General features: G+C 71.2%; 51 protein-coding genes and 2 tRNA genes (1 of these 53 running past the window's edge). 17 read left to right on the top strand and 36 right to left on the bottom strand.

The window, feature by feature from the left end; all coding sequences use genetic code 11:
- Positions 1-321: 321 nt before the first annotated feature.
- Positions 322-546, top strand: a complete 225-nt coding sequence (locus tag O7617_RS18840; RefSeq protein ID WP_282257077.1) for a hypothetical protein — start codon at positions 322-324, stop codon at positions 544-546.
- Between the two features lie 5 nt (positions 547-551).
- Here the strand turns inward: O7617_RS18840 and O7617_RS18835 are convergent, their stop codons facing one another.
- The gene (locus tag O7617_RS18835; RefSeq protein WP_282257076.1) at positions 552-1,349 is read right to left on the bottom strand and encodes a carbon-nitrogen hydrolase family protein; all 798 of its coding nucleotides are present in this window, start codon (positions 1,347-1,349) and stop codon (positions 552-554) included.
- Positions 1,350-1,388: 39 nt separating this feature from the next.
- A complete protein-coding gene (locus O7617_RS18830) occupies positions 1,389-2,222 on the bottom strand; it encodes a DMT family transporter (RefSeq protein ID WP_282257075.1) in 834 nt (277 codons plus the stop codon).
- Positions 2,223-2,263: 41 nt separating this feature from the next.
- Between O7617_RS18830 and O7617_RS18825 the strand changes: the two genes are divergently transcribed.
- A complete protein-coding gene (locus tag O7617_RS18825) occupies positions 2,264-2,890 on the top strand; it encodes an XRE family transcriptional regulator (protein ID WP_282257074.1) in 627 nt (208 codons plus the stop codon).
- A 24-nt stretch (positions 2,891-2,914) separates the two neighbouring features.
- Here the strand turns inward: O7617_RS18825 and clpX are convergent, their stop codons facing one another.
- From clpX to O7617_RS18800, 5 genes are all read right to left on the bottom strand, one after another.
- Complete coding sequence (clpX, locus tag O7617_RS18820; protein ID WP_088988029.1) at positions 2,915-4,210, bottom strand: ATP-dependent Clp protease ATP-binding subunit ClpX; 1,296 nt, start codon at positions 4,208-4,210, stop codon at positions 2,915-2,917.
- A 210-nt stretch (positions 4,211-4,420) separates the two neighbouring features.
- Complete coding sequence (locus O7617_RS18815) at positions 4,421-5,083, bottom strand: ATP-dependent Clp protease proteolytic subunit (protein ID WP_088988028.1); 663 nt, start codon at positions 5,081-5,083, stop codon at positions 4,421-4,423.
- 10 nt (positions 5,084-5,093) lie between these two features.
- Positions 5,094-5,735 carry an ATP-dependent Clp protease proteolytic subunit gene (locus O7617_RS18810; RefSeq protein ID WP_088988027.1) on the bottom strand — a complete coding sequence of 214 codons (642 nt, stop codon included), beginning with the start codon at positions 5,733-5,735 and terminating at the stop codon, positions 5,094-5,096.
- Between the two features lie 194 nt (positions 5,736-5,929).
- Positions 5,930-7,276, bottom strand: coding sequence for a trigger factor (tig, locus tag O7617_RS18805; protein ID WP_282257073.1), 1,347 nt, complete (start codon positions 7,274-7,276; stop codon positions 5,930-5,932).
- 138 nt (positions 7,277-7,414) lie between these two features.
- Positions 7,415-7,488: transfer RNA gene (locus tag O7617_RS18800), tRNA-Pro, on the bottom strand.
- 339 nt (positions 7,489-7,827) lie between these two features.
- Here O7617_RS18800 and O7617_RS18795 point away from each other — a divergent pair.
- Positions 7,828-7,901: transfer RNA gene (locus O7617_RS18795), tRNA-Gly, on the top strand.
- A 299-nt stretch (positions 7,902-8,200) separates the two neighbouring features.
- Here O7617_RS18795 and O7617_RS18790 read toward each other — a convergent pair.
- The 3 genes from O7617_RS18790 to O7617_RS18780 form a co-directional block, all read right to left on the bottom strand.
- Entirely contained in the window at positions 8,201-8,746 is a 546-nt protein-coding gene (locus O7617_RS18790; RefSeq protein ID WP_282257072.1) for an alpha/beta hydrolase, read from the bottom strand.
- Between the two features lie 208 nt (positions 8,747-8,954).
- Positions 8,955-9,800 carry a hypothetical protein gene (locus O7617_RS18785; RefSeq protein ID WP_282257071.1) on the bottom strand — a complete coding sequence of 282 codons (846 nt, stop codon included), beginning with the start codon at positions 9,798-9,800 and terminating at the stop codon, positions 8,955-8,957.
- A complete protein-coding gene (locus tag O7617_RS18780; RefSeq protein ID WP_282257070.1) occupies positions 9,797-10,306 on the bottom strand; it encodes a SigE family RNA polymerase sigma factor in 510 nt (169 codons plus the stop codon). Before O7617_RS18780 ends, O7617_RS18785 begins: the two co-directional genes overlap by 4 nt.
- Before the next feature lie 186 nt (positions 10,307-10,492).
- Between O7617_RS18780 and O7617_RS18775 the strand changes: the two genes are divergently transcribed.
- Positions 10,493-12,628: a M14 family zinc carboxypeptidase gene (locus O7617_RS18775; RefSeq protein ID WP_282257069.1), complete on the top strand. Its 2,136-nt coding sequence runs from the start codon at positions 10,493-10,495 to the stop codon at positions 12,626-12,628.
- A gap of 156 nt (positions 12,629-12,784) precedes the next feature.
- Here O7617_RS18775 and O7617_RS18770 read toward each other — a convergent pair whose 3' ends face one another.
- Positions 12,785-13,330, bottom strand: coding sequence for a hypothetical protein (locus O7617_RS18770; RefSeq protein ID WP_282257068.1), 546 nt, complete (start codon positions 13,328-13,330; stop codon positions 12,785-12,787).
- 140 nt (positions 13,331-13,470) lie between these two features.
- On the opposite strand from O7617_RS18770, the gene O7617_RS18765 reads away from it, so the two are divergent.
- Positions 13,471-13,815 carry a hypothetical protein gene (locus O7617_RS18765; protein ID WP_282257067.1) on the top strand — a complete coding sequence of 115 codons (345 nt, stop codon included), beginning with the start codon at positions 13,471-13,473 and terminating at the stop codon, positions 13,813-13,815.
- Between the two features lie 9 nt (positions 13,816-13,824).
- On the opposite strand, the gene O7617_RS18760 is transcribed toward O7617_RS18765, so the two are convergent.
- The 4 genes from O7617_RS18760 to O7617_RS18745 form a co-directional block, all read right to left on the bottom strand.
- Positions 13,825-14,292, bottom strand: a complete 468-nt coding sequence (locus O7617_RS18760; protein WP_282257066.1) for a ribose-5-phosphate isomerase — start codon at positions 14,290-14,292, stop codon at positions 13,825-13,827.
- Between the two features lie 88 nt (positions 14,293-14,380).
- Positions 14,381-15,580, bottom strand: a complete 1,200-nt coding sequence (locus tag O7617_RS18755) for a DUF1015 family protein (RefSeq protein ID WP_282257065.1) — start codon at positions 15,578-15,580, stop codon at positions 14,381-14,383.
- 87 nt (positions 15,581-15,667) lie between these two features.
- Complete coding sequence (locus tag O7617_RS18750) at positions 15,668-16,192, bottom strand: hypothetical protein (protein ID WP_282257064.1); 525 nt, start codon at positions 16,190-16,192, stop codon at positions 15,668-15,670.
- A 171-nt stretch (positions 16,193-16,363) separates the two neighbouring features.
- The gene (locus tag O7617_RS18745; RefSeq protein ID WP_282257063.1) at positions 16,364-16,990 is read right to left on the bottom strand and encodes a disulfide bond formation protein DsbA; all 627 of its coding nucleotides are present in this window, start codon (positions 16,988-16,990) and stop codon (positions 16,364-16,366) included.
- Positions 16,991-17,208: 218 nt separating this feature from the next.
- Between O7617_RS18745 and pepN the strand changes: the two genes are divergently transcribed.
- Together pepN and O7617_RS18735 are read left to right on the top strand one after the other, a co-directional pair.
- The gene (gene pepN / locus O7617_RS18740; RefSeq protein WP_282264791.1) at positions 17,209-19,758 is read left to right on the top strand and encodes an aminopeptidase N; all 2,550 of its coding nucleotides are present in this window, start codon (positions 17,209-17,211) and stop codon (positions 19,756-19,758) included.
- Between the two features lie 85 nt (positions 19,759-19,843).
- Positions 19,844-20,407, top strand: a complete 564-nt coding sequence (locus O7617_RS18735; RefSeq protein WP_282257062.1) for a Uma2 family endonuclease — start codon at positions 19,844-19,846, stop codon at positions 20,405-20,407.
- 55 nt (positions 20,408-20,462) lie between these two features.
- Here the strand turns inward: O7617_RS18735 and O7617_RS18730 are convergent, their stop codons facing one another.
- The 16 genes from O7617_RS18730 to O7617_RS18655 all read right to left on the bottom strand — a co-directional run bounded on the left by O7617_RS18730 (position 20,463) and on the right by O7617_RS18655 (position 34,012).
- On the bottom strand, positions 20,463-20,870 hold the full coding sequence (locus O7617_RS18730) for a DUF5130 family protein (RefSeq protein WP_088988018.1): 408 nt from the start codon (positions 20,868-20,870) through the stop codon (positions 20,463-20,465).
- Complete coding sequence (locus O7617_RS18725) at positions 20,857-21,153, bottom strand: hypothetical protein (protein ID WP_282264790.1); 297 nt, start codon at positions 21,151-21,153, stop codon at positions 20,857-20,859. The genes O7617_RS18730 and O7617_RS18725 overlap by 14 nt, the downstream gene beginning before the upstream one ends.
- Before the next feature lie 75 nt (positions 21,154-21,228).
- On the bottom strand, positions 21,229-22,692 hold the full coding sequence (locus tag O7617_RS18720; RefSeq protein WP_282257061.1) for an amidase: 1,464 nt from the start codon (positions 22,690-22,692) through the stop codon (positions 21,229-21,231).
- 55 nt (positions 22,693-22,747) lie between these two features.
- Entirely contained in the window at positions 22,748-23,176 is a 429-nt protein-coding gene (locus O7617_RS18715; protein ID WP_282257060.1) for a PIN domain-containing protein, read from the bottom strand.
- Positions 23,173-23,391, bottom strand: a complete 219-nt coding sequence (locus tag O7617_RS18710; RefSeq protein ID WP_282257059.1) for a type II toxin-antitoxin system VapB family antitoxin — start codon at positions 23,389-23,391, stop codon at positions 23,173-23,175. Before O7617_RS18710 ends, O7617_RS18715 begins: the two co-directional genes overlap by 4 nt.
- A 29-nt stretch (positions 23,392-23,420) precedes the next feature.
- The gene (locus O7617_RS18705) at positions 23,421-24,431 is read right to left on the bottom strand and encodes an amidohydrolase family protein (RefSeq protein WP_282257058.1); all 1,011 of its coding nucleotides are present in this window, start codon (positions 24,429-24,431) and stop codon (positions 23,421-23,423) included.
- The gene (locus O7617_RS18700) at positions 24,431-24,955 is read right to left on the bottom strand and encodes a 3-hydroxyanthranilate 3,4-dioxygenase (protein ID WP_282257057.1); all 525 of its coding nucleotides are present in this window, start codon (positions 24,953-24,955) and stop codon (positions 24,431-24,433) included. Before O7617_RS18700 ends, O7617_RS18705 begins: the two co-directional genes overlap by 1 nt.
- Positions 24,952-25,374: a RidA family protein gene (locus O7617_RS18695; RefSeq protein WP_282257056.1), complete on the bottom strand. Its 423-nt coding sequence runs from the start codon at positions 25,372-25,374 to the stop codon at positions 24,952-24,954. The genes O7617_RS18700 and O7617_RS18695 overlap by 4 nt, the downstream gene beginning before the upstream one ends.
- The gene (locus O7617_RS18690; protein ID WP_282257055.1) at positions 25,371-26,144 is read right to left on the bottom strand and encodes a fumarylacetoacetate hydrolase family protein; all 774 of its coding nucleotides are present in this window, start codon (positions 26,142-26,144) and stop codon (positions 25,371-25,373) included. Before O7617_RS18690 ends, O7617_RS18695 begins: the two co-directional genes overlap by 4 nt.
- Positions 26,141-27,238, bottom strand: coding sequence for a 4-hydroxy-2-oxovalerate aldolase (gene dmpG / locus O7617_RS18685; RefSeq protein WP_282257054.1), 1,098 nt, complete (start codon positions 27,236-27,238; stop codon positions 26,141-26,143). The genes O7617_RS18690 and dmpG overlap by 4 nt, the downstream gene beginning before the upstream one ends.
- Positions 27,235-28,167 (bottom strand): acetaldehyde dehydrogenase (acetylating), encoded by a 933-nt coding sequence (locus tag O7617_RS18680; protein WP_282257053.1) that lies wholly within the window; start codon positions 28,165-28,167, stop codon positions 27,235-27,237. Before O7617_RS18680 ends, dmpG begins: the two co-directional genes overlap by 4 nt.
- Positions 28,164-28,961 carry a fumarylacetoacetate hydrolase family protein gene (locus tag O7617_RS18675; protein ID WP_282257052.1) on the bottom strand — a complete coding sequence of 266 codons (798 nt, stop codon included), beginning with the start codon at positions 28,959-28,961 and terminating at the stop codon, positions 28,164-28,166. Before O7617_RS18675 ends, O7617_RS18680 begins: the two co-directional genes overlap by 4 nt.
- 14 nt (positions 28,962-28,975) lie before the next feature.
- Complete coding sequence (locus O7617_RS18670) at positions 28,976-30,484, bottom strand: 2-hydroxymuconic semialdehyde dehydrogenase (RefSeq protein WP_282257051.1); 1,509 nt, start codon at positions 30,482-30,484, stop codon at positions 28,976-28,978.
- Positions 30,481-31,818 (bottom strand): NAD(P)/FAD-dependent oxidoreductase, encoded by a 1,338-nt coding sequence (locus tag O7617_RS18665; RefSeq protein WP_282257050.1) that lies wholly within the window; start codon positions 31,816-31,818, stop codon positions 30,481-30,483. Before O7617_RS18665 ends, O7617_RS18670 begins: the two co-directional genes overlap by 4 nt.
- A complete protein-coding gene (kynU, locus tag O7617_RS18660; RefSeq protein WP_282257049.1) occupies positions 31,815-33,095 on the bottom strand; it encodes a kynureninase in 1,281 nt (426 codons plus the stop codon). The genes O7617_RS18665 and kynU overlap by 4 nt, the downstream gene beginning before the upstream one ends.
- A gap of 14 nt (positions 33,096-33,109) precedes the next feature.
- Positions 33,110-34,012, bottom strand: coding sequence for a tryptophan 2,3-dioxygenase family protein (locus O7617_RS18655; protein ID WP_282264789.1), 903 nt, complete (start codon positions 34,010-34,012; stop codon positions 33,110-33,112).
- A 148-nt stretch (positions 34,013-34,160) separates the two neighbouring features.
- On the opposite strand from O7617_RS18655, the gene O7617_RS18650 reads away from it, so the two are divergent.
- The 4 genes from O7617_RS18650 (at position 34,161) to O7617_RS18635 (ending at position 36,932) form a co-directional block, all read left to right on the top strand.
- Positions 34,161-34,625 carry an Lrp/AsnC family transcriptional regulator gene (locus O7617_RS18650; RefSeq protein WP_282257048.1) on the top strand — a complete coding sequence of 155 codons (465 nt, stop codon included), beginning with the start codon at positions 34,161-34,163 and terminating at the stop codon, positions 34,623-34,625.
- Positions 34,626-34,735: 110 nt separating this feature from the next.
- A complete protein-coding gene (locus tag O7617_RS18645; protein ID WP_282257047.1) occupies positions 34,736-35,260 on the top strand; it encodes a hypothetical protein in 525 nt (174 codons plus the stop codon).
- 75 nt (positions 35,261-35,335) lie between these two features.
- Entirely contained in the window at positions 35,336-36,115 is a 780-nt protein-coding gene (locus O7617_RS18640; RefSeq protein ID WP_282264788.1) for a class F sortase, read from the top strand.
- A 40-nt stretch (positions 36,116-36,155) separates the two neighbouring features.
- Positions 36,156-36,932 (top strand): DUF6194 family protein, encoded by a 777-nt coding sequence (locus O7617_RS18635; RefSeq protein WP_348774140.1) that lies wholly within the window; start codon positions 36,156-36,158, stop codon positions 36,930-36,932.
- A 39-nt stretch (positions 36,933-36,971) separates the two neighbouring features.
- On the opposite strand, the gene O7617_RS18630 is transcribed toward O7617_RS18635, so the two are convergent.
- Positions 36,972-37,508 (bottom strand): HNH endonuclease, encoded by a 537-nt coding sequence (locus tag O7617_RS18630; protein WP_282257045.1) that lies wholly within the window; start codon positions 37,506-37,508, stop codon positions 36,972-36,974.
- Between the two features lie 323 nt (positions 37,509-37,831).
- Here O7617_RS18630 and O7617_RS18625 point away from each other — a divergent pair, with 323 nt between their 5' ends.
- The 3 genes from O7617_RS18625 to O7617_RS18615 all read left to right on the top strand — a co-directional run bounded on the left by O7617_RS18625 (position 37,832) and on the right by O7617_RS18615 (position 41,009).
- The gene (locus tag O7617_RS18625; protein WP_282264787.1) at positions 37,832-38,842 is read left to right on the top strand and encodes a mechanosensitive ion channel family protein; all 1,011 of its coding nucleotides are present in this window, start codon (positions 37,832-37,834) and stop codon (positions 38,840-38,842) included.
- Between the two features lie 233 nt (positions 38,843-39,075).
- On the top strand, positions 39,076-40,455 hold the full coding sequence (locus O7617_RS18620) for an MFS transporter (RefSeq protein WP_282257044.1): 1,380 nt from the start codon (positions 39,076-39,078) through the stop codon (positions 40,453-40,455).
- 125 nt (positions 40,456-40,580) lie between these two features.
- Entirely contained in the window at positions 40,581-41,009 is a 429-nt protein-coding gene (locus tag O7617_RS18615; RefSeq protein WP_282257043.1) for a globin, read from the top strand.
- A gap of 22 nt (positions 41,010-41,031) precedes the next feature.
- On the opposite strand, the gene O7617_RS18610 is transcribed toward O7617_RS18615, so the two are convergent.
- The 4 genes from O7617_RS18610 to ettA all read right to left on the bottom strand — a co-directional run bounded on the left by O7617_RS18610 (position 41,032) and on the right by ettA (position 44,587).
- Positions 41,032-41,616 (bottom strand): YbjN domain-containing protein, encoded by a 585-nt coding sequence (locus O7617_RS18610; protein ID WP_282257042.1) that lies wholly within the window; start codon positions 41,614-41,616, stop codon positions 41,032-41,034.
- Between the two features lie 131 nt (positions 41,617-41,747).
- Positions 41,748-42,455 (bottom strand): hypothetical protein, encoded by a 708-nt coding sequence (locus tag O7617_RS18605; RefSeq protein ID WP_282257041.1) that lies wholly within the window; start codon positions 42,453-42,455, stop codon positions 41,748-41,750.
- Positions 42,452-42,898 (bottom strand): thioesterase family protein, encoded by a 447-nt coding sequence (locus O7617_RS18600; RefSeq protein WP_282257040.1) that lies wholly within the window; start codon positions 42,896-42,898, stop codon positions 42,452-42,454. The genes O7617_RS18605 and O7617_RS18600 overlap by 4 nt, the downstream gene beginning before the upstream one ends.
- Before the next feature lie 12 nt (positions 42,899-42,910).
- Entirely contained in the window at positions 42,911-44,587 is a 1,677-nt protein-coding gene (ettA, locus tag O7617_RS18595; protein WP_282257039.1) for an energy-dependent translational throttle protein EttA, read from the bottom strand.
- Between the two features lie 212 nt (positions 44,588-44,799).
- On the opposite strand from ettA, the gene O7617_RS18590 reads away from it, so the two are divergent.
- From O7617_RS18590 to O7617_RS18580, 3 genes are all read left to right on the top strand, one after another.
- Complete coding sequence (locus O7617_RS18590) at positions 44,800-45,105, top strand: hypothetical protein (RefSeq protein ID WP_282257038.1); 306 nt, start codon at positions 44,800-44,802, stop codon at positions 45,103-45,105.
- Positions 45,102-45,494, top strand: coding sequence for a hypothetical protein (locus tag O7617_RS18585; protein ID WP_282257037.1), 393 nt, complete (start codon positions 45,102-45,104; stop codon positions 45,492-45,494). Before O7617_RS18590 ends, O7617_RS18585 begins: the two co-directional genes overlap by 4 nt.
- A 143-nt stretch (positions 45,495-45,637) precedes the next feature.
- On the top strand, positions 45,638-46,125 hold the beginning of the coding sequence (locus O7617_RS18580; protein WP_278141292.1) for a trehalose-6-phosphate synthase. Its footprint extends 913 nt past the window's final position; the window shows 488 of its 1,401 coding nt (coding positions 1-488); it begins with the start codon at positions 45,638-45,640; its stop codon lies beyond the right edge, outside the window.

Here is a 46,125-nt window from a genome sequence, read left to right as displayed (position 1 = left end):
CTGCCGCCGGTACGGCCCGGAGCGGCACCCGATGACGGTCGGCACGGCCCGGAAACCGCAGGCAATGACAGCTTCCATGGCCCGGAAACCGGCAAGCGACGGCCACCCGCACAGCCGGGAACCGCCGGTAACGACCGCCCACACGGCCCCCGAGCCAGCACCCGACGACCGTCGGCCCGCCCGAGAACCCCCACGTAACAACCGCCGCACGGCCCGGCAATCCGGCCCGCGGTGGCTGTCGGCCGGACGCGGCGTCCGACCAGGCGACAGTCCCGGCGCAGCCCGGGACGCGGGCTGCCTCGACGTGCCAGAGTGTCAGGCATGGATGAGTCCGGGATCGAGGGCAGGGTGTTCGCCGAGGAGGCGCTACTCGGCCTCCTCCTGCCGTTCTGGCAGGTGGTGATCGGCGCGGTCGTGCTTGTCGTCCTGGTGCTCTCGGTGGGGCGTCTCGCCCGACGGGGCAGGTCCCGGATGACCACCGCGCTGCTGGTCACCGCCGCGGCCATCGCCGGGTTCGCGGTGATCGGTGTCCTGTTGGAGGGGTGAGGGCTCTACAGCCGGCGGTTGGCCAGGCTGGGCAGCTCGGCCCGGATCGCGGCGAGGCGATCGAGGTCCAGGTCGACGACCGACACACCTGGGCCGTCCGGCAACTGGGTGAGGACGGTCCCCCACGGGTCGACCACCATGCTGCGTCCGAAGCAGGTACGACCTGGCTCGTGGTCGCCGGTCTGGCCCGCCGCCGCGACGAAGCACTGGTTCTCGATGGCCCGGGCCCGCAGCAGGACCTCCCAGTGGTCCCGCCCGGTGTGCATCATGAATGCCGCCGGCACCACCAGCAGGTGCGCTCCCCCGTCGGTGGCGAGCAACCGGTACAGCTCCGGGAAGCGCAGGTCGTAGCAGATCGACAGACCGACGCGCAGGCCCTCGACGTCCACCACGACGGTTTGGACCCCGGGCGCGACCGTCGCGGACTCCAGATAGGAGACCCGACCGGGGATCTCGACGTCGTACAGATGGATCTTTCGGTAGCTCGCGGCGAGGCTGCCGCTGCGGTCGAAGACCAGCGACGTGTTCCAGGTGTGCTCCGGGTCCGGCCCGGCCTCGTGGAACGAGCCGGCCACCACCCAGATCCCGAGCCTCCGGGCGATCCCGGCGAAGAAGCTGCCGACCTCACCGTCCACCGGCTCCGGCTCGGGCAGCCCGGCGGCCGGACCGAGGTAGTCGACGTACTCCGGTAGGACGGCCAGGTCCGCGCCACCCGCCGCCGCGCGTTCCAGCAGGACCTCGGCGGCGGCCAGGTTGGCCTTGCGGTCGTCCCGGGCGTTCAGCTGGCAGACGGCGACACGCATGAGCACAGGGTACGGCCGGAGGAGCCGGCGTGGACAGCGTCAGATGCTGGCCAACACCAGAGCCCCGGCGGCGAACCCGAGCCCGGCGACCTGGATCGGGCGCAGCCGTTCCCGGTCGACGCCCAACGCCAGCAGCACGGTGCTGGCCGGATAGAGCGCCGTGATCGCCGCGATGATGCTCAGGTGACCACGGGCGGCGGCGGCCAGGAAGAGCCCGTTGGCGGCGCTGTCGAGGAGACCGGCGACAGCCGCCCAGCCCAGCACCCGCCGTCCGAGTCGCAACCGCACGCCGGTGCCGGCGGCCAGTGCGAGGCCGACCGCGATCGAGCTGACCCGCACCGCCGCCACCGGCCACATCCCGGCGCTCTGGTCGGCCTGGCCGAGGAGGGTGAAGAAGACACCGAAGAGCGCTCCGGCGGCGAGAGCCAGCCCGACGAGCCGGGCCGGGACGCCCCGTCGTTCGCCGCCCTCCCCCAGGCTGACCAGTGCGATCGCGAGCACCGCGAGACCGGCGCCGGTGAGTGCCAGGGCACCTGGGAAGGACGCGGTGAACAGGCCGGCGATGATCGGCACCACTGCGGCGGTGATCGCGGTGACGGGTGCCACGACGGCCATCATCCCGCCGGCGAGGGCCCGGTAGAGCAGCATGACCCCGCCGGCGCCCGCCACCCCGGCGAGCAGACCCCAGCAGATGTCCGCGACGGTCGGGGCGCCCGGCACCGCCAGCACCAGGACGACGAGCAGCGGGACGCTGAGGAGTTGGGAGACGACGGTCACGGCGATCGGGTCGGCGCGACGGGACGCCTTTCCGCCGGAGAAGTCGGCGATGCCGAAGGCGACGGCGGACACGGTTGCCAGGACAATGGGGAGCATGCCCCTGTCGTATCACAATAGTGACCGTGAAGGATAGTTTAATGACCGAAGCCGGATCGGATCGGGTGAGCGCGGTGACCGCCGCGGTGGCCCGGCAGGTACGCGACCTTCGGGCCGCCCGAGGGTGGTCCTTCGACGAGTTGGCCGGCCGGTCCGGGGTGAGCAAAGGGATGCTCGTGCAGATCGAGGGCGCGCGCACCAACCCGAGCGTCGGCACGCTCTGCCGGGTCGCCGACGCGTTCGGCGTCAACATCGCCCAGCTCCTGGAGCCGGCCGAGGTAGGGACCGTGAAAATCACCTCGGCGGCCCAGGCGCCGGTGCTCTGGCAGGGTGAGCACGGCGGCACGGCTCGCCTGCTGAGCGGCCTGGGCGAGCCAGACCTCGTCGAACTGTGGGACTGGCAGCTGGCACCGGACGAGGACCACCGCTCCGCCGACCACCCGCGCGGCACTCGGGAGGTGCTGCACGTCCTCACCGGCACCGTGGTCGTCCGGGTCGACGGGCAGGACCACCGTGTGCGGGCCGGCGAGACCATCGAGTTCCACGCCGACCGAGAACACGGCTACCGCAACGACACCGCCGAGCCGGCCCGGCTGATGATGGTGACAGTCACCCCGTCGGGCGAGTGGGACCGCCGAACGCGATCACGCCGGCCGCGTCAGGAGTGAGCGGCCGGCGTGCTGCGGGGAGGATCAGGCCGACTTCTCCTCGCGCTCGCGCCGGGCCCGCCGCCCGGTGAACTCGCGCGGCACGATCGTCGGGTTGACGTTCTCCAGGACGACCTCGCGGGTGATCAGCACCCGGGCGGCGTCGGGGTTGCTCGGCACCTCGTACATCGCGGAGAGCAGGACCTCCTCGATGATGGCCCGCAGACCACGGGCACCGGTGCCCCGCAGCATGGCCTGGTCGGCGATCGCCTCCAGCGCCGGCTCGTCGAACTCCAGCTCGACCCCGTCCAGCTCGAACAGGCGCTGATACTGCCGGACCAGCGCGTTGCGCGGCTCGGTGAGGATGCGCACCAGGGCACTGCGGTCCAGGCTGCGCACGTTGGTGATCACCGGCAGCCGGCCGACGAACTCCGGGATCAACCCGAACTTGAGCATGTCCTCCGGCATGACCTGACTGAAGATGTCATCGGTCGACCGCTCGGACACCGACCGGAGCCGGGCACCGAAGCCGGTGCCGCCCTGCCCGGTGCGGGACTCGATGATCTGATCCAGACCGGCGAACGCACCACCGCAGATGAACAGCACGTTGGTGGTGTCGATCTGGATGAACTCCTGGTGTGGGTGCTTGCGCCCACCCTGCGGCGGCACGTTCGCCACTGTGCCTTCGAGCATCTTGAGCAGCGCCTGCTGCACGCCCTCACCGGAGACGTCGCGCGTGATCGACGGGTTCTCCGACTTACGAGCGATCTTGTCGACCTCGTCGATGTAGATGATCCCGGTCTCGGCACGCTTGATGTCGTAGTCCGCGGCCTGGATCAGCTTGAGGAGGATGTTCTCCACATCCTCGCCGACGTAGCCCGCCTCGGTCAGCGCCGTGGCGTCGGCGATCGCGAACGGGACGTTCAGCATCCGGGCCAGGGTCTGCGCCAGGTGGGTCTTACCGCAGCCGGTCGGACCGAGCAGCAGGATGTTGGACTTGGCCAGCTCGACGGCATCACTGCCGGAGCCGGGCGCGTTGGCCGCCTCGGCCTGGATCCGCTTGTAGTGGTTGTAGACCGCCACCGCGAGGGCCTTCTTGGCCTGGTCCTGCCCCACGACGTAGTTGTCGAGGAACTGGCAGATCTCCATCGGCTTGGGAAGCTCTTCCCACTTCACCTCGCCGGACTCGGCCAGCTCCTCTTCGATGATCTCGTTGCAGAGATCGATGCACTCGTCGCAGATGTAGACCCCTGGGCCCGCGATGAGCTTCTTGACCTGCTTCTGCGACTTGCCGCAGAAGGAGCATTTCAGTAGGTCGCCGCCGTCACCGATCCGTGCCACCTACGTTCTCCCTGCACTCATCGGCCGGAGCCCCGGCCCTGACCTGCGGACGCTGCGCGCCGCCCGGCTAGTTCACCCCGCCGGGCCGACCGGCGAAGCGGTACGGACCCGACGTTACCCGCTGGCGGGGCAATCTCCGACCCCCAAAACGGGTGTGTCAGAGGTCGGCCGGGAACTTCACGCCCCGGCCAACCTCTGACCCGGTACAGCTCAGCTGGCGGCCTGAGCGGCCAGCAAGCCCTTCTTGCGGCTGGTCAGGATCGTGTCGACCAGCCCGTACTCCTTGGACTCCTCGGCCGTCATGATCTTGTCACGGTCGATGTCCTTGCGAACCTGCTCGATCGGGCGGTTGCAGTGGCGGGACAGCATGTCCTCCAGCTGCGTCCGCATCCGCAGGATCTCCCGGGCCTGGATCTCGATGTCCGAGCCCTGCCCGTAGCCGCCCTCGGTGGCCGGCTGGTGGATGATGATCCGCGAGTTCGGAAGAGCCATCCGCTTACCCGGAGTGCCCGCCGAGAGCAGCACAGCCGCCGCACTGGCGGCCTGCCCGAGGCAGACCGTCTGGATGTCCGGACGGACGTACTGCATGGTGTCGTAGATCGCCGTCATCGCGGTGAACGAACCACCCGGCGAGTTGATGTACATGATGATGTCGCGGTCCGGGTCGGTGCCCTCGAGCGTCAGCAGCTGGGCCATCACGTCGTTGGCCGACGCGTCGTCCACCTGGACGCCGAGGAAGATGATCCGGTCCTCGAAGAGCTTGTTGTACGGGTTGGACTCCTTCACCCCGTACGACGTGCGCTCCACGAACGACGGCAACACGTAACGGTTGTGCACGGCCGCGAACTGGGGCGGCAGGCTCAGATCAGTCATCGTCAGCTCCTCAGCTCAGGGTCCCGGCGCCATCCGGAACCTGAGCGGCCCCGATGATCACCTTGTCGATGAAGCCGTAGTCCATGGCCTCCTGGGCGGTGAACCAACGGTCCCGGTCCGAGTCCGCCTCGATCTGCGACTGGTCTTGGCCGGTGTGGTGCGCGACCCGCTCCTGGAACATCCGCTTCGTGTAGAGCATCTGCTCCGCCTGGATGGCGATGTCGGACGCCGTGCCGCCCAGGCCGCCGGACGGCTGGTGCATCATGATCCGGGCGTGCGGCAGGGCGTAACGCTTGCCCTTGGTGCCCGCGCAGAGCAGCAGCTGGCCCATCGAGGCCGCCATGCCCATCGCCACGGTCGACACGTCGTTGTCGATGAACTGCATGGTGTCGTAGATCGCCATGCCGGAGTAGACCGAGCCACCCGGCGAGTTGATCCACAGGTTGATGTCGCGGTCCGGGTCCTCCGCGGCGAGCAGCAGCAGCTGCGCGCAGATGCGGTTGGCGACCTGGTCGGTCACCTCACTGCCCAGGAAGATGATGCGTTCCTTGAGCAACCGGTTGTAGACCGAGTCGTCGAGGTTGCCAATGGAGTCGCCACCGCGCGCGTCAATCGCCCGGAGCGACTTCTTGGGGATGTGCATGTCGGTCATGGCAGCCCTTCGCTCTCCGTACCGTCTTTCCCGACACTAACCGGTGTGCGGGGCGGCAGAGTCCCGGTCGGGGCACTGTTCGCTCTCAGCGCAGCTGTGTCGGGCACACCCGCGGCGCGGGCTCCCGGCGTACCCGGGGAAAGGATTCGGCCGCCGTCCACCGCACAGCGGCGGACGGCGGCCGCACCCGACGATCAGTGCTGGTGGTTGTGCTCGGCCTCGTTGGCGGCGCGCAGCGCGTCAAGGGTGATGCCATTGCCGGCCGAGTCCTTGATCGTGATCCGCTCCATGACGGCCGCGAGCGCCTTGCCCCGCCGCACGTCCCCGAAGACGGCCGCAGCCGCGCCGGAGCGCACCAGCTGGTCGTAGTACTGCTGCGGGGCCATCCCGGCGCGCTGCGCCCGGTGCACGATCTCGTGACCGAACTCGTCGTCGGAGACCTGCACGTCCTCGGCGTCGGCCAGCGTGTCCAGCAGGAGCTGGACCTTGACGCCCTCGGTCGCCGCCTCGGTCAGCTCGGCGTCGATCTGCTCCTCGGTCTTGTCCTCGGCGGCGAGGTACTCCTCCATGGAGGCGCCGATCCGCTCCAGCTGGTCGACCATCGCCTGCTTGCGGCTCTCGACCTCCTCGCGGACGACACCCTCCGGGGCCGGGATCTCGGCGGCCTCGACCAGCTGCGCCAGGGCCTTGTCCCGAGCGGCGTAGATCTGCTCGACCTGCTTGCCCTGGGTGACCCGCGAACGCAGGTCGCCGCGCAGCTCCTCGATCGTGTCGAACTCGCTCGCCATCTGCGCGAACTCGTCGTTCAGCTCGGGCAGCTCCTTCTCCTTGACCGTGCGCACGGTCACCGCCACCTCGGCGTCGCGACCGGCGAAGTCGCCGCCGACCAGCTGGGTGGTGAAGGTGGTGTCGTCGCCGGCGGCGAGACCGACGACGGCCTCGTCGAGGCCCGGCAGGAGCTGCTTGCTGCCCACCTCGTGGGAGATGTTGCTGGCCTGGCCGCCCGGCACGTCCTCGCCGTCGACGGTGGCGTTGAGGTCGATCTGGACGAAGTCACCCTCGGCGGCGGCCCGCTCCACGGTCTTGAGGGTCGCGAAACGCTCCCGCAGGTTCTTCACCTGCTCGTCGATCTCGCTCTCGTCGATCTGCAGCTCGTCCACGACCACCTCGATGGTGGAGGCGTCCGGGATGGTGATCTCCGGGCGGACGTCGACCTCGGCGGTGAAGTTCAGCGAGTCACCGTCGTTGAACTCGGTGATCTCGACCTCGGGGCGCCCCAGCGTCTTCAGGTCGTGCTCGCGCACCGCGGCGAGGATGTTCTCCGGGATGGCCTCCTGGACCGCCTCGTTGAGGACGGTGCCCCGGCCGACCCGCTGGTCGATCACGGCGGTCGGCACCTTGCCCCGGCGGAAGCCCGGAACCTGGACCTGCGAACCGATCTCCCGGTACGCCTTCTTGAGGCTCGGCTCGAGCTCGACGAACGGCACCTCGATGGCGAGCCGCACGCGCGTCGGGCTCAGAGTCTCGACGGTGCTCTTCACAGGCGTACTCCTTGACGGATCTCAGTTGAGTCTGGGCGTGATTCAGCCCATCGAGTGTAGGCGAGCCGGCCGGACGCTCCGGCATCGCCCGGGGACCGCACTGGGCGGCACCCGGGTCGGCCCGGCCGCGGACGACAGTCGGGGTGGCGGGATTTGAACCCACGGCCCCTCGCTCCCAAAGCGAGTGCGCTACCAAGCTGCGCCACACCCCGTGGCGACGAGCAGTCTATGCCGTCGCCACGCCCCAGGCGGTGCCGGGGCATCCGCCACCCGGACAAGTCCCCCGAAAGTCATCGTTAACCCCAACTCCCGGCGGCCGGACCGCCGAGCTGGCGGGCTGGCGGGCCGGCGGGCCGCCATGATCGACGCAACGTCGGCGAGGTGGCGGTGTCCACCGGCCGGGAAGCCGCCACATCGCCGAGCCTGCGTTGATCTTCAGAGCGTGCCGCGCGGCGACGCGGCGACGCGACGCCGCCAGGCGGTGGCGCGGCTGCACGCCGGGCACAAGCATTGGGTACGCTGTCGACGCACCCCGCTCAGGTGAGGTGCACGCGGGCGTAGCTCAATGGTAGAGCTTCAGTCTTCCAAACTGACTACGCGGGTTCGATTCCCGTCGCCCGCTCCACACACGAAGGCCCAGGTCAGAGGCTCCATCGCTCGGTCCGGGCCGGTCGGCCGCTCCCCTAGCCGGCGATGCTGGCAACTGTCGACTCGGCGGCGTCCGTCCGGTTACGTCTCCGCAGCCGAATGATCAACACAGTCAGCACAGTCGCGAGCGACAGCGGCCACAGCAGTGGCGCGAGCGTAGCCCCCGTGGTCCGCGAACGGGTGCCCGTCAACGGGAACGAAGAAGGCCCAGGTACACCGCATGATCGCGGCACCTCGGCCGCGGCGCCACTCCGTCTCCGATCGGGCGCGCCCGTGTCAACGCGCCCGGTCGGGCCAGTCGACGGCGTCGAGGAACTCCTCCACGGCGACCACGACGCGGCCGAGCACCGCGATCGACTCGGTGAGCGGACCAGGTACGTACATGCCGTGGTCCGCGCCTTCCACCTCCAGCACATGGGGTGAGAGGCGTCGGGCGATGTCACCGTCCCAGAACGTGTCGGCGGTGCCGCCCACGAGGAGGATCGGCGCGGTTGCGCGGTCCAGAGCAGCAACCACCCACGGCATCGTCAGTAAGGGCGTGAGCCACACGGCGGGGAGGGATCTCTCGGCGGCGATCACTGCCGCGTTCGTGCCGAGCGACTTGCCGATCAACAGTGGGCGACCGCCGACGGTGTCGACAAGGGGAGCGATCTCGCCGCTGACCCAGCTCTGGATCCCCGGCTGATCGAACTCTGGAAACTCCTGCGACCACGAGTGCCGGTGCACGGTTGCGCCCCGCTGCTCCGCCACATCGCCGGCGTACATCAGCAGGGGCGCGCCCGGGCCGAACTTACCGCCGGGAATCACGACAGCGTCAGCCATGCGGACGAGGGTACTGGCGAAGCCCGACGCAGCACCCGGGGAAAGACAGGGCTCGTCGCCGATCCGTCGCAGTGGTGTTCCAGCCGCGATCGGCGCTGGTGTTCAGGGGTGACCGGTGCGGCGCGATCCTGACCGCCCCGAGCCAGGGCCCAGTGCACCGTGGGGTCGCGGCACCTGGGCCCACCCCGGGGGCGGCCGGGTCACCGTGTCACTTCAGGTGGAACCGTTCGTCGATCGCGAGGGCCGCCAGTTGCGGCACGGAGAACGGCAGCGTCGTCAGCTCCGGCCGAAGATCGTCGAGCTTCTTGCCCTGCGCCACGTACACCACCACGCCATCGGGGTGCCGGTACGCCGACCACTGGTCCAGCCGGTCGTCCCTGCCGGGTCGAACCACCACGCCGACCTGCGCCGCTCCCACGTTCTCGACCTGACATTCGCCCTCCATCCCCCAGAACGTCTGGGCCAGGGCACACGGTTCGGTGGGCAGTTCGCGGGCGCCCGCCTCGTGCACCTCGACGATGACGCGCCCGGTGCCCTCGCCCTGCGCCACGGCGACGGAGGTCGAGTAACTCCACTTGTCGGCTCCGTCCACTGTGGCCTCGAACTGCGCCTGGTGGGTCCGCAGGGTCATCTGGCCGTCCGGCGGGTTCGGCGGGTCGTCCGGCGCGGTGTAGCCGGTGGGCACGATCGCGACGACATTTTGGAGCAGTTTGGCCCCCTGGTCGTACCTGGTGCCGGCCCGCGCTGTCCGGTCCTCCTGCGGGCGACCGTCGGGCCCGGTCGGCCACGGCTTCGCGGTGTCGCCCGACGCATCCGGCGCGACCGGCGGACCGTGACCCGCGGGTTGGTAGACACGACCGTCCGGAGTGGCGACGGCCGCGAAGCCCGTGACCGCCAACACGACGGCCGCAGTCCCGACCGAGGCCCACAGCGCGCGGTGGCGCAGGTACGCCCGCCGGGCCACCCCGAGTGTGGCCGCCGCGCTCGATGGTGGTGGCGGGGTGAGGCGCGCCATCTCGCCGCGCAACCCCGCGCGCAACTCGTCTTCGTTCATCGCTCCCCCATACCGATCTCGCTGTAGGTGGGTGCCAGGAGGCCACGCAACGTGTCGAGCCCGCGTGCCGCCTGGCTCTTCACCGTCCCTGGAGAGCACTCCAGCAGCGCCGCGACATCCTCGACCGACAGGTCCTCCCAGTAGCGGAGGACCAGCACGGCGCGTTGGCGCGGTGCCACCCGCGCCAACGCCTGGAGCAGCAGCAACCGGCTCTCCGGTGAGTCCGGCGGGGCCACCTGCTCGGCGTCCTCGCCTCCCACCCGTTCGCGTCGCCACCAGCCACGCCGTCGCTCGTCCAGGAATGTGCGGATCAGGATCTGGCGTACGTAGCTGTCGAGCACCTCGTGCCGGGAGACCCGGTTCCAGACCCGGTAAAGCTTGACGAACGCGGTCTGGACCAGGTCTTCGGCACGGTGCCAGTCGCCGCACAGCAGGTACGCCGTGCCGCGCATGGCACCGGACCGTGCCGCGAAGTACTCGGAGAACGCCGTGTCGCGATCGCTCATTCAGGCCTCCGATCCCCGATTCGAGGTAGTCACGCGGGGTCGGGGGCAGGGGGTTGCTCCGGAACTCGCGCGGATCTCACCGGGATCAACGCGGAACCGGGGGAGCGCGCGACGGCACCTTGACATGTATCGATCTGTGCACTGGTGTAAGGACCAGAAAGACATCGACACCCGTCAGGAGGGCACATGATCGTCCGACGACGGTGGACAGCTGCCGCCACCACAGCGATCCTGTTCGGCGCAGTGCTGTCACACCCCGCGCCCGGAACCGCCGCACCAGCCGACCCCGCCCCGCAGATCACCCTGAACACCGCCGAAACCGCACTGGTCCGGGTGCGGCTACGCGATCAGGCGCAGCTCGACCGGCTGGTCGCCGCAGGCGCGGACCTGGCCAACCGACCCCGCACCCGGGACGGGCAGATCCTCGCCGATCTCGTGCTGACCGGCGCGCAGCTCGCCGAGCTGACCGCGCAGGGCGCCCGGGCGGTGCAGATCGTGCAGCGCGCCGAGGACGGCAGCCGGAACTACGCCGAGAGCGTCCGCGCGGCCCAGGCCCGCACCGCCGCCGGGCTACGCGCTCCGGCCGGCCAACGCACCGCCGCGAACACCGACACCCTCCAGGTCCAGCAGGCGTACTGGTGGACCACGACCGGCCAGACGTTCCTGCAGGCCCAGGTGGCCACCACCGCCACCGACGACCCGGATGTGGAGATCACCGTCAGCTGGCGTACGGCCGACGGCGCCACCGGGTCGTTCCCGCTGTACCGGTTCGAGGACTCCGGCGAGTACCAGTACCACTACAACCTCCCCCAGCCGGTGCCGAGCCGACCGGTCCAGTTGACCGCCACCTCCAGCCTCGGCGGGGTCAGCCGGGCGATCACGCCGACGCTCTGGCCCAACGCCGCCCCGCCACCGTTGCCGGCCGGCTACCAGAAGGACTTCATCGACGCGTACCTGACGCCGACCGACATCCAGGCCCGCATCAAGCGGCTGGCCCGCCAGTACCGGGACCTGGTCGACGTCATCGACCTGCCGAACAAGACGCAGGGATACCGGCGCACCGCCGTCGCGTACCTGGGTGACCCGGCGGTCGCGGCCGTGGTGGTCGAGTCGGTGCGCTTCGGCGATCAGGGGATGAACGGCGTGCAGGTGCGCACCGTCGACCCGGGTCGACCGAACCGGCCGCTGACCGTGGGCTACCGCGACCGCGTGCTGACCGTGTCACTGGCCACCGACGCCGGGGGCAAGACGGTGAGCACCACCGATGAGGTCGCCGCGGCGATCAACGCCCGTCAACCGGACCGGTTCCGGGCCACCGTCGAGGACGGCTCGGCCGGGCTGCCGATGCCCGTCGCCGGTCCGGTCCGACTCGACGACGGTCTGCAGGGCACCGAGGTGCCGGCCCGGCCGTGGACGGTGCAGGCGCTGCGCCTCGGCGTCCACCGGGACGGCTCCCGGGTCGGTGTGCTCGCGTACTCCCAGGAGCACGCCCGGGAGTGGGCCACGCCGTTGGTGACGCTGGAGTTCGCCGAGCGGATGCTGGCCAACGCCCGGACCGACGCGGCCACCCGGGAGCTGCTGGAGCAGGTCGACGTCTTCGTCATCCCGACGGTCAACCCCGACGGCGCGAACTACTCGTTCAACGACTTCAACTTCCAGCGCAAGAACCTGGTCAACCACTGCACCGGGGCGGCCCGCGACCCGAAGAACCGCACCTCGTGGGGCGTCGACATCAACCGCAACTACACGGTCGGTTCGTACTTCGACGGTTACGTGGGCGCCAGCGCCAACTGCCTCTCCGGCAACTACGCGGGCACGGCCGAGCTGTCCGAGGCGGAGAGCCGCAACGTCATCGCGCTCGCCGAGGACCACCCGAACATCAAGTTCGCGATGAACGTGCACTCCTACGGCGGGTACTTCATGTGGCCGCCGGGGGCGTACCGGGCCGACGGCAGGGTCACCCTGCCGCGACCGTCGATCGACGAGTCCACGCTGTTCCTCGACAGCGCCCGGCGGATCGTCGGCGCCATCGCACAGGAACGCGGCACGGTCACCTGGCCGTCGCAGACCGGGCCGGTCGCCGACGTGCTCTACTCCGCCGCCGGCAACTCGGCCGACCAGCTCTACTACGAGCTGGGCATCTTCGCCTGGGACTTCGAGGTCGGCAACGACAGGTGGAACCCGGCCACCGGCCAGTGGGAGGGCGTCGGCTTCCAGCCGCCGTTCGACGAGGCGCACGGCGAGTCCCAGGAGTACGCGGGCGGGCTGGTCGAGTTGGTGCGGGTGGCCCGCGACTACGCCGCCGCCCAGCCCGCCGGCTGAGGCGCCCTCGAACGGGGACCGGCCGGCCACGGATGAACCGTGGCCGGCCGGGTAAGCAGCGACAGTGCCTGGTGGGGAGACGACCGGTGTCGCGGTGTGCCGCGACCGGGCGTACGGGCGGGCGGCCCTGAGCCGACCCGCCCGTACGCGCTCGGATCAGTTCGAGGAGATCCAGTTCCAGGCGGAGACGACCCACTCGGTCTGCTGGAGCCAGGCCACACCGAGGCCGGCGAGGAACACCGCAGTCGCCAGGTGAGCACCTCGGGCACTGCGCCGGACCCGCCCCAACTGCCGTTCCAGCACCACCCGGCCGACCAACCGGGCCAGGGCGAACAGGCCGACCGCCACCAGCAGGCTGAGCACCAGCACCAGCAGTGGGCCGCTCAGGTCGCCCTGACCGGACAGCGCCCAGATCCCCCAGCAGACGAACGCGAAGAGCCCGGCCGCCGCACTCCACTCACCGCCGCGACGCAGCTGCGCCATCCGTGAACTCAGCGACCGGCGCGGGACCGGCCCGCCGGGCCAACCGGTGCCGGTCGGCTCCTGCTCGACGGTCGGGAACGGCTCGGTCCGCGGGTTGCGCGGCTGACCGACCGGCGCCACGCCCCGGCGGAACCCGTCGCGCTGCGGCGGCACCTCGACGCCGGCCTGCGGCGGCACCTCCACGGTCCGCTCCGCCCACGGCTGCGTCTGGTCTGCCATCTCGTCCTCCCCCTGACCGACGGCATCACCGCCGCCTGAATCCGAGGGTAGCCACCCGGCAAATCGGTCGCCGACCCCGCCCGAGACGCACACCGGCCCGACGGTGCCGGATCCCACCGCGGGCAGGGTACGGTCGGCTGATGGGTGACCCGGACCGACGACGGCGACGGCTACGCCACCACCACGACTCCGACCCGGCCGGGCGCGGCGTCGACACCCCGACGGCCAGCACCGCCGGGGTGCACGACGGGGACGACCCGCCGCCGCCGCGCCGCAGAGGCCCGGGAGGCGACGAGCGCGACGGCGAGCGGGGGCTACGCGGGCTGGTCGGTTCCGGCTCGTCCCAGGTGGGGCTGAGCGCCGCCCTACGAGCCCGGGACGCGGCCCGACCGACCGAGGACGACCTGGCCGAGGCCGAGGCCCGGGTGGTCGTCGTCCGACGCAACTGGGTGCCCCGCGAGGAGTTGCCCCGCTCGCCGCGCTGACGTCCTGGCTCAGGGCAGGTCGGGCAGCTTCCGGGTCTGCTCGTACTCGGCCACCTGGGCGATCCGACGGGCGTGCCGCTCGTTGCCGGAGAACGGCGTGTTCAGGAACGCCTCGACGATGCCGGTGGCCTCGTCCAGCGTGTGCTGCCGGGCGCCGACCGCGACCACGTTGGCGTCGTTGTGCTGGCGGGCCAGCTGAGCGGTCTCCACGCTCCAGGCCAGCGCGGCCCGGACCCCGGCGACCTTGTTCGCGGCGATCTGCTCACCGTTGCCGGACCCGCCGATGACCACGCCGAGACCCGTCTCGTCGGCCACCACCTGCGTGCCGGTGTGCAGGCAGAACGTCGGGTAGTCGTCGTCCGGGTCATAGGCGTGCGGGCCGACGTCGACCACCTCGTACCCCTGCATGGCCAAGTGATTGGCCAGGTGCACCTTCAACTCGAAACCGGCGTGATCGGATCCCAGGTAGACGCGCATACCGGGCAGTCTGTCAGGCCGCGCTCTCCGACGTCGCAGCGGCGGCGTCGGAGAGCCGGGTTCGTCACACGGTAGAGCGGTGTGCCGCTCAGCGCGGCAGCTCGGCGACGACCAGACCGCCGCGCGCCTTCGGGGTGAACCAGGTGCTCTTTCGGGGCATCTTCTCCCGGGCCAGATTCACCGCGACGAAGTCCGCCACGGTCACCGGGGCGATCAGGATGGCCAGCTCGGCCCGGCCGGCGTCGACCTCACCGGTGAGCCAACTCGCCGGGTAGTCACCACCCACGTAGGTGATCCGCTTGTCGCCCGGGTCGAGACCGAGCGCGTCGCGCAGCAGCAACCGCTCGACCAGGGCGTGGTCCAGGTTCTCCAGCCGGGCGCTGGCCGTGGCCGGCAGGCGTACCGCGTACCCCTGGCCGTCGAGGCGCAGGTGCACGGTGCCGCCGGCCGCCGGGACCTCGACCGGGCCGTCGATCGGCTCGACCTCGGCGCCGGCGGCCCGCAGCCGGTCGAGCAGCTCGTCCGGCGTGGTGGTCAGCTCGCTGACCAAGCGGTTGTACGGCTGGATGGCCACCGACGCGGGGGTGGTGACCACGGCCAGGAACCGGGACAACCCACCGGTCTGGGCGGCCAGGCTGCGGTGGTTGCCGTCCGCGACGACCAGCTCCCCGCCACCGGCGAGAGCGGTCAGCGCGGTCTGCTCCGGGCCGGGGCCGAGCAGCCAGATCGCGTGCGTGCGCCCCGCCTGGTCGGTGTCCGTCGCGGCGGGCGCGCCGGCCGTCTCGGTCGCCGTCGCGAGGGCGGCGTGCAGCTCGTCGCCACGCCCGGTCTGCAGCAGGAGTACGGGTGAGAGCAGGTGACCCAGCGCCTCGGCCAGGGCCACCCGCTCCCGCACCTTGGCGATGAACACGTCCTCGTTGCGGATGACCAGGCCCGGCTCGTCGGCCCGGGTGGAGATCTGGTCGGTGTCCACCATCGCGAACAGCCCGTACGCGGGCTCCTCACCGGCTGCGGTGATCCGGTAGAGCACCACGACCTGCTCGGCGGGGGTGTAGCTCCCGTCGGCCTTGGCCTCGGCGAGGCGGGAGACCGCGTCCGGCAGCGCGTCGAGGAAGGACCTGCCCAGGCTCTGCGGGGCGCGGTGCGGCATCTCGATGCCGAGGGCACTGTGCGGGTTCGCCTCGATGATCGCGGTGATCTCCGCGTCGTCGGCGAACTCGTCGTAGTTCTGCGCGCCGGTGCCACCAGTGGTGACCCACGCTCGGGTGATCGGATGCACGACCGTCATACCCGTGACGCTACCGGCGACGGCGTCGCCGCCGACGGGGACCCGCAGGGCGTCCATCAGATGAAAGCGCCAGGCCCGGCGCGGCGGTCAGCCGGTGCGGTCGGAAACGCCCCGGCGGTGCCGACCGACGCTCACCGGGCCGTTGGCGCCCCGCCGGACGGTCCCGACCGGTCCGCTGTTCACGCTGCGACGAGGCGACGCGGGCGGTCCCGGCACCGGGCGCTCCGGGGGCGGCGACGGAACGGGTCGCGGGTTCAGCGGCGGCGTCGGCACCGGGCGCGGGGCGGCCGGAGCCGGCGGTGGAGGCGCGGGTTCCGCCGGTGCGGCAAGGGCCGGCAGATCCGTCGGTGCGGGGTCGGTGGCCGTCGGCGCGGGGTCGGTGGCCGTCGGCAGCGGGATGGCCGGCGCGGGCGGGGTGAGCCGGGAGGTCACCGGCACCCGGGCGACGCCCACCACGATGGGGGGCGCGAGCAGATCGACCAGGTGGGCGGGCAGATCGGGACGGACCACCGGCCAGCGGGAGTCGTCGACGGACCAGTAGGCCGCTCCGGAATCGTCGATCACCCCCGGTCGGGTCAACTGATCGTCACCGGACGCACGGTGCTTGGCCATCGGGATCGCCTCCACGGACTGCGGCTTGCGACCCCGTGGGTCGCTGCGGCGGACATGCAGGCCAACGAGCGCGGCGGTCTCCCGGTGACGGGACGGGCAGGGCGGCGACCCGACACGCCGTGGGGCGTACGCGGAAGGACCCCGGCGCTGACCGGGGCCCTTCCGTACCGCTCAGTCGAAGATCGGGTCCTGCTCGCGGGTGCGCTTCAGCTCGTAGAAGCCCGGCGTGCCGGCGACCAGCAGGACGCCGTCCCAGAGCCGACCGGCGGCCTCCCCCTTCGGGGCCGGAGTGATCACCGGGCCGAAGAACGCGACCGGGCTGCCGTCCGGGCCGGGGGCGTGCACGACCGGAGTGCCGACGTCCTGACCGACCGGGCGCATGCCGGCCTCGTGGCTGGCCCGCAACGCCTCGTCGAAGTCGGTGCTGTCGGCGGCGTCGGCCAACGCCGGGTCCAGGCCGGCGTCGGTCAGCGCGGCGACGTAGAGCTCGTGCCGCCGCTCCTCCTTGCCGAGGTGGATCCGGGTGCCGAGTGCGGTGTAGAGCGGGCGCAGGACGTCGTTGCCGTAGCGCTGCTCGGCGGCGATGCAGACCCGCACCGGGCCCCAGGCGGTGCGGAGGAAGGTCTTGTAGTCCTCGGGCAGCTCGTCCCGGCCGTCGTTGAGCACAGCGAGGCTCATCACGTGGAAACGGATGTCCACGTCCCGGACCTGCTCGACCTCGAGCAGCCAGCGGGACGTGATCCACGCCCAGGGGCAGGCCGGGTCGAACCACATGTCGGCGGTGACGCGTTCGGTCACGGTGAGGTCCCTTCTCAACAGGGGCGCCGGCGCTCCGGCGTCTCACCCGAATCCTCACCCCACGGCGCATCGAGCGGCACCCGAATGAGAGCGTGACCTCGGCCACCGCGGGCTGCCCGTACGTGGAAGACTCGAATCGGGCCAGCCGTCACGAGTGGCGGGGAGACGGACGCCGCCGGGCGTCGGCGTGATGTGGGATGGAGACGAACGTGCCGGGAGTGCGCAACCTGACGCAGGTCGAGGCGACCGAGCGGGCCCGCCTGCTCAACGTGACGGGGTACGACATCAGTCTGGACCTGTCGACAGCGGTGCTGGCGGCCGACGGCCGCACGTTCCGGTCCACGACCGAGGTCCGTTTCCGCTGCTCGGAGCCGGGTGCGAGCACGTTCATCGAGTTGGCCGCCGAGTCGGTGCGGTCCGCGACGCTGAACGGCACACCGGTCGACCTCTCCGACTGGTCGGCCGAGAAGGGCCTGGTGCTGTCCGGATTGGACAGCGACAACACGCTCGTCGTCGACGCCGACTTCGCCTACTCGAACAGCGGTCAGGGGCTGCACCGCACCGTCGACCCGGTGGACGGCGAGACGTACCTCTACAGCCAGTTCGAGACCGCCGACGCGCAGCGGGTGTTCGCCTGCTTCGACCAGCCCGACCTGAAGAGCGTCTACACCTGGCACGCCACCGTGCCCGCGCACTGGCGGGCGGTGTCCAACATGCCGGTGCAGCGGGAGGAGCCGGCCGGTGACGGGCTCAAGACGCTGCACTTCGCCGAGTCGCCCCGGATGAGCACCTACATCACGGCGATGTGCGCCGGGCCGTACCACGAGGTTCGGGACAGCCACGACGGCATCGACCTGGGCGTGTTCTGCCGCGCGTCGATGGCGCGCTACCTGGACTCCGACGACCTGTTCCTGATCACCAAGCAGGGCTTCGACTTCTTCCACGAGAAGTTCGACGTGCGCTACCCGCTGCCGAAGTACGACCAGCTCTGGGTGCCCGACTTCAACGCCGGCGCGATGGAGAACTTCGGCTGCGTCACGCACGCCGAGTCGCACTACCTGTTCCGCTCGCAGGTCACCGACTTCGAGTACGAGCAGCGGGCCAACACGATCCTGCACGAGCTGGCCCACATGTGGTTCGGTGACCTGGTCACCATGCGCTGGTGGAACGACCTGTGGCTCAACGAGTCGTTCGCCGAGTGGGCCAGCCACTGGTGCAACACCAACGCCACCCGGTTCACCGAGGCGTGGACGACCTTCCTGTCCATCCGCAAGAACTGGGGCTACCGGCAGGACCAGCTCTCCTCCACGCACCCGGTCTACACCGAGATGCCGGACATGGAGGCGGTCGAGGTCAACTTCGACGGCATCACGTACGCCAAGGGCGCGAGCGTGCTCAAGCAGCTCGTCGCGTACGTGGGTGAGGAGCCGTTCGTCGCCGGGCTGCGGGCCTACTTCGGCAAGCACGCCTGGGGCAACGCCACCTTCGACGACCTGCTCACCGAGTTGGAGGCGGCCTCCGGCCGGGAGCTGCGCAAGTTCGCGGCGCAGTGGCTGGAGACCGCGCAGGTCAACACGTTGCGCCCGGAGGTGACCATCGGCGCGGACGGCACCTACGAGCAGGTGGCGGTCCGGCAGGAGGCGCCGACCGCGTACCCGACGCTGCGGACGCACCGGATCGGTGTGGGCCTCTACGACCTGACCGACGGGCGGCTGGTCCGCCGCGAGCGGTACGAGGTGGACGTGACCGGCGAGCGGACCGACCTCGCCGAGCTGCGCGGTGTGCGGGCCGCCGACGTGCTGCTGCTCAACGACGACGACCTGAGCTACACCAAGCTGCGCCTCGACGAGCGTTCGATGGCGACAGTGGTGCAGCACATCGGCGGCTTCGAGTCGTCGCTGGCCCGGGCGCTGTGCTGGACCGCCGCGTGGGACATGACCCGCGACGCGGAGCTGTCCGCCCGCGACTACGTGGCGCTGACGCTGAGCGGGCTGCCCGCCGAGACCGACATCAACCTGGTCACCGCCACCCTGCGGCAGGCGACCACCACGCTCACCCTGTACGCCGACCCCGCGTGGGCGCCGACCGGCTGGGCCGACCTGGCCCGGACGGCCCGGGACGCGCTCGCCGCCGCCGAGCCGGGCAGCGGTTTCCAGATCGCCTGGGCCCGCGCGTTCACCTCGGCGGCGCGCTCCGAGGAGGATCTGGCGACGCTGCGCGGTTGGCTGGACGGCACCGGCATCCCGGCCGGGCTGACCGTGGACACCGAGTTGCGGTGGTCCGTCCTCGCGTCCCTGGTGGCGAACGGTGCGGCCGGTGCCGCCGAGATCGACGCGGAACTGGCCGGTGACCGCACCGCGAGCGGTGAGCGGGAAGCCGCGTACGCCAGGGCGCTGGTGCCGACGGCGGAGAACAAGGCCGCCCTGTGGGACCTGCTGACCGGCCCCGACGCGCTGCCCAACTGGCGGCACCGGGCGCTGTTGCAGGGCTTCGCACACCCGACCCAGGTGGAGCTGGTCGCCCCGTACCGGGAGCGGTACTTCGCCACCGTCGCGCAGGTGTGGGCCACCCGGGACAGCGAGCCGGCGCAGGAGTTCGCGCAGTTGGCGTACCCGACCTACCTGGTGGAGGACGACACGGTGGCGGCCACCGACGCGTGGCTGGAAGGTGACGGGCACCCCGGCCCGCTGCGTCGGCTGGTCGCCGAGGGCCGCGACGGTGTGGTGCGGGCGTTGAAGGCCCGCGCGAAGGACGCCCAGACCGCCTGAGCACCGAATACGCGGCCCGGGGCCGGCGTGGGTGTGATCCCCGCGCCGGCCTCGGGCATTATCGTGACAGGAGGAGGTGGACGTGATGGCGCAGCCGACCTACGAGTGGCGCCCCCCGGAGCGGGGCTGGCGCGAGCAGGACCTGTTCGACCTGCCTGAGGACGGGAACCGCTACGAGATCATCGACGGGAGCCTGCACGTGACCCCTCCAGCCGGTCCCGAGCACCATGAGCTGGCGGACGAGATCCGTATGGCGCTCTCCCTGGCGGCTCCCGCCGGGTGGCGGGTGATCCGGGAGATCGGGGTGCATGTCCCCGGCGGCAATCTCATCCCCGATCTGACGGCGCTGCGCCCAGGCGCGCCGCGCGGGCGGATGTGGGCCGAACCGGCGGACATCGCGCTCGTCCTGGAGGTCGAGTCGACGGGAAGTCGTCGCCACGATCGGTTCACCAAGCCCGCCCTCTACGCCGAGGCGGGCATCGCGCACTACTGGCGGGTGGAACGGGGCAAATTCGGCCCGGTGATCTACCGGTATCGGCTTGGCGAGGGCGAGCACTACGATTTGTTGGGCACCCTGGGCCCGGACGACCCGGTCAACGTGGACGAGCCGTGGCCGATGAAGCTGGACCCCTCAGCCTGGCCCCGCTGAACGCGAAAGCCCGGCCCACTAGCAGCGGGCCGGGCTTCGTCGTGGAAGGAAGGGCTCAGCCCTTGCCGGCGTGGCTGGCGAGCTGGTCGAGGCCGTTGATGATGCCGCCGGCCAGGTCGCCCCCACTGAAGGCACCGGCCATGGAGAGCGCGGCCAGCTTCGCGTACGTGTCGGGGATGCGCTTGCGGGCGTACCGACCGGTGATGATCTCCAGCTGACGCTGGTTGGGCGACACCGCGATCAGCACCGACTTGTCGGGGTCGGCGAGCTGGCGGTGCAGCCGCTGGGCGTGCTCCCGGACGGGCTCGTCGAGACCACCGACGAAGACCGAGAAGACCAGGCCGGTGCCCTGGTCGGCGAGGCGCAACGCCTCGTCGATGCGCAGCAGCTGGCGGGTCGAGAAGGGCCCGTCCAGCACCTCGGGCGGATTCTCCGACCCGGTCTGCTTCTCACCAACGGTCACTTGCGCCTCCGGTTCCACCGGCCGGCGCCTCGACGCCGGCCTGCTCAAGCTTGTGGCTGGTCAGCGCGGGCGCCTGCGCCCCCGCCGTCAGCGCGGTGCCGGCCGAGTCGGCCAGCTGCTCCGGGCGGCCCAGGAACCAGACCGGAGTGAAGTCGAAGGGCCGGCCCGGACGGTAGCGCTTGTGGCCACCGCCGCCGGTGGTGGCACCACCACGGCTGCCGGCGAAGGTGAGACCGGTGATGACCAGCACCGCGGCCACCGGGATGCCGACGAAGACCAGCAACGTCTCGGTAACAGACAATCCCAACGCCCCCAGGCGGAAGAAGGACGACCTCGAACAGCCGGGTCGAATGGACGATCATGATGCCGGCCACCCGACGCCGTCACCATTCACGTTAGCGGAGTCGACGGCCCGCCAGATTGCGGGGTGCCGATCCCATCCGTCACTGGAGTTCTCCAGTTGCGCAGCGGTCGCGATCAGCCGCGCGTCGTCACCGTACCGGCCCGTGAGCAGCACCCCGACGGGCAACCCGTCGGTCGTGCTGCCCACCGGCAGGGAGACGGAGGGATCGCCGGTGACGTTGAAGACGGCGCAGTAGGGCGAGAAGCGGCGTTGCCTGTCGAAGTCGGCCGCCGGGTCGCCATCGGCGGTGAACCAGCCCACCGGCGCCTGCGGGGCGGCCAGGGTGGGACAGAGCAGCAGATCGAATCCGGCGGTGCGCCGGGTGCCGAGGCGGACCTGCGCCTGCAACTCCCCGAGGGTGGCGGCGAGCGTGCCGGCGCTGATCTCGGCACCACGGGCGCGCATCAGCCGGGTCAACGGCAGCAGCTCCGCCTCCCGTTGCGGCGGCACCGGGGCGAGCGCCAACACGTACCAGAGGATCTCGAACAGCGGCCACACCGCGGGCGTGAGCGGCGGCGGCACCTCGACCACCTCGTGCCCGGCCGCGGTGAGCAGCGCGGCGGCGGAGTCCACGGCGGCCACGCAGTCGGGGTGCACCGGCTCGTCGGCGAGCATCGGCGTGGTGAACCGGCCGATCCGCAGTGGGCCGGGCTCGGCCCGGCGCGCCACGGCCAGGTAGCCCTCGGGCGGCGTGGGCGGTGGCAGGTAGGGCTCGCCGGGCACCGGCACGGCCATGACGTCGAGCAGCGCGGCGACGTCGGTGACGGTCCGCCCGAGCGGGCCGCCGGTGGGCAGCCCGAACGCGCCGGAGCCGACCGGCCCGCCGGAGACCAGGCCACGGCTGGGCTTGTAGCCGACCAGGCCGCACAGCGACGCCGGGATGCGCAGCGAACCGCCGCCGTCGGAGCCCTGGGCGACCGGGACGAGCCCGGCGGCCACCGCCGCCGCCGCGCCGCCGCTGGAGCCCCCGGCGGTGTACGCCAACTGCCACGGGTTGCGGGCGGGCGGCGCGACCCGGCCCTCCGAGTAGAGCGAGCAACCCAACTCGGAGGTGGTCGTCTTACCCAGGCTGACCAGGCCGGCGGCCTTGATGAACCGGACCACGTCGGCGTCGACCGGCGGGACGAAGTCGAGGAAGGCAGCCGATCCGAAGGTGGTGCGGACCCCGGCGGTGAGGGTCAGGTCCTTGATCGCGGTCGGTATGCCGTGCAGCGGACCGCGCCGGTCGGTGGGGGTGGCGTCGGCGGCACGGGCGGCCTCTCGGGCCGACTCCGGTGTGACGGTGACGAACGCGCCCACCGTGTCGCCGAGCGCGGCCACCCGCCGCAGGTGGTGCTCGACCAGCTCGACGCTGGACAGCTCACCGCGCGCGACGGCGGCGGCCTGCTCCAACGCGGTCAGGTCGTGCGGCTCGGCCATTCCCCCATACTGCCCGCCGGGGCCGGCGGTCGCCGGGCCGACACGACGGCGACCATCAGTCCAGCGTGCCGGCGGGCGCTATCCACTCGGTGCGCGGTCCACCGATGTCACTGATCAGATCGAAGTCGCGGTCGTAGTGCAGGACGGTCGCGGAGTATTCGGCAGCCGCCGCCGCGACCAGGACATCGACAGGGCCGGCCGCGCGATGATGGCCGCGGGCTGTCAGCGCCAATTGCAGGTCACGGGCCCGGGTGGCGACGGCCGGGGTGATCGGAAGGTCGACCATCAGCTCTGCTCGTCGTGCGCGCATCGTCATGGCGTCCCGGAAATTGCGGGCGCTTCGACCGTTCTCGAGATCGAGCGGTAAGCAGGTCGCGGCGAGCCCCTCCTCGAGGATCGTCGTTATTCGCTTGCCTGCGATCGGCTGGCGTCGACGACTCCAGGCTGACGTGTCGATGAGGTAGAGCCCGGACGGCAGGATCATGCAGCGCCCTGCTCGCCGCGCGGTGTCTTGTCGTCCTCGAGCAGGCCGGTCCAGTCCTGGTCGACCGAGAGCAGTTCGCGGATGGCCTGCGCACGCTCACTCCGCTCGGCGACCAGACGTAGCGCGGCATGGATGGTGTCCTTCTTGCTTTTGGTGCCCAACTCGCGGCGGGCTCGGTCGAGCAGCTCATCGTCAAGATCGATAACGGTCTTCATGCGCGCAGTATATCCACGAGGGGTCGTCTTTATATACCCGACTCGCCGAGGAAGCGCAGGGCGTTGGCGGACAGGAGCTTCGCGCGCTGGTCGTCGCTGAGGAAGTCCGCGTCGCGAACCACCGCGCCGGCCGGCCGTTCACCCAGCGGGTACGGGTAGTCGCTGCCGACCAGCACCCGGTCCTCCCCCATCGTGTCGACCAGCAGCCGCAGCGCGGGCGCCGCGAAGACCACTGAGTCGACGAGGAACCGGTCGACGTAGCTGCTGGGCGGGGCGACGGACGCGCCCCGCACCAGGTCGCCCCGGCGGTGCCAGGCGTTGTCGGCGCGGCCGAGCCAGAACGGGAAGCTGCCACCGCCGTGCGCGAAGCAGATCCGCAGCGTCTCGGGCACCCGGTCGAAGACACCGCCCAGGATCATCGCCAGCACCGACAGGTGCGTCTCGGCGGGCATCCCGGTGAGCCAACGGGCCATCCAGCGGTCCAGCCGTGGACCGTCGGGCATGTCCCACGGGTGGACGAAGACGGGCGCGCCCACCTCGGCGCAGTGCTGGAGGAAGGTGACCACGCCGGCGTCGTCCAGATCCCGGTCGCCGACGTGGTTGCCGATCTCCACGCCCACGTGTCCGGCGGCCAGGCTGCGATCCAGCTCGGCGCAGGCGACGTCCGGGTCCTGGAGCGGCACCTGACAGAACGGCACCAGCCGGTCGCCACCGGCGGCTGTGACCTCCAGGGTCAGGTCGTTGAAGATCCGGGCGACCTTCACCGCCTGGTCGGCCGGGCGGTCGTAGCCGAAGAAGACCGGGGTGGGTGAGACCACCTGCACGTCCACGCCGTCGGCGTCCATGTCGGCCAGTCGCGTCGACGCGTCCCAGCACTCCGCGCCGACCGGGCGGAACTCCGTCTCCCCCACCATGATCATGGCGGCCCGCTCGGAGTCGACCCGCAACCACGGCCAGCCGGACCCACCGCACGCCGCGCCGAGGTCCGGCCACCCCTTCGGTACGACGTGGGTGTGCACGTCGACCACACCTCCGGGCATCAGCCCTTGCCCGGGTGCAGGGTGCCGCAGTCAGCGCAGGTACGCGCCGCCTCGTCGGCGTAGAACGCCTGGAACACCGGCGGGAGATCGGCGGCGATGTCGCGGACCTGCAACTCCACCTCGTGCACCTTGTTGCCGCACTCGGGGCAGTACCACTGGAAGGTCTCCAGCGTGCCCTCCTCACGGACCCGCTCGACGACCACACCGATCGAGCCGGCCTCCGGCCGCTGCGGGGAGTGCGGGGTGTTGCGCGGCAACATCCACATCTGACCCTCGCGTACGTGCACCGTACGCGGCCCTTCCGGGGTCATCAGGTTGATGTGCATGTTGCCCTTGACCTGGTAGAAGAACTCCTCGTACGGGTCCACGTGGAAGTCGGTGCGCTGGTTGGGCCCGCCCACCACCATCACGATGAAGTCGTCCCCGCCGGGGAACATCTCCTTGTTGCCCACCGGCGGCTTCAACAGGTGCTGGTTGTCAGCGATCCAGCCCGGAAAGCTGAAGGGTTCGGCGATCTCACTCACGACTGACCTCCCGAGGGAAGAAGGGCCACGGCCTGGATCTCGATGAGCAGGTGCGGGTGCGGCAACTGGTGCACCGCCACCGTCGTACGGGTCGGCCCGGACGCGTCGAAGAACTCCGCCCACACCTCGTTGTAACCACCGAAGTCGTTCATGTTCACCAGGTAGGACGTCACCTGGACGAGGTCGGTGAGGTCCGCGCCGACCGAGCGCAGCAGGTCCCGCACGTTCTCGATGACGGCCCGCGTCTGCACCCGGATGTCCAGGTTGGTCGTGCCGAGTTCGTCCACCTCGACACCGGCGAAGCTGTTGTCCGGCCGCCGTGACGACGTACCCGAGACGAAGACGAACCCGCCCGCGACCTTGACGTGCGGAAACGCCCCCCGAGGAACCGCCTTCCCGGCGACGACCCGCGCGGTCACGACGACGCCCGCAGCGACGCGGTGCCGAGCTTCTCGACCACCGCCCGGACGTGTGCACCCGGACGCAGCGGAACGGCCGCGGTGGCGGCCCCGGCCAGGAAGACCCACCCGGACTCCAACCGCACACCGTGCCGCCCGGCCAGCCGGATGCCCTCGTCGAGCGCCCGGCGCGGATCACCGAGGATCGCGGCCGTCGAGCCGACCTGCGCCACGCGGCCGTCGACCTCCAGCAGCACACCGAGATTGTCCAGGCCCGCCGGCACCGGTGACCACGCCCCGATCACGAACGCGGCGGCCGAGGTGTTGTCGGCGATCACGTCCGGCAGCGAGAAGCGGAAGTCCGCGTACCGGGAGTCGATCAGCTCGATGGCCGGGGCGACCGCGCGGACCGCGTCGGCGAAGTCGCCGATCGGCTCACCCGGCTCGGGCAACCGGTCCAGCAGGAACGCCACCTCCGGCTCGACCCGGGGATGGATGTACGCGGACGGGTCCACCACGCCACCGTCGGGCACCCGCATCGCGTTGGTGATCCGCCCCCAGATCACCTCGTCCACACCGACCTGGGCCATCTTCGCCCTGCTGGTCAGCCCCATCTTCAGCCCGACCAGCCGCTCACCGGCGTCGACCCGGCGCTGGATCAGCGCGGCCTGCACGGCGTACGCGGCGTCCACGTCGAGGCCGGTCTCGGCGGCGAGTTGCGGGATCGCGGTGGCCGTTCCGGCCGCCGCCCCCAGCTTCTCGGCGATCCCCGCGATGTCCGGTCCGATCATGCTGCGTCATCCTCCGTCCGCGACCGCGGGTCACGCGAACGCTCCGTGCCGGCCAGGTCGAGTGCCACGTCCACGATCATGTCCTCCTGGCCGCCGACCATCCGGCGGCGGCCCAGCTCGACCAGGATCGACCGGACGTCCACGCCGTACTTCGCCGAGGCCCGCTCGGCGTGCCGCAGGAAGCTGGAGTAGACACCCGCGTACCCCAGGGAGAGCGTCTCCCGGTCCACCTGGACCGGCCGGTCCTGCAACGGGCGGACGATGTCGTCAGCCGCGTCCATCAGCGCGAACACGTCGCAGCCGTGCTTCCAGCCGTGCAGCTCGGCGACCGCGACGAAGACCTCCAGCGGCGCGTTGCCGGCGCCCGCGCCCATGCCGGCGAGGGAGGCGTCGACCCGGACCGTCCGGCCGTTCGGGGCGTCGGGGCCGGCCGGCCCGGAGCCGGTGACCCGGCCGTGCTCGACGGCGAGCACGCTGTTGGCGACACCGAGCGACAGGTTGTGGTGGGCGTGGATGCCGATCTGCGTCTCCGGCGCGAGGACCTGCCGGTACGCGTCGACCCGCTGCGCCACGTCGGACATCAGCAGGCGGCCACCGGAGTCGGTGACGTAGACGCAGTGCGCCCCGTACGACTCCATCAGCTTGGCCTGCCCGGCCAGCCCCGCCGGATCGTTCAGGTGCGACATCATCAGGAACCCGGCGACGTCCATGCCGTTCTCCCGGGCCCAGGAGATGTGTTGGGCACTGATGTCCGCCTCGGTGCAGTGCGTGGCGATGCGCACGCTGGTCACCCCGAGCGCCTTCGCCGCCTTCAGGTCGGCGATGGTGCCGATGCCGGGCAGCAGCAGCGTGGTCAGCTTCGCCGTGGTCAGCACCTCGGCCGCGGCGGAGATCCAGTCGGCGTCGCTCGCCGCGCCGTGACCGTAGTTGACGCTGGACCCGGCGAGCCCGTCACCGTGCGCCACCTCGATGGCGGCCACCCCGGCGGCGTCCAACGCGGCGGCGATCGTCCGCACCTGGTCGACCGTGTACCGGTGGGCGATGGCGTGCATGCCGTCGCGCAGGGTCACGTCCTGGATGTACAGGTCGGTCATGCCACCGCTCCCGTCGAGCGCAGGGCGACCAGCCGCTCCGCGGTACGCAGCGCGGCGGAGGTCATGATGTCCAGGTTCCCGGCGTACGCGGGCAGGTAGTGCCCGGCGCCGGAGACCTCCAGGAACACCGACACCTGCAGGGCGGTGAGCTGACGCCCGAGCGTCGGCAGGTACGCCTCGACCCGGTCGAACTGCACGTCCTGCTTGAGCCGGTACCCGGGGACGTACTCCTGCACCGCGGCGACCATCTCGGTGACCGAGGCGGCGATGGCGCTGCGGTCGGCGTCGGCGTCCGGGCAGAGGCAGTAGACGGTGTCGCGCATGAGCAGCGGCGGGTCGGCCGGGTTCAGCACGATGATCGCCTTGCCGCGTTCGGCCCCGCCGACCACCTCGATGGCCCGGGCCGTGGTCTCGGTGAACTCGTCGATGTTGGCGCGGGTGCCCGGACCGGCGGACTTCGACGCGATCGAGGCGACGATCTCCCCGTACGCGACCGGGGTGACCCGGCGGACCGCGGCGACGATCGGCACGGTCGCCTGCCCGCCGCAGGTCACCATGTTGACGTTCGGCTCGTGCAGGTGCTCGTCCAGGTTGACCGGCGGCACCACGTACGGGCCGAGCGCGGCCGGGGTCAGGTCGACGACGGTCCGGCCATGTGCCCGCAGCACCTCGTCGTGGTGTCGGTGCGCCCCGGCCGAGGTGGCGTCGAAGACCAGCTCGACGTCGGCGAACTCGGGCATCGCGACCAGCCCGTCCACGCCGTCGGCGGTGGTGGCCACGCCGAGTCGGCGGGCCCGGGCCAGACCGTCGGAGGCCGGGTCGATGCCGGCCATCGCCACCATCCGCAGGCTGTCACTCAGCCGAAGAACCTTGATCATCAGGTCGGTCCCGATGTTTCCGGAACCGAGCACCGCCACCCCGGTGGTCACTTGTCGCCTCCCTTGCTGAAGCAGGTGCGCACCGAGCCGAGCCCGGAGATCCGCGCCTCGTACGCGGCCCCGGGAGTGACCGGGACCATCGGGCCGAGTGCACCGGAGAGCACCACGTCCCCGGCGCGCAGCGGGTCACCGGCGCGGGCCAGGGTGCCGGCCAGCCAGTGCAGGGCGTGCAGCGGGTTGCCCAGGCAGGCCGCGCCCGCGCCGACCGAGACCGGCTCACCGGCGTGCTCCAGCACCATCCCGCACAGTCGCAGGTCGACGTCGGCGAGCCGACGCGGCGTGGTGCCGAGCACGAAGAGCCCGCTGGAGGCGTTGTCGGCCACGGTGTCCACGATGGAGATGTCCCAGGCGGCGATGCGCGAATCGACGATCTCGATCGCCGGCAGCACGTGGTCGACAGCCCGGATCAGGTCGACTGTCGTGATCTGCGGATCCGACAGCTCCTTGTCGAGCACGAACGCGATCTCCGCCTCGACCCGAGGTTGGAGCAGCCGGTCGATGGGCACCTCGACCCCGTCACCGACCGCCATGGCGTCGGTCAGCATGCCGAAGTCCGGTTGGAACACCCCGAAGGTCTCCTGCACCGCCCGGGACGTCAACCCGATCTTCGCGCCGACCCGGCGTTCACCGCGACCCTGCCAGGCCCGCGCCTGGAGTTGCTGCACGCGGTACGCGGACTCGACGTCCCCCTCCGGCAGCAGCCGCCCGCGCAGCGGCGGGCACGGCTTGCCGGTGCTGCGGGCGTCGGCCAGCTCCCGGTTGGCGGCCTCGATGTCAGCTTCCACGCTCGCTCCCTCGCTCACGACAGGTCCACGCAGACGTTGGTGAGTTCGGAGTAGAAGTTCAGCGAGTGCACGCCGCCCTCCCGACCGATACCGGACGCCTTCACCCCGCCGAACGGGGTCCGCAGGTCACGCAGGAACCAGGTGTTGACCCAGACGATGCCGGCGTCCAGCCGGACGCCGGCCCGGTGCGCGACACCCACGTCCCGGGTCCACACCGTCGCCGCCAGGCCGTACTCGGTGCCGTTGGCCAACGCGTACGCCTCGTCCTCGGTGTCGAACGGCGCCACGTGCACCACCGGGCCGAAGATCTCCTCCCGGTTGGTGCGGGCGTCCGGCCCGAGCCCGGTGAGCACCGTCGGCTGGACGTACGACCCGCCGTCCCGGGCGTCGCCGAAGGTGGGCGAGCCGCCGCCGGTCAGCACCTCGGCGCCCTCGGAGCGGGCCAGGTCGTACGCGCCGAGCACCTTCGCCCGGTGCTGGTGGGAGATCAACGGCATGGTGGCGGTCGCCTCGTCGGTCGGCCAGCCGTACGCCAGCTCGCCGGCCCGCTTCGCCAGCCGGGCGGTGAACTCCTCGAAGACCGGGCGCTGCACGTAGATGCGTTCGGTACACAGGCACACCTGGCCGCCGTTGGTGAAGCTGGACCGCACCGAGCCGGCCACCGCGGCGTCCAGGTCGGCGTCGGCGAAGACCAGGCCGGCGTTCTTGCCGCCCAACTCGAAACTGACCGCCTTCACACCGTCGGCGGCGGCCCGCATGATCGCGCCGCCGGTGGCCGACTCGCCGGTGAAGGTGATCGCGTCCACGCCCGGGTGGCGGGTGAGGAACTCCCCCGCCGAGTCCGGCCCGAACCCGTGCACCAGGTTGAACACGCCCTCCGGCACGCCTGCCGCGGCCATCACCTCGGCGAGCAGCGTCGCCGAGGCGGGCGTCTCCTCGCTGGGTTTGACCACCACCGCGTTGCCACAGGCCAACGCGGGCGCGACCTTCCAGGTGAGCAGCAGCAGCGGCAGGTTCCACGGCACGATGACCGCGACCACGCCGACCGGCTTCCGCAGCGCGTAGTTGAGCGCCCGACCGCCGGTCGGGGTGACGGTCGTGAACGACTCGGTGGGCGCGGTCGCCACGATCTCCGCGAACGCCCGGAAGTTCGCCACGCCACGGGGGATGTCCAGTGTGCGGGCCTGGGAGATGGACTTGCCGGTGTCGGCGACCTCGGCGGTGACCAGGTCGTCGAAGCGGCGCTCCAGCTCGTCGGCGACCCGGCGCAGCACCTCGGCGCGTTCCCGCTCCCCCATCCGGCCCCACGGCCCGCGCAGCGCCGCCCGCGCGGCGGCCACCGCGTCGTCCACCGTGGACTTCGACGCCTCGTCCACCGCGAAGACCGGGTCGCCGGTCACCGGGCTGACCTTCGTGAACGTCGACCCACCGTCGACGAACTCGCCGGCGACGAAGTTACGCAACCGCTGCGGGTCGCCGTTCCCGTGGCCGGTCATCAGTCGTGGATCCCAGTTGCCGGTCATCCGCGCCTCCCTCGACTCAGCGCCGCGCCGATCGCGCCGACCAGCAGCACCGCGGCTCCGCCGACGACCGCGCCGAGCACCCGGTGCTGTCGGCGCACCCGGCGGCGCACCTCGGCGTACGGGGTGGTGGAGAACGACACCAACTCGTACTGCGAAACGTACCGGCCGGGCAGGGCGCGTTCCAACGCGTGCTCCACCCGCCGTCGGGCCTGGAAGACGGGCGAGGCGACCTTGTCCCGCATCTCCACGAAGTTGGTCAACGCCATCGTCGCGATGGCCTCGGCGTTCTCCTGCCGGCGTCGCTGGAACAGCGGCAGCGCCGCCGCCCAGTCGTCGGCGCACTCGTCCAGGCAGCGGTCCAGCTCGACCACGTCCTCGAACGCGCAGTTGGCGCCCTGACCGTAGAAGGGCACGATCGCGTGCGCCGCGTCACCGAGCAGGCCGACGGTCCCGTTGACCTGCCAGGGGGTGCAGCGGACCGTGCCGAGCACGCCCACCGGGTTGTGCTGGTAGTCGTCGACCAGGTTCGGGGCCAGCGGGACGACGTCCGGGTAGTGGTCGGCGAAGTGCCGTTCGATCTCCGCCGGGCCGGTCAGCGAGGCGAAGCTTCCGGCGCCGTCGTTGGGCCAGAACAGCGTGCAGGTGAAGGACCGGTCCGGATTCGGCAGGGCGATCATCATGGAGGTGCCGCGCGGCCAGATGTGCAGGGCGTCCGGGTCCAGGGCGAAGTCCCCGCCCAGCGGCGGGATCGTCAACTCCTTGTAGCCGTAGTCGAGGAAGTCCACGCTCTCGTCCAGCAGCCCGTACGCGAGCAACTGCCCCCGCACCGCGGACCCGGCGCCGTCGGCGCCCAGCACGACCGACGCCTTGGCCGCGACGGTGCCCTGCGGGGTGTCGAAGCTGAGCGAGCCGTCGGTCGGGTCCAGCCCGACGAGGCGGTGGTCGAAGACGACCCGCACGCCGGGCAGGGCGGCGGCCTCGTCCAGCAGGGCGTTGTTCAGCGCGCCCCGGCTGATCGAGTTGATCGCCCGGTCACCGGCGGCACTGTACGACTGGAACTGCTGCTCCCCCTCGACCGGGTGGATCATCCGGCCCCGCATCGGCAACGCGTCGGTCATCACCTGCTCGGCGAGCCCGATCCGGCGCAGGGCGTCCAGGCCCCGCTCGGAGAGCGCCAGGTTGATCGAACGGCCCCGCTCGGCCGTGCCGTCGCGCGGGTCGGACCGGCGCTCGTAGAGGGCCACCGGGTAGCCCCGCCGGGCCAGGAAGCAGGCGGCCAGACAGCCGGCCAGCCCGGCGCCGATGATCGCGATCTCGTCGCGCCGCGCGGTCACGGGTTCACCTGCCCGACCGTCGCCGCCAACGCGGCAGCCGCACGCCAGCAGTCGAGGTAGGTGGAGTAGAGCGGCACCGGGGCGAACCGGACGATGTCCGGCTCCCGGGCGTCGGCGATGACGCCGTGCTCGTACCGCAGGCGTTTGGTCAGCTCGGCGGCGCTGCCGGCCCCGATGCGCACCGAGAGCTGGCAGCCACGCCGGGCCGGGTCGCGCGGGGTGACCACGCGCAGCGGCCGGTCGACGACGACCTGGTCGAGCAGCGACTCCAACCAGCCGGTGAGCCGCAGGCTGCGGGCCCGCAACGCGGGCATGCCGACCGAGTCGAACAGCTCCAGTGAGGTACGCACCGGGCCCATCGCGAAGATCGGCGGGTTGGAGATCTGCCATGCCTCCACAGTGGCCGGTGGCCGGGACACCGGGGTCATCTCGAACCGGGTGGCCGCCGCGGTGCTCCACCACCCCTCGAAGCGGGGCAGGTCCGGATCACCGAGGTGCCGCTCGTGCACGAAGACGCCGGCGAGGGCACCCGGGCCGGAGTTCAGGTACTTGTAGGAGCACCAGGCGGCGAAGTCGACGTCCCAGTCGTGCAGGGCCAGCGGCACGTTGCCCACCGCGTGGGCCAGGTCCCAACCGACCACCGCGCCCGCGGCCCGACCGGCAGCGGTGATCACCGGGATGTCCAGCAGCTCGCCGGTGAGGTAGTTGACCCCGCCGAGCAGCACCAGGGCCACCCGGTCGCCCTCGGCGGCCAGGTAGTCGGTCACGTCCTCGGTGCGCAGCGATGTCTCGCCGTCGCGGGGGCGCAGCCGGACCACCGTGTCGTCCGGGTCCAGACCGTGGAACCGGGCCTGGCTGCGCACCGCGTAGCTGTCCGAGGGGAACGCGGCGTCCTCGATGACGATGCGGGTGCGGGCGCCGGCCGGGCGGTAGAAACTCACCATCAGCAGGTGCAGGTTGACGGTGAGCGAGTTCATCACCACGGTCTCCGCGGGCCGGCCGCCGACCAGTCGGGCGGCCGGTGCGGTCAACAGCTCGTGGTACGGCAGCCAGGCGCGCTCCGCCTCGAGGTGCCCCTCGACGCCGAGCCGCCCCCAGGCGTCCAGGTCGGCGAGGAGTTCGTCGCGGGTGGCCCGGGGTTGCAGGCCGAGCGAGTTACCGGCGAGGTACGCCGCCTCGGGGTGGTCGCCGCCGTCGGCCGGCGGCACGTGGAACAGGTGCCGGTGGCCCGGGTCGGCCTCGTCCAGCCGGTGTGCCTCGTGTTCAGGGGTGTGCATGTCTCGCTCTCCGGTCACATCGCGGTACGGGCCGACCACAGCTCGGGGAAGACCACCCGCGCCATGCTGCGCTGCAACCATGCCAGGCCGGCGGAACCGCCGCTGCCGACCTTCGCGCCCATGGTCCGCTGCACCGCCTTCACGTGGTTCCAGCGCCAGTCACCGAACTCCTCGGCGACCGCGCTCAACGCCTCGCCGAGCATGCGCAGGTGGTTGTCCGGGGCGGCGTCGTCGTAGATGCGCACCCAGGCCGCCTCGACCAGCGGGTGCGGATCGTGCTCGACGGACACGTCCCGGTTCAGCAGGTCGGCGGGGAGGTCGAAGCCGCGCCGGGCGAGCAGCGCCAGCACGTCGTCCCAGAGGCTCGGGGCGGCCAGTGCGCTGGTCAACTCGGCGTACACCTCGGTCTGCCGACGGAACGGTCGGATCAGCGCCGGGTCGCGCAGCCCGAGCAGGAACTCCAACTGTCGGTACATGGCCGACTGGAAGCCGGACGCCTCGCCGAGCAGGTTGCGGAACCTGTTGAAGTCGGCCGGGCTCATCCAGCGCAGACCCTGCCAGGCGGCGTTGAGCCCCTCCAGGTGCAGCTTGGCCCGACGCAACGGGGCCAGCGCCTCCCAGACCTGGTCGGCGCGGATCAGCCGCTGGGTCTCCCGCAGCTCGTGGCAGGTCAACCCGAAGTACAGCTCCATGATCTGACTGACCATCAGGAAGGACATCTCGCCCGGGTCGCTGCTCAGCGGGTGCTGCATCTTGTGCAGGGCGCTGGCCTGCACGTACGCGTCGTACGGCACCATGTCGGCGAACTCCAACGTCGGCTCGCCACCGGTGCGCGCCGCCTGGGCGGCCCGCTGCCCCGGGGTCACCGGTCGCACCGCGGCGGGGCGGGTCGGGGCCCGCCGCTCCGTCTGCTCCACCATCTCGTCTCCCTCCCCCGGACTGGCCGACGTCATGATCCCGCGGCTGGATCGGCCGATGGAATGCCGAATCAACGGCGCTCGCCTCGTTCTCCTGACGAACGAAAGCCAACTAGGCGAAGCCGGTTCACGAAAGTAAGGTCTGAGCGTGGACGACATGGACTGGGCGCTGCTGCGCGAGTTGCAGGCCGACGCGCGGCTCTCCTTCAGCGAGTTGTCCCGACGGGTGCACCTGTCGCCACCGGCGGTGGCCGAGCGGGTACGCCGACTGGAGGAGGCCGGGGTCATCACCGGCTACCACGCCCACGTCGACCTGAGCCGGGCCGGTCGCACAGTCGTCGCGCTGATCCGGATGTCCTGCTACGGCGCGCGCTGCATCCTGCACGACGCGTCGGTCGCCGGCTGGCCGGAGATCCTGGAGATCCATCGGATCACCGGTGACGCGTGCAGCGTGTTGAAGGTGGCCGCCGGCTCGATCGGCGCGTTCGAGGGGGTCATCGACCGGCTCGCCCCGTACGGCCAGCCGTCGAGCACGATGGTCCTCTCCTCTCCGCTGGGCTGGCAGCCGATCACCCCGCTCCCCTCCGCCCGGGCCACCCCCCGGCAACGCTGAGCCACCCGCCCCACCCCTGCCCGCCTGCGGGTTTGCCTCCGCGCCAACGGGAAAGCAGCGCGCGTGCCCAGGGGAGGGTTCCGGCGGTCGTCGCCGGTTGGGGGGTAATCATGCAGGGAATCCGCACTGTCAACCGTGCGATCTCGTCCGTACTGGCACTGGTGGGGCTGATCGGGGCGTTCGTCCTGATGTCGGCCGCCCCGGCGCGAGCCGGCGAGAACACCTTCGTCGAGGTGACACCGAACAGCGCCCAGGCCGGTAGCCGGGTCACCATCCGGGCGAACTGCGACAACGACAACAACAGCCGGCAGGCCAGCGTGCACTCCGACGCGTTCGGGTCTGTCACGCTCAGGCCGGACCGGGGGTTCCTGACCGCGCAGGCCTCCATCCCGCGGGACAAGCAGGCCGGTGACTACCCGGTCGACCTGCGTTGCGAGAACGGGCAGACGGCCTCCACCACGCTGACCGTGTTGAACATGGCCTCACCCAGCAAGGGACCGGCGACCGGTGGCGGCGGGACGGCCGGTGGTCGCGGCACCGGGTCGCTGCTGGTGCTCGGCGGCGTGGCGCTGGTGGGTACCGCCATCGCGCTCGGCATGGCGGGCGGGCGGCGTCGGACCGGAGCCGGCTCCTGAGCCGGACGACAGATGAGCCGCAGATCCGCGCGTGCGCGGCCGAACCGCCGCGCCCGCCTCCGGGCCGGGCCGGCGCTGCGCGCGTCCGGCCGGCTGGTGGCCCGCGCGTCCCGCCGGCTGCGCCGGGTCGCCGGGCAGGCCGGGTTGGCCAGCGTCACCACCACCGATCCGGCCACCCGACCGCTGCCACCCAGGCGTCCGGCCGCAGTGGCGTCGCCGTCGACTCGACGCCGCTTCGGTACGGGCCCGGGGCTGCCGGTGCTGGCCGTCGCCACCCTGATGGTGCTGATCGTGGCGATGCTCGGCGTCGAGCAGGTGACCGGCATGAGCCTGTTGCCGGATCGACTGAGCGCCGGTTTCCGACCGCCGCCGAAGAAGTTCCCGGTGCTGTCGTCGAGCCGCCCGACCAGCCTCGCCATCGAGAAGATCGACCTACGGGCCCCGGTGCACGACGTGGGCATCGCCCCGGACGGCACCATCGCCGTGCCGGACGTGGGCCGCGCGCAGGAGGCCGGCTGGTACGACCAGGGGCCGACCCCCGGCCAGTACGGTCCGGCGGTGATCGTCGGGCACGTCGACACCACCAGCGGGCCGGCGGTCTTCCACCAACTCCGCGAACTGCGCGCCGGTGACCAGATCGAGGTGACCCGCACCGACCGGAGCGTGGCGGTCTTCGAGGTGGACTCGGTGGAACGATTCGACAAGGGGCGACTGCCGGTGGACGAGGTGTACGGCGACTTCAGCCGCCCGAGCCTGCGCCTGATCACCTGCGGCGGTCAGTGGGTCGGCGGTGAGACCGGCTACTCGGACAACGTGGTGGTCTTCGCGTCGCTGGTCGAGGCGCGTCAGGGTTGAGGCCGCGCACAACGCGCACCTTCAGCGTCACGGGAGCACGATGACGATGGGCACGACCGAGGTGTCGTGGGTCGGAGCCGGCGCGATCGTCGCATCGCTTCTGGGTGACCGGTACGCGGTGATCGTCGGCAGCCTCGGCGCGAGCCCCACGCTCGGCATCGGGGCACCCGCCGCGTCCACCTACGAGGGCGTACTCCAGCAGAAGCTCGGCCTTCCCGGTTATGTCCGGGCATCCGACATCGGCCCCGCGCGACGGCGGGAGCACGACTACCGCTACTTCCCCCTGGATCAGGTCACCGTCGACCACGCGGACGCCGTGCTGCACATCCCGACCGGCGTCGACGCGGCGGTGCTCGCCGCTCGCATTCTGGCGCTGCCCGGCGTCGAGCAGGTGCTCGCGAGCAAGGAGAACGGGTCGCCCGAGGCCGCCTGGGGCGACCGCTTCTTCTACGTCGGCCCGGACCGACGCCAACCGTTCGCCACCATCGTCGAGCACGACGTGCCCGGCTTCGACGAGGCATCCGAGCTGGACCGACCGGGGGTCTTCCGCCTCAACCTGGACCTGGGTCGAGCTGAGTTCGAGCGGGTGTTCGGCTTCCCGCCCAAGGCATTCGAGGAGCACCGGGGCGACTTCGACTTCGCCCGGCTGGACACCCTCCTGCCGCACCCGTCCTACGCCCGGTACGCCTTCGGCAGCATCGTCATGCCCGGCCCGCAGATGCTGCCCGAGATCGACCGGCTGCTGGCCATCGCGCACGCCCGCGCGACGGAGCGGCACGAGCGCGCGGCACGCCGGACGACCGACCAGCGGGAGTGAGCCGGCCGGTATTCGCGTCGATCCGGCCGCGACGAGGGATCAGGCGGCGGCTTCGGGCTCGCGCAGGTCGAGCCAGTCGGCCCAGCGGGGGTCGGGAGCGCGGTGCCCGAGGACACGCCAGGCGGTGCCCTTCGGCGCGGCGGGCAGCGCGTGTAACCGCCACCCCATCTCGGCCGGGGTCTTGTCGCCCTTGGTGTGGTTGCAGCGGGCGCACGCGGCCACCACGTTCTCCCAGGCGTGCCGGCCGCCCCGGCTGCGCGGGAAGACATGGTCGATGGTCTCGGCGGCACCCCGGCAGTAGGCGCACCGCCAACCGTCCCTGGCGAAGATCGCACGCCGGGACAACCCGACGTGCGTCCGATACGGCACCCGGACGAAGCGCGTCAACCGGACCACGGACGGCACCGGGAGCGCGTCGCGCGCGCTGTGCAGAATGCCGTCGCCGTCGGCGACGCAGACCGCCTTGGCGGAGAGGACGAGGATCGCGGCGCGGCGCACCGACACGACACACAGCGGCTCGTAGGTGGCGTTGAGGACCAACGCGCCGGAGCCCACCGTGGGTCGTATGTCAGGCATCGCGCTCACCCTCCCGGTTCAGCGGCAGCTGCGAACCGCCGCCGACCGGGGCAGGGCACGACGGCCCAACCGGGCGACGCCGGGCCGATCACCGACGTCCGTTGCGCCAATAGTCCCTGATCGGACCCCGGATTGCACGTACTAATCCCGCATGGGGTATGAGGATCATCCGCGTCCGGTCCGATCGCCGTACCGAGCTGGGAGAAGTCCGGCGTTGCCGGACACGTGTCGGCGGCTCACCCGGCCGGTGGGCCGGCGACGGGCCCGCTGACCCCTTGCGGTACGAAGACAGGGTGAGTGCCGCCAGCGTGACGCCCCTTGCCCTGCCCGACGCCGTTTCGGTGAGCTGCCAGGGCAGCACCTCCTGTGAGTGGATCTACAGCATCACCAGGTCGGCCTGGTTCGCCGAGGGCAGTTACTGGATCCTGCTGAAACCGCTACGGGTGCTGCTGATCCTGGCGCTGGCGATGGTGGCCCGCTGGGCCGTGCACCGGACGATCAACCGGTTGGTCCGCACGACCACCGACGGCGCGGTGCCGACGATGCTGCGACCGCTGCGGGAGCGGGTTCCCAGCGCGGCGGTCGACCCGGCCGAGTTCGTGCCCGAGCGGCGACGGCAGCGGGCCGAGGCGATCGGTTCGGTGCTGCGCAGTCTGACCACCGCGTTCGTCTTCGGCATCGCGCTGCTGATGATCCTGCGCGAGTTCAGCTTCGACCTGGCCCCACTGCTGGCCAGTGCGGGGATCGCCGGCGTGGCGCTGGGCTTCGGCGCGCAGAGCCTGGTCAAGGACCTGATCGCCGGCCTCTTCATGCTGATCGAGGACCAGTACGGCGTGGGCGACAACGTCGACCTGGGTGAGGCGATGGGCGTGGTCGAGGCGGTCGGCCTGCGCGTCACCACGGTGCGCGACGGTCGTGGGGTGCTCTGGTACATCCGCAACGGCGAGATCATCCGGGTGGGCAACAAGAGCCAGGGCTGGGCCCTGGTGGTGGTGGACCTGCCGATCGGGTTCAACAGCACCGAGGAGGCCACCGCCGTCCTGCGGACCGCCGCCGCCTCGGTCGCTGTGGACCCGGAGCTGTCACCGGAGATCGTCGAAGCGCCCGAGGTGCTGGGTGTCGAGCAGGTGACCGTCGACGGCGCGGTCATCCGGACGGTGGTGAAGACGACCGCGGACGGGCAGTTCGCGGTGGGCCGGGAGCTGCGTCGGCGGCTCGCGGAGGCGCTGGAGAACTCCGGGATCACCGCGCAGATCGCCGCCGCCCGCATCTTCCCCGGGGTTCCGACCCGACCGTTGTCGGACAACGAGACTGGTCAGGGCGGCGCCACCTGACCCAGGCAACACTGTCCGCCGATGCAGGGGTCGCCAGCCACCCGGCCCCTCAGGTATCGTCCGTTCGTTCAGTCGGGGAAGCGACGATCGATCCGTTCGCCCTAGCCAGTTGTCAGACGATCGGGCAGAATCCGGGGCACGCGTTCCCGCCGGAGCGTGATCACATCCTCGCTGATCCGCAGATCTGACGAGTGCTTCCGGCCGGGCTGCCACGAGCGGCCGAACCGGGGCCGATGGAGGCGACGGTGCCCGACGAGCGACCTTCCGCGGAAGGCCCCGCCACATTTCGCGAAGTGTTCGCCCAGCGTGAGTTCCGGGCTGTCTTCGTGGCTGGTGCGCTCTCCTGGGTCGGCGACTACGTCGCGAAGGCCGCGGTCACCCTTCTGGTCTACCAGCAGACCCGGTCTGTCGCGCTCTCCGCGGCCGCCTTCGCGGTCAGCTTCCTGCCGTGGCTGCTCGGCGGTCCCGTGCTCGCCGCACTGGCGGAGCGCCACCCGTACCGACGGGTGATGGTGACGTGTGACCTCATCCGGATGGCCTTGATGCTGCTCATCGCCGTCCCCAACCTGCCGTACCAGGCGGTGTTGGCACTGATCTTCGCCGCCACGCTGGCCAACCCACCGAGCCAGGCGGCGAAGTCCGCACTGATGCCACAGATGCTCACCGGGGATCGGTTGGTGCTCGGGTTGTCGCTGAACAGCAGCGTCGGGCAGGCGGCCCAGGTGGTCGGGTACGTGTTCGGCGCGGCCGTCGCCTCGATCGACCCGGAGGTCGCGTTGCTGTTCAACGCGGCCACCTTCGCCCTCTCGGCGCTGCTGGTCCGCCTCGGCGTACGGGATCGGCCGGCGTCGCTGGCCCTCGCACACCGCAGCCACCTGCTGCGGGAGACCCGCCAGGGGTTCGCCATCGTGTTCGGCACTCCGGTGTTGCGGTCGATCGCGGTGCTGGTGTTCAGCGCCATGCTCTTCTCGATCGTGCCCGAAGGTCTCGCCGCCGCCTGGGCCAATCAGGGCGCCAAGAGCGGTTTGAGCACCGGTGCGGCCCAAGCCGTGATCATGGTGGCCAACCCGATCGGCTTCATTCTCGGCGGGTTACTGGTGAGCCGGCTGGTCGGGCCGACCCGCCGGATGAAGCTGATGCGGCCGCTTGCGGTGTTCGCCCCGCTGGTGCTGGTGCCGTCGTTGCTCGACCCGCCGCCACTGGTGGTGGCGTTGCTGGCCGCCCTGTGCGGGTTCGCGGTCGCCGGCATGCTGCCGATGGCCAACGGGCTGTTCGTCCAGGCCCTGCCCGACGGTTTCCGCGCCCGCGCCTTCGGCGTGATGGCCACCGGTGTCCAGGTCATCCAGGGCCTCGCGGTGCTGGTCACCGGGCTGCTCGCCGAGCGGTTCCCCATCCCGGCGGTGGTCGGGCTCTGGAGTGCGGCCGGCGTCGTGCTCATGGCCGTGGCCGCACTGAGCTGGCCGGACCGGCAGACGATGGACGACGCGATCAGGGCCGCCTCGGCGGCCAACGCCGAGGCGCCCCGCAGCACCGGCCACCCCGGAGACGGTGGCACGGCCGGCGCTCCCGAGCCGCGTACCGGCGACGGCCATCGCCGCCACGCGGTCACCTGATCGACTCACCGACGCGGGCGGGCCGGGCGGGCAACCCCACGGCATCCGGGTCCGCCGACCCGGCGTGATCCGACGCACGCCACGGGGGTCAGGTCGGGCCGGAGCGCACCTGGCAGGATGGAACGGTGAACCCCGCAGGCGAATCCGACCGTCCTGGTGCGTCGATGACCCTCTTCGAAGCGGTCGGCGGCGAGCCCACCTTCCGCCGGCTGGTCGACGAGTTCTACGCAGGCATCGCCACCGATCCCCTGCTGCGGCCCATGTACCCGGAGGAAGACCTCGGGCCGGCCGCCGACCGGATGACCCTGTTCCTGATGCAGTACTGGGGCGGCCCCAACACGTATTCCGCGCAGCGCGGCCACCCCCGGCTGCGGATGCGGCACGCGCCCTTCCGGATCGGCGCTGCCGAGCGGGACGCCTGGCTGCGCAACATGCGTCGCGCGGTGGACCGGCTCGACCTGGAGCCGGCTGTCGCCGCCACGCTCTGGGACTACCTGGAGCGGGCCGCGTACTTCATGGTCAACGTCGAGGACGACCCGGCCACCGGCGCCTGACCCACCCGGCGTGCGCGCCGCGTCAGAGCAACGCGCCCTCGTCGTGCAGCCAGTCCACGAAGCTGGTGGCCACCGCCGCGCCGCAGTCGAGCATCTCGACCAACAGCGCGTCGTGGGTGCCGGCGCCGAGCGGCACCTGAAGCTCGGCGTAGATCGGCAGTTGCCCGCGTTCGGTCGGGTCGCCGATGTACGCCTTGCAGAACCGGCGGGTGTGGTTCCACTCGTTCACCACCCGGTACGCCCGGTCGGCCCAGTCCGGCGGGACCGTGGCGTGCGGGCGGGCCCGCATGACCAGGATCTCGTCCTCCGGCCCTTCGAGGGTGACCAGCACCGCATGCCGCTCCCACATGGCCAGCAGGTTGCCGTCGCCGTCGGCCAGGTAGCGCACGTCGAGCAGGTCGAGTGCGTCGCAGACCCGGCGCAGACTCACCGGCTCGACGGTGGCGGACATCTCGGTCAGCACGGGCCGCTCACTGCCCGGGCAGTCGTCCCCCGGCTGGCGAGGGCTTGGCGGCCCGACTCGCACCGCGCTCTCCATCGTGATCCCGCTTCGGGTTTCCGGATCGCCGCCGTCGGCGGGACCGGGGCGCCATGACCACCACGGCATCGCTCGCGCACCTCACTCCCCAGCGGATCCAGCCGCCTACGGTGCGTTGGATCCGAGCATGGACGGTACCCGGACAGCCGAGTTGAAGCACCCCCCCAACGACCGCCCCTGACCAGAAGAATGAGCCGGGCTCATCCGTTCGGACGACTCGCCAGGGGTGTCACGGCAAGATCCGTGGCCTTCTGCGACCAGGCCGCTCCGTATGGTCCCACCAGACCGACCCAACGACCCGCCACCCGCACCTGAACGTCGGGGCCGGCGGCCGGACCGTCAGCGGCACCGAGGAAACCCATCCGGACCACCCCCTGCACCAGCCGCTGCGACACCTCCACCGGCGCGGCGGGCGTCTCCTCCGGGGTGACCAGCACCGCCACGTGGTCGAGCAACGCGTCGCGGAGGGCACGCTGGCCGACCGCACGACCGGCCACCCCCTGCTCGCTCGCCGTCCGCAGGGTGCCCGCCGCCGCCTGCGCGATCCGTCGCAGCTCGACGACGGGCAGCGCCTCGACCTGCGTGCTCCGCGCCGGCGGCAGTGGCCACCGCCACGCCGCGTCCCGACGCGTCGGCAGGGCCACGCCGCCACGCTCCAACTCGCCCAGCAGGTCGGCGGCGGCCACCGTGACGTCCTCGGCCGACTCACCGGCCACCGTGCGGACCACCAGAACCTGCCACGGCAGCCGGGCCCACAGGGCGACCCGGCCGGGGCCACCGGTCGGCCGCAGCCGGACCGGAGCGAGCGGATCCAACCGGACCAGCCGGGCCAGGAAGGCTCCCGCGTCCGCCACCCCGCCGAGGCCGTGCGTCGGGGTCGCCGCCGCCCGGCCCGACGGCCCGGTCACCCCACACCGCCCTGCGGGGCGTACGTGAGCAGGAAGTCCCGCTCCTCGGAGGTGATCCTCCGGGGCACCTGACGGGTCAGGTCGAACGGCACCAGCACCGAGCGGGCGCGGCTGGCCAGCACCTCACCGTCGTACAGCTCGTAGGCGACGGTGAACCGGGAGGCCCGGATCTCCTCCACCCACAGCTCGATCCGGACGGTGGGCGCCGCCTCAGCGGTGGCCCGCCCCAGGGCGTAGTCGACCGGGCGCAGGTAGTCGACCTCGTGCCGGCGGATCACCACCCCGTCGGCGAACGAGCCGACCCCCCAGGCCCGGCCGCCGGCGAACATCAACGCCACCCGCGCCTCCTCGTAGAGGGTGAGGAAGCGCGAGTTGTTGACGTGGCCGTACGCGTCCAGGTCGGACCAGCGCAGCGTGCAGTGGTAGACGAACCGGTCGGACACCGTCTCCGCCGGTCAGTCGCGGGTCAGCTTGCGGTAGGTCACCCGGTGCGGCCGGGCGGCCTCCGCGCCGAGGCGGTCGATCTTGTTCTTCTCGTACGCCTCGAAGTTGCCCTCGAACCAGAACCACTTGGACGGGTTCTGGTCGTCGCCCTCCCAGGCCAGGATGTGCGTGGCGACCCGGTCCAGGAACATCCGGTCGTGGGAGATGACCACGGCGCAGCCGGGGAACTCCAGCAGGGCGTTCTCCAGGCTGGACAGCGTCTCCACGTCCAGGTCGTTCGTCGGCTCGTCGAGCAGGATCACGTTGCCGCCGATCTTCAGGGTCAGCGCCAGGTTGAGCCGGTTGCGCTCACCACCGGAGAGCACCTTGGTCGGCTTCTGCTGGTCCGGTCCCTTGAAGCCGAACGCGGCGATGTACGCCCGCGACGGCATCTCGACCTTGCCCACCATCAGGTAGTCCAGGCCGTCGGAGACGACCTCCCAGACGGTCTTGTCGCCGTTGAGCCCCTCGCGGTTCTGGTCGACGTACGACAGCGAGACGGTGGGGCCGACCCGGACCTCGCCGCTGGTCGGCTCCTCCAGCCCGACGATGGTCTTGAACAGGGTGGTCTTACCGACGCCGTTGGGGCCGATGATGCCGACGATGCCGTTGCGCGGCAGCGAGAACGACAGGTCGTCGATCAGCAGCCGGTCGCCGAAGCCCTTGCTGAGGTTGTTCGCCTCGATCACCGTGCTGCCCAGGCGCGGGCCCGGCGGGATCTGGATCTCCTCGAAGTCGAGCTTGCGGGTCTTCTCCGCCTCGGTCGCCATCTCGTCGTACCGGTCGAGGCGGGCCTTCGACTTGGTCTGCCGGGCCTTGGCGTTGGAGCGGACCCACTCCAGCTCCTCGGTGAGGCGCTTCTTCATCTTGGCGTCGCGGCGACCCTCGACGGCCAGGCGGGCGGCCTTCTTCTCCAGGTAGGTGGAGTAGTTGCCCTCGTACGGGTAGGTCCGGCCACGGTCCAGCTCGAGGATCCAGTTGGCGACGTTGTCGAGGAAGTACCGGTCGTGGGTGATCGCCATGACCGTGCCGGCGTACTTCGCCAGGTGCTGCTCCAGCCAGGAGACGCTCTCCGCGTCCAGGTGGTTGGTGGGCTCGTCCAGCAGCAGCAGGTCGGGTGCCTCCAGCAGCAGCTTGCAGAGCGCGACCCGGCGACGCTCACCACCGGAGAGCTGGGTCACGTCGGCGTCCGGCGGCGGGCAGCGCAGCGCGTCCATGGCCAACTCGAGCTTGGAGTCGACGTCCCAGGCGTCGAGGTGGTCCAGCTCCTCCTGGAGCTTGCCCATCTCCTCCATCAGCTCGTCGGAGTAGTCGGTCGCCATCTGCTCGGCGATCTTGTTGAACCGCTCCAGCTTGGCCTTGGTCTCGGCGACCGCCTCCTCGACGTTGCCGAGCACGGTCTTGGCCTCGTTGAGCGGGGGCTCCTGGGCGAGCATGCCGACGGTGTAGCCGGGCATGAGCCGGGCCTCGCCGTTGCTCGGCTTGTCCAGCCCTGCCATGATCTTGAGCAGGCTGGACTTACCGGCGCCGTTCGGGCCGACCACACCGATCTTGGCCCCCGGCAGGAAGTTCAGCGTCACGTTGTCGAGCACGACCTTGTCGCCGTGCGCCTTGCGCGCCTTTTCCAGGACGTAGATGAACTGGGCCACGGTGCGGGCTACCTCCGTCGGATTACTGTCGCCTGACCGGCGGCGCGGCGCGGGCTGCGAGGACCGCCCGCCGCCGCCGGCCGGAGGGCCGGCCGCGCGCACGCCATCGTCAATCCTGACAGGTACGGCGCGCTTCGCCCACATCACCCCGCCCCAGGAGTACGTCGGCGAGCCGCATTGCCGAGGCCGGTATAACTCGATAGCGTTTTCGTATGACCAAGAAGATCGCTGTCAGCCTGCCGGACGACGTCGCCGACCGCCTGTCGCTAGAGCCGAACGTCTCCGCATTCGTGGCGCGGGCGGTGCGGCGCCAGATGGCGGGCGAGAAGACACGGGAGATGCTCGCCAGCGCGGGCTTCGTGATCACCGATGAGGACATCGCTGAGGCCCACGCGGAGATGGAGCAACTCAGGGCCCGGATCACCCCGGAGCTGCGTGAGCAGGCCGCCCGGCTGCAGGCCGAGGTGCTGGCGGCACGCGCAGGAGGGCGCGTCACACGCGCCAGGGTGCTCGGGTGATCCCCTTCGGTCTGGCGCTGGACACTGCCGCCCTGCTGTCCTTCGCCTCCGGCACCAAGAATGTCGGCAACAAAATCGCCGAGACCGCCGACTACAGCCAAGAGGTGCTCGTGCCCGCCTTGTGTCTCGCGCACGCACACGAGCGCGTCGCACCCGCTCAGTGGGAGATGCTCGAACTGCTCGTCGCACTGCCGCACGTGCAGGTCACCTCCGTCGAGGCGAACATGTGCGGCTACCTTGGGGGCTGGTCACGCCGCATGGAGGGTCGGATGGACCTGGCCCAGCTCGCCATGGACGCCGCAGCCCACCCCCTCGTACCGATCATGACGGATCGGCGGGAGCTGCTGGGCGAGGTACTGCCCAAGGAATGGCCGATCATCGACCTCTGACCAGCACGGCTGTCGAGAAGATCACCTTCAGGGTTCGGTCCGACCGAGGCGGGTAGGAGACTCCGGCACTAGGCACCAGACGCCGCAGCTACGCTCAGTACGCTCATCGCGGTGGACCCGTCAGTACCTGGAGGTGGCCGATCGTGACCGTCCGTAGCTCCTTTGTCGTAGTGGCGAACCGACTGCCTGTCGACGAGGTGAGCACACCCGAGGGACGGCAGTGGCGGCGTAGCCCTGGTGGGCTGGTCACCGCCCTGCATCCCGTACTCGCCGAGCACCAGGGCACCTGGGTCGGCTGGGCCGGCGGCACCGGCCCCGCCCCCGAGCCGTTCGACCTGGAGGGGATCCGGCTGCACCCGGTCCCGCTCAGCGCGGAGGAGCTGGAGCGCTACTACGAGGGCCAGTCCAACGCGACGATCTGGCCGCTCTACCACGACGCGGTGGAGACACCGGCCTACAAGCGGCGCTGGCGGGAGGCGTACCGCCTGGTCAACGCCCGGTTCGCGGAGGCCGCGGCGGACGTCGCGGCCGAGGGCGCCACGGTCTGGGTGCAGGACTACCAACTGCAACTGGTTCCGGCGATGCTGCGTGAGCTGCGTCCGGACCTGCGGATCGGGTTCTTCCTGCACAT

The organism is Micromonospora sp. WMMD1155 (assembly GCF_029581275.1).
Taxonomy (GTDB): Bacteria; Actinomycetota; Actinomycetes; order Mycobacteriales; family Micromonosporaceae; genus Micromonospora.
The sequence above is the reverse complement of the archived record's forward strand: the minus strand, read 5'-3'. Positions and strand labels throughout refer to the sequence as shown.

Excerpts from the sequence above, each read along its gene's own strand:
- O7617_RS18760 (WP_282257066.1), bottom strand. The coding sequence starts at position 14,292 with ATGCGCGTCTACCTGGGATCCGATCACGCCGGTTTCGAGTTGAAGGTG.
- O7617_RS18590 (WP_282257038.1), top strand. The coding sequence starts at position 44,800 with ATGACCAAGAAGATCGCTGTCAGCCTGCCGGACGACGTCGCCGACCGC.
- O7617_RS18630 (WP_282257045.1), bottom strand. The coding sequence starts at position 37,508 with ATGCCTGACATACGACCCACGGTGGGCTCCGGCGCGTTGGTCCTCAAC.
- O7617_RS18780 (WP_282257070.1), bottom strand. The coding sequence starts at position 10,306 with ATGAGCGATCGCGACACGGCGTTCTCCGAGTACTTCGCGGCACGGTCC.
- O7617_RS18765 (WP_282257067.1), top strand. The coding sequence starts at position 13,471 with ATGGGTGACCCGGACCGACGACGGCGACGGCTACGCCACCACCACGAC.
- O7617_RS18720 (WP_282257061.1), bottom strand. The coding sequence starts at position 22,692 with ATGGCCGAGCCGCACGACCTGACCGCGTTGGAGCAGGCCGCCGCCGTC.
- O7617_RS18785 (WP_282257071.1), bottom strand. The coding sequence starts at position 9,800 with ATGAACGAAGACGAGTTGCGCGCGGGGTTGCGCGGCGAGATGGCGCGC.
- O7617_RS18830 (WP_282257075.1), bottom strand. The coding sequence starts at position 2,222 with ATGCTCCCCATTGTCCTGGCAACCGTGTCCGCCGTCGCCTTCGGCATC.
- O7617_RS18835 (WP_282257076.1), bottom strand. The coding sequence starts at position 1,349 with ATGCGTGTCGCCGTCTGCCAGCTGAACGCCCGGGACGACCGCAAGGCC.
- O7617_RS18705 (WP_282257058.1), bottom strand. The coding sequence starts at position 24,431 with ATGCCCGGAGGTGTGGTCGACGTGCACACCCACGTCGTACCGAAGGGG.
- O7617_RS18620 (WP_282257044.1), top strand. The coding sequence starts at position 39,076 with ATGGAGGCGACGGTGCCCGACGAGCGACCTTCCGCGGAAGGCCCCGCC.
- O7617_RS18815 (WP_088988028.1), bottom strand. The coding sequence starts at position 5,083 with ATGACTGATCTGAGCCTGCCGCCCCAGTTCGCGGCCGTGCACAACCGT.
- O7617_RS18810 (WP_088988027.1), bottom strand. The coding sequence starts at position 5,735 with ATGACCGACATGCACATCCCCAAGAAGTCGCTCCGGGCGATTGACGCG.
- O7617_RS18690 (WP_282257055.1), bottom strand. The coding sequence starts at position 26,144 with ATGATCGGACCGGACATCGCGGGGATCGCCGAGAAGCTGGGGGCGGCG.
- O7617_RS18635 (WP_348774140.1), top strand. The coding sequence starts at position 36,156 with ATGACGATGGGCACGACCGAGGTGTCGTGGGTCGGAGCCGGCGCGATC.
- O7617_RS18790 (WP_282257072.1), bottom strand. The coding sequence starts at position 8,746 with ATGGCTGACGCTGTCGTGATTCCCGGCGGTAAGTTCGGCCCGGGCGCG.
- O7617_RS18715 (WP_282257060.1), bottom strand. The coding sequence starts at position 23,176 with ATGATCCTGCCGTCCGGGCTCTACCTCATCGACACGTCAGCCTGGAGT.
- O7617_RS18735 (WP_282257062.1), top strand. The coding sequence starts at position 19,844 with ATGGCGCAGCCGACCTACGAGTGGCGCCCCCCGGAGCGGGGCTGGCGC.
- O7617_RS18750 (WP_282257064.1), bottom strand. The coding sequence starts at position 16,192 with ATGGCCAAGCACCGTGCGTCCGGTGACGATCAGTTGACCCGACCGGGG.
- O7617_RS18775 (WP_282257069.1), top strand. The coding sequence starts at position 10,493 with ATGATCGTCCGACGACGGTGGACAGCTGCCGCCACCACAGCGATCCTG.
- O7617_RS18770 (WP_282257068.1), bottom strand. The coding sequence starts at position 13,330 with ATGGCAGACCAGACGCAGCCGTGGGCGGAGCGGACCGTGGAGGTGCCG.
- O7617_RS18840 (WP_282257077.1), top strand. The coding sequence starts at position 322 with ATGGATGAGTCCGGGATCGAGGGCAGGGTGTTCGCCGAGGAGGCGCTA.
- O7617_RS18645 (WP_282257047.1), top strand. The coding sequence starts at position 34,736 with ATGCAGGGAATCCGCACTGTCAACCGTGCGATCTCGTCCGTACTGGCA.
- dmpG (WP_282257054.1), bottom strand. The coding sequence starts at position 27,238 with ATGACCGACCTGTACATCCAGGACGTGACCCTGCGCGACGGCATGCAC.
- kynU (WP_282257049.1), bottom strand. The coding sequence starts at position 33,095 with ATGCACACCCCTGAACACGAGGCACACCGGCTGGACGAGGCCGACCCG.
- O7617_RS18755 (WP_282257065.1), bottom strand. The coding sequence starts at position 15,580 with ATGACGGTCGTGCATCCGATCACCCGAGCGTGGGTCACCACTGGTGGC.
- O7617_RS18610 (WP_282257042.1), bottom strand. The coding sequence starts at position 41,616 with ATGCCGTGGTGGTCATGGCGCCCCGGTCCCGCCGACGGCGGCGATCCG.
- O7617_RS18710 (WP_282257059.1), bottom strand. The coding sequence starts at position 23,391 with ATGAAGACCGTTATCGATCTTGACGATGAGCTGCTCGACCGAGCCCGC.
- O7617_RS18670 (WP_282257051.1), bottom strand. The coding sequence starts at position 30,484 with ATGACCGGCAACTGGGATCCACGACTGATGACCGGCCACGGGAACGGC.
- O7617_RS18825 (WP_282257074.1), top strand. The coding sequence starts at position 2,264 with ATGACCGAAGCCGGATCGGATCGGGTGAGCGCGGTGACCGCCGCGGTG.